This is a genomic window from Marinobacter sp., assembly GCF_039977835.1.
In the GTDB taxonomy this organism is placed as follows: Bacteria; Pseudomonadota; Gammaproteobacteria; order Pseudomonadales; family Oleiphilaceae; genus Marinobacter.
In genome coordinates, this window is record NZ_JBDWCL010000012.1 from 1 (window position 1) to 56,370 (window position 56,370).

Annotated in this window: 53 protein-coding genes and 1 tRNA gene (1 of these 54 only partly in view); 40 read left to right on the top strand and 14 right to left on the bottom strand. The window is 56.8% G+C overall.

Annotated elements, in window-relative coordinates:
- Positions 1-189 precede the first annotated feature (189 nt).
- From ABJM11_RS04900 to ABJM11_RS04915, 4 genes are all read right to left on the bottom strand, one after another.
- The gene (locus ABJM11_RS04900; RefSeq protein WP_348296010.1) at positions 190-864 is read right to left on the bottom strand and encodes a DUF4145 domain-containing protein; all 675 of its coding nucleotides are present in this window, start codon (positions 862-864) and stop codon (positions 190-192) included.
- Positions 865-982: 118 nt separating this feature from the next.
- On the bottom strand, positions 983-1,429 hold the full coding sequence (locus ABJM11_RS04905; protein WP_348296011.1) for a hypothetical protein: 447 nt from the start codon (positions 1,427-1,429) through the stop codon (positions 983-985).
- A gap of 200 nt (positions 1,430-1,629) precedes the next feature.
- Entirely contained in the window at positions 1,630-2,325 is a 696-nt protein-coding gene (locus tag ABJM11_RS04910) for an NrdJb (protein WP_348296012.1), read from the bottom strand.
- A gap of 30 nt (positions 2,326-2,355) precedes the next feature.
- Positions 2,356-4,494, bottom strand: a complete 2,139-nt coding sequence (locus ABJM11_RS04915; protein ID WP_348296013.1) for an adenosylcobalamin-dependent ribonucleoside-diphosphate reductase — start codon at positions 4,492-4,494, stop codon at positions 2,356-2,358.
- Between the two features lie 594 nt (positions 4,495-5,088).
- Between ABJM11_RS04915 and ABJM11_RS04920 the strand changes: the two genes are divergently transcribed.
- Positions 5,089-5,898 (top strand): DUF6160 family protein, encoded by an 810-nt coding sequence (locus ABJM11_RS04920; protein WP_348296014.1) that lies wholly within the window; start codon positions 5,089-5,091, stop codon positions 5,896-5,898.
- Positions 5,899-5,958: 60 nt separating this feature from the next.
- Here the strand turns inward: ABJM11_RS04920 and ABJM11_RS04925 are convergent, their stop codons facing one another.
- The 3 genes from ABJM11_RS04925 to ABJM11_RS04935 form a co-directional block, all read right to left on the bottom strand.
- Positions 5,959-6,753 (bottom strand): ABC transporter ATP-binding protein, encoded by a 795-nt coding sequence (locus ABJM11_RS04925; RefSeq protein WP_348296015.1) that lies wholly within the window; start codon positions 6,751-6,753, stop codon positions 5,959-5,961.
- Positions 6,754-6,763: 10 nt separating this feature from the next.
- Positions 6,764-7,666 (bottom strand): ABC transporter permease, encoded by a 903-nt coding sequence (locus ABJM11_RS04930; protein ID WP_348296016.1) that lies wholly within the window; start codon positions 7,664-7,666, stop codon positions 6,764-6,766.
- A gap of 61 nt (positions 7,667-7,727) precedes the next feature.
- A complete protein-coding gene (locus ABJM11_RS04935) occupies positions 7,728-8,702 on the bottom strand; it encodes an ABC transporter substrate-binding protein (protein WP_348296017.1) in 975 nt (324 codons plus the stop codon).
- Positions 8,703-9,009: 307 nt separating this feature from the next.
- On the opposite strand from ABJM11_RS04935, the gene ABJM11_RS04940 reads away from it, so the two are divergent.
- Together ABJM11_RS04940 and ABJM11_RS04945 are read left to right on the top strand one after the other, a co-directional pair.
- Positions 9,010-10,677, top strand: a complete 1,668-nt coding sequence (locus ABJM11_RS04940; RefSeq protein ID WP_348296018.1) for an AMP-binding protein — start codon at positions 9,010-9,012, stop codon at positions 10,675-10,677.
- A 67-nt stretch (positions 10,678-10,744) separates the two neighbouring features.
- A complete protein-coding gene (locus ABJM11_RS04945) occupies positions 10,745-11,230 on the top strand; it encodes a thioesterase domain-containing protein (protein ID WP_348296019.1) in 486 nt (161 codons plus the stop codon).
- A 26-nt stretch (positions 11,231-11,256) separates the two neighbouring features.
- Here ABJM11_RS04945 and ABJM11_RS04950 read toward each other — a convergent pair whose 3' ends face one another.
- Positions 11,257-12,945, bottom strand: a complete 1,689-nt coding sequence (locus ABJM11_RS04950) for an iron ABC transporter permease (RefSeq protein ID WP_348296020.1) — start codon at positions 12,943-12,945, stop codon at positions 11,257-11,259.
- A gap of 92 nt (positions 12,946-13,037) precedes the next feature.
- Positions 13,038-14,051, bottom strand: coding sequence for a Fe(3+) ABC transporter substrate-binding protein (locus tag ABJM11_RS04955; protein WP_348296021.1), 1,014 nt, complete (start codon positions 14,049-14,051; stop codon positions 13,038-13,040).
- A 196-nt stretch (positions 14,052-14,247) separates the two neighbouring features.
- On the opposite strand from ABJM11_RS04955, the gene ABJM11_RS04960 reads away from it, so the two are divergent.
- The 3 genes from ABJM11_RS04960 to ABJM11_RS04970 all read left to right on the top strand — a co-directional run bounded on the left by ABJM11_RS04960 (position 14,248) and on the right by ABJM11_RS04970 (position 16,629).
- Entirely contained in the window at positions 14,248-14,520 is a 273-nt protein-coding gene (locus ABJM11_RS04960) for a PilZ domain-containing protein (protein ID WP_348296065.1), read from the top strand.
- Between the two features lie 16 nt (positions 14,521-14,536).
- Positions 14,537-15,142: a hypothetical protein gene (locus tag ABJM11_RS04965; RefSeq protein ID WP_348296022.1), complete on the top strand. Its 606-nt coding sequence runs from the start codon at positions 14,537-14,539 to the stop codon at positions 15,140-15,142.
- Positions 15,143-15,321: 179 nt separating this feature from the next.
- Positions 15,322-16,629 carry an HD domain-containing phosphohydrolase gene (locus ABJM11_RS04970; protein ID WP_348296023.1) on the top strand — a complete coding sequence of 436 codons (1,308 nt, stop codon included), beginning with the start codon at positions 15,322-15,324 and terminating at the stop codon, positions 16,627-16,629.
- A gap of 18 nt (positions 16,630-16,647) precedes the next feature.
- Here ABJM11_RS04970 and ABJM11_RS04975 read toward each other — a convergent pair whose 3' ends face one another.
- Positions 16,648-17,769, bottom strand: coding sequence for an organic solvent ABC transporter permease (locus ABJM11_RS04975; protein WP_348296024.1), 1,122 nt, complete (start codon positions 17,767-17,769; stop codon positions 16,648-16,650).
- 216 nt (positions 17,770-17,985) lie between these two features.
- Here ABJM11_RS04975 and ABJM11_RS04980 point away from each other — a divergent pair, with 216 nt between their 5' ends.
- From ABJM11_RS04980 to queF, 3 genes are read left to right on the top strand one after another with little or no spacing between them, the layout of a single operon-like run.
- Positions 17,986-18,933: an ABC transporter ATP-binding protein gene (locus ABJM11_RS04980; RefSeq protein WP_348296025.1), complete on the top strand. Its 948-nt coding sequence runs from the start codon at positions 17,986-17,988 to the stop codon at positions 18,931-18,933.
- The gene (locus ABJM11_RS04985) at positions 18,930-19,703 is read left to right on the top strand and encodes an ABC transporter permease (protein ID WP_348296026.1); all 774 of its coding nucleotides are present in this window, start codon (positions 18,930-18,932) and stop codon (positions 19,701-19,703) included. Before ABJM11_RS04980 ends, ABJM11_RS04985 begins: the two co-directional genes overlap by 4 nt.
- Before the next feature lie 21 nt (positions 19,704-19,724).
- Positions 19,725-20,543: an NADPH-dependent 7-cyano-7-deazaguanine reductase QueF gene (gene queF / locus ABJM11_RS04990; RefSeq protein WP_348296027.1), complete on the top strand. Its 819-nt coding sequence runs from the start codon at positions 19,725-19,727 to the stop codon at positions 20,541-20,543.
- A gap of 12 nt (positions 20,544-20,555) precedes the next feature.
- Here queF and ABJM11_RS04995 read toward each other — a convergent pair whose 3' ends face one another.
- A complete protein-coding gene (locus tag ABJM11_RS04995; protein WP_348296028.1) occupies positions 20,556-21,992 on the bottom strand; it encodes an adenylate/guanylate cyclase domain-containing protein in 1,437 nt (478 codons plus the stop codon).
- Positions 21,993-22,199: 207 nt separating this feature from the next.
- Between ABJM11_RS04995 and ABJM11_RS05000 the strand changes: the two genes are divergently transcribed.
- From ABJM11_RS05000 to secF, 18 genes are all read left to right on the top strand, one after another.
- Positions 22,200-22,757 carry a nitroreductase gene (locus tag ABJM11_RS05000; protein ID WP_348296029.1) on the top strand — a complete coding sequence of 186 codons (558 nt, stop codon included), beginning with the start codon at positions 22,200-22,202 and terminating at the stop codon, positions 22,755-22,757.
- Positions 22,758-22,961: 204 nt separating this feature from the next.
- The gene (gene flgB, locus ABJM11_RS05005) at positions 22,962-23,360 is read left to right on the top strand and encodes a flagellar basal body rod protein FlgB (protein ID WP_348296030.1); all 399 of its coding nucleotides are present in this window, start codon (positions 22,962-22,964) and stop codon (positions 23,358-23,360) included.
- 34 nt (positions 23,361-23,394) lie between these two features.
- Complete coding sequence (flgC, locus tag ABJM11_RS05010) at positions 23,395-23,844, top strand: flagellar basal body rod protein FlgC (protein ID WP_348296031.1); 450 nt, start codon at positions 23,395-23,397, stop codon at positions 23,842-23,844.
- A gap of 18 nt (positions 23,845-23,862) precedes the next feature.
- Positions 23,863-24,537 (top strand): flagellar hook assembly protein FlgD, encoded by a 675-nt coding sequence (locus tag ABJM11_RS05015; protein ID WP_348296032.1) that lies wholly within the window; start codon positions 23,863-23,865, stop codon positions 24,535-24,537.
- Positions 24,538-24,563: 26 nt separating this feature from the next.
- Entirely contained in the window at positions 24,564-26,414 is a 1,851-nt protein-coding gene (locus ABJM11_RS05020; RefSeq protein WP_348296033.1) for a flagellar hook protein FlgE, read from the top strand.
- Between the two features lie 82 nt (positions 26,415-26,496).
- A complete protein-coding gene (locus ABJM11_RS05025) occupies positions 26,497-27,249 on the top strand; it encodes a flagellar basal body rod protein FlgF (protein ID WP_348296034.1) in 753 nt (250 codons plus the stop codon).
- 84 nt (positions 27,250-27,333) lie between these two features.
- Positions 27,334-28,122 carry a flagellar basal-body rod protein FlgG gene (flgG, locus tag ABJM11_RS05030; protein ID WP_348296035.1) on the top strand — a complete coding sequence of 263 codons (789 nt, stop codon included), beginning with the start codon at positions 27,334-27,336 and terminating at the stop codon, positions 28,120-28,122.
- A gap of 28 nt (positions 28,123-28,150) precedes the next feature.
- Positions 28,151-28,855 carry a flagellar basal body L-ring protein FlgH gene (flgH, locus tag ABJM11_RS05035; protein WP_348296036.1) on the top strand — a complete coding sequence of 235 codons (705 nt, stop codon included), beginning with the start codon at positions 28,151-28,153 and terminating at the stop codon, positions 28,853-28,855.
- On the top strand, positions 28,852-29,949 hold the full coding sequence (locus ABJM11_RS05040; RefSeq protein ID WP_348296037.1) for a flagellar basal body P-ring protein FlgI: 1,098 nt from the start codon (positions 28,852-28,854) through the stop codon (positions 29,947-29,949). Before flgH ends, ABJM11_RS05040 begins: the two co-directional genes overlap by 4 nt.
- Positions 29,950-29,957: 8 nt before the next feature.
- Positions 29,958-30,947, top strand: coding sequence for a flagellar assembly peptidoglycan hydrolase FlgJ (flgJ, locus tag ABJM11_RS05045; RefSeq protein ID WP_348296038.1), 990 nt, complete (start codon positions 29,958-29,960; stop codon positions 30,945-30,947).
- 5 nt (positions 30,948-30,952) lie between these two features.
- Positions 30,953-33,016, top strand: a complete 2,064-nt coding sequence (gene flgK / locus ABJM11_RS05050; protein ID WP_348296039.1) for a flagellar hook-associated protein FlgK — start codon at positions 30,953-30,955, stop codon at positions 33,014-33,016.
- 19 nt (positions 33,017-33,035) lie between these two features.
- Complete coding sequence (gene flgL / locus ABJM11_RS05055) at positions 33,036-34,253, top strand: flagellar hook-associated protein FlgL (protein ID WP_348296040.1); 1,218 nt, start codon at positions 33,036-33,038, stop codon at positions 34,251-34,253.
- 83 nt (positions 34,254-34,336) lie between these two features.
- Positions 34,337-34,423 (top strand) — tRNA-Leu (locus ABJM11_RS05060).
- Positions 34,424-34,464: 41 nt separating this feature from the next.
- Positions 34,465-35,556, top strand: coding sequence for a tRNA preQ1(34) S-adenosylmethionine ribosyltransferase-isomerase QueA (queA, locus tag ABJM11_RS05065; protein WP_348296041.1), 1,092 nt, complete (start codon positions 34,465-34,467; stop codon positions 35,554-35,556).
- Between the two features lie 14 nt (positions 35,557-35,570).
- Positions 35,571-36,689 (top strand): tRNA guanosine(34) transglycosylase Tgt, encoded by a 1,119-nt coding sequence (gene tgt, locus ABJM11_RS05070; RefSeq protein WP_348296066.1) that lies wholly within the window; start codon positions 35,571-35,573, stop codon positions 36,687-36,689.
- A gap of 59 nt (positions 36,690-36,748) precedes the next feature.
- On the top strand, positions 36,749-37,111 hold the full coding sequence (gene yajC, locus ABJM11_RS05075; RefSeq protein WP_348296042.1) for a preprotein translocase subunit YajC: 363 nt from the start codon (positions 36,749-36,751) through the stop codon (positions 37,109-37,111).
- Positions 37,112-37,188: 77 nt separating this feature from the next.
- The gene (gene secD / locus ABJM11_RS05080; protein WP_348296043.1) at positions 37,189-39,063 is read left to right on the top strand and encodes a protein translocase subunit SecD; all 1,875 of its coding nucleotides are present in this window, start codon (positions 37,189-37,191) and stop codon (positions 39,061-39,063) included.
- Positions 39,056-40,012, top strand: coding sequence for a protein translocase subunit SecF (secF, locus tag ABJM11_RS05085; protein WP_348296044.1), 957 nt, complete (start codon positions 39,056-39,058; stop codon positions 40,010-40,012). Before secD ends, secF begins: the two co-directional genes overlap by 8 nt.
- A gap of 65 nt (positions 40,013-40,077) precedes the next feature.
- Here secF and ABJM11_RS05090 read toward each other — a convergent pair whose 3' ends face one another.
- Positions 40,078-40,875 (bottom strand): inositol monophosphatase family protein, encoded by a 798-nt coding sequence (locus ABJM11_RS05090; protein WP_348296045.1) that lies wholly within the window; start codon positions 40,873-40,875, stop codon positions 40,078-40,080.
- Between the two features lie 199 nt (positions 40,876-41,074).
- Between ABJM11_RS05090 and trmJ the strand changes: the two genes are divergently transcribed.
- The 13 genes from trmJ (at position 41,075) to der (ending at position 53,852) form a co-directional block, all read left to right on the top strand.
- Positions 41,075-41,929: a tRNA (cytosine(32)/uridine(32)-2'-O)-methyltransferase TrmJ gene (gene trmJ / locus ABJM11_RS05095; protein ID WP_348296046.1), complete on the top strand. Its 855-nt coding sequence runs from the start codon at positions 41,075-41,077 to the stop codon at positions 41,927-41,929.
- 4 nt (positions 41,930-41,933) lie between these two features.
- Positions 41,934-42,707, top strand: coding sequence for a serine O-acetyltransferase (gene cysE, locus ABJM11_RS05100; RefSeq protein ID WP_348296047.1), 774 nt, complete (start codon positions 41,934-41,936; stop codon positions 42,705-42,707).
- A 77-nt stretch (positions 42,708-42,784) separates the two neighbouring features.
- Complete coding sequence (gene iscR / locus ABJM11_RS05105) at positions 42,785-43,282, top strand: Fe-S cluster assembly transcriptional regulator IscR (protein WP_348296048.1); 498 nt, start codon at positions 42,785-42,787, stop codon at positions 43,280-43,282.
- A gap of 15 nt (positions 43,283-43,297) precedes the next feature.
- Positions 43,298-44,446: an IscS subfamily cysteine desulfurase gene (locus ABJM11_RS05110; RefSeq protein WP_348296049.1), complete on the top strand. Its 1,149-nt coding sequence runs from the start codon at positions 43,298-43,300 to the stop codon at positions 44,444-44,446.
- Between the two features lie 67 nt (positions 44,447-44,513).
- Complete coding sequence (ndk, locus tag ABJM11_RS05115; protein ID WP_150993152.1) at positions 44,514-44,942, top strand: nucleoside-diphosphate kinase; 429 nt, start codon at positions 44,514-44,516, stop codon at positions 44,940-44,942.
- Between the two features lie 62 nt (positions 44,943-45,004).
- Positions 45,005-46,117, top strand: coding sequence for a 23S rRNA (adenine(2503)-C(2))-methyltransferase RlmN (gene rlmN, locus ABJM11_RS05120; protein WP_348296050.1), 1,113 nt, complete (start codon positions 45,005-45,007; stop codon positions 46,115-46,117).
- 87 nt (positions 46,118-46,204) lie between these two features.
- Positions 46,205-46,969, top strand: a complete 765-nt coding sequence (pilW, locus tag ABJM11_RS05125) for a type IV pilus biogenesis/stability protein PilW (RefSeq protein ID WP_348296067.1) — start codon at positions 46,205-46,207, stop codon at positions 46,967-46,969.
- Positions 46,959-48,008 carry a RodZ domain-containing protein gene (locus ABJM11_RS05130; protein WP_348296051.1) on the top strand — a complete coding sequence of 350 codons (1,050 nt, stop codon included), beginning with the start codon at positions 46,959-46,961 and terminating at the stop codon, positions 48,006-48,008. The genes pilW and ABJM11_RS05130 overlap by 11 nt, the downstream gene beginning before the upstream one ends.
- A 37-nt stretch (positions 48,009-48,045) precedes the next feature.
- Positions 48,046-49,164 (top strand): flavodoxin-dependent (E)-4-hydroxy-3-methylbut-2-enyl-diphosphate synthase, encoded by a 1,119-nt coding sequence (gene ispG / locus ABJM11_RS05135; protein ID WP_348296052.1) that lies wholly within the window; start codon positions 48,046-48,048, stop codon positions 49,162-49,164.
- A 40-nt stretch (positions 49,165-49,204) separates the two neighbouring features.
- Positions 49,205-50,485 (top strand): histidine--tRNA ligase, encoded by a 1,281-nt coding sequence (gene hisS, locus ABJM11_RS05140; RefSeq protein WP_348296053.1) that lies wholly within the window; start codon positions 49,205-49,207, stop codon positions 50,483-50,485.
- 51 nt (positions 50,486-50,536) lie between these two features.
- Complete coding sequence (locus ABJM11_RS05145) at positions 50,537-51,193, top strand: tetratricopeptide repeat protein (protein ID WP_348296054.1); 657 nt, start codon at positions 50,537-50,539, stop codon at positions 51,191-51,193.
- Positions 51,193-52,365 (top strand): outer membrane protein assembly factor BamB, encoded by a 1,173-nt coding sequence (gene bamB / locus ABJM11_RS05150; RefSeq protein WP_348296055.1) that lies wholly within the window; start codon positions 51,193-51,195, stop codon positions 52,363-52,365. Before ABJM11_RS05145 ends, bamB begins: the two co-directional genes overlap by 1 nt.
- Positions 52,366-52,427: 62 nt before the next feature.
- Positions 52,428-53,852 (top strand): ribosome biogenesis GTPase Der, encoded by a 1,425-nt coding sequence (gene der, locus ABJM11_RS05155; RefSeq protein WP_348296056.1) that lies wholly within the window; start codon positions 52,428-52,430, stop codon positions 53,850-53,852.
- Positions 53,853-53,876: 24 nt separating this feature from the next.
- Here the strand turns inward: der and pta are convergent, their stop codons facing one another.
- Both pta and ABJM11_RS05165 read right to left on the bottom strand, forming a co-directional pair.
- Positions 53,877-56,030 (bottom strand): phosphate acetyltransferase, encoded by a 2,154-nt coding sequence (gene pta / locus ABJM11_RS05160; protein WP_348296057.1) that lies wholly within the window; start codon positions 56,028-56,030, stop codon positions 53,877-53,879.
- A gap of 26 nt (positions 56,031-56,056) precedes the next feature.
- Positions 56,057-56,370: the 3' end of an acetate kinase gene (locus ABJM11_RS05165; protein ID WP_348296058.1), read on the bottom strand. 883 nt of this gene lie beyond the right edge of the window; 314 of the gene's 1,197 nt are visible here — the last part of the coding sequence; its start codon lies beyond the right edge, outside the window — the gene reads right to left on this strand; it ends in the stop codon at positions 56,057-56,059.

Here is a 56,370-nt window from a genome sequence, read left to right on the forward strand (position 1 = left end):
CTGGTAGTTGATCACGACCATGGCGCTCTGGTCGTAGTTGTAATGCTTGAAGCGAGGCATGCCAACGACTCCTTGTCCGTTTGCCTGATCCTACCAAACCGGGGTGGAGATTTCGGGGTTTTTCTACAGCCTCAACGCTGAACGAAGCGGCGCGTCTCACGCGTCCGCCTTCCGTGACTTGTTAAGAGATTACTTCGTACGCCCAGGCACACGGGCTTTTAGTTTGCTTGCCTTTTTTGAATGCACATAAATCGTTTCAACCAAGCTCTCAGTTACTTCAACAACCGTTAACACGTCTTCTGGGCTTGGCTCGTAACCCCGATGAATGGCCGCATGCCCTGCTTCAAGTATTGGTTCAATGGTTTCACGCTGTTTTTTTGAGAGATAGCCGGCATCCTGAAAGGCCTCAATATTTTTCTTAAACGAGCCGTTGTCTTTCACTTCCCTAATCATTAAGTGCTCGATTAGCGCCCTGATACCCATGACAGCCAGTCTGCGAGAATTGTTATGCAAAGCAGAATATATTTCCCGGAAGAGATCAACAATGAAAACATCATTGGTCGATGAAAGAGGTCCGAGTACATCGGAAAGCCATTTTGGTTCTGCTCTGGATATAGCGGGGGGATAATAATTGGTCTCTATATATGGTTGACCACTCTCATCAACCATTTCCGAAAACCAACTATTGTGCATTAGCTTAACGCTATCACAGCCACAGCACTTTATCATATTGAAGGTTTCGGCCCCGTAAATGAGCTGGTTATACCCGACTTCTTCACTCCAAGGTTGCTCCTCTTCATGAAGAAGAGAGTGATTTGTTTCTCTCAAGCAGGTATTACAGTGAGCCTTCAAATTTTTCTCCATTACTCTTAACGCCGAAGCACAGCGGCGACCTTGGAGTGGCGACGAAGGAGCCACGGAAAGGGCGTCCGGCGGCCACCGGCCGCGAACTGCTGCGCCTTGTTAACTGGAAATAAAGCCGCTAGAGAAAAATCCTCGGCTTTACTTTGTTTTTATGTGCATAAACTATCAAAAACGACCCAATGACTATCGATAGCCCTCCCAACAAAAAATCAATGCTTGTTGGGAAGTTCGAGTTCACCAAATAAAAAATTGGAGAACCAGAAAATAGTGTGCCAGGCACGATGAATTTTAAAGGGGCGTGCTTCACTTCCCGCATTGATGTGCGTTCATAGCCTGGAGGCAGCCGAGTACCGAACAAGAGCATTGGGAAAATTGCCGCTAGAAAAGGCACCACCATGACAAAGGCAATTATGTAATCGGGCCCTACTGGATTAAATCTGATCGCGCACGCCCAAGCAAAAACGTAAACAATGAATATGACGTTTGGCATCATCGCCTTTCCAGTTAACATTTGTATAGTGGTCGCGATGACCATTTTCCCCGACCAATTATCCAGAATGACCATTGTGCCAATCTAACCAAAAGCTCTATAAAATCAATGGCCTGAATTCCAAAACCTGTCTCGGAGCTTCGATAAAAACGGTCACCACGACGGTTTTTGCTGCTTTCAGCGATTATTCGATCATAGCGATCAAATTTCCCAACACAAAAAAGGCCCGAAGCTTTCACTTCAGGCCTTCTCGTCACTCAGTGTAGTCAATCACCTCAACCACACTTACTATCCCCACAAGACAGACAGGTCGCACATCCGTCCATCACGATCACCGCCTTGGTGCTGCACTTACCGCACATAGTGGCGTTGGGCGGGAAGTCGCTGGCTTTGTCGTCGTTCGTGGCCGTGCTGTGGCTGGCTTCGAATTCGGCGCGCTTTTCGGCGAGGATGCGCTTGGTGGTTTCGCTCATTTCCTCGCTTTCCAGCAGGCCGATGGCCTTCAGGTGCTTCTCGATCACGGCGCCGATTTCTGCCACCAGGGAGGGCATGAATACGCCGCCTTTCTTGAAGTAGCCGCCGTTGGGGTCATACACGCTGCGCAGCTCTTCCACCAGGAAGGTTACGTCGCCACCCTTGCGGAATACCGCAGAGATTACGCGGGTGAGGGCGATAACCCACTGGAAGTGTTCCATCGACTTGGAGTTGATGAACACTTCGTACGGCTGCCGGCTTTCATGGTCGGTGCCTTCGTTGAGCAGGATGTCGTTGATGGTGATGTACATCGCGTGCTCGGCGATCGGCGGCTTGATCTTGTAGGTCGTGCCCAGCAGGAAATCCGGCCGCTCGATGTATTCGTTCATCTGAACGGGCTTGGTTTCCGCCTGCACCGGTGGCTGGTGTTCGCTGGCTACTGGGTCGGCTTTCTTGACGCGGTAGCCGACGATTTTGTTGCTGATTTTAACGGTCATGGTGTTGTGTCCTGTGTCGGTTGTACCGGATCAATATTTGCCGTAAGTGCCTTCTTTAAGCGCATCGAAGAGGTTGGCGGCGTTGTGGATCTCGCCGTCGTATTCCACTTCTTCGTTGCCCTTGAGGGTCACTTTGCTGCCATCGTCCAGGGTGAACTCGTACAGGGTGTTCTCGAGGTCTTTTTCCTGGACCAGTACGCCCTGGAAAGCTTCCGGGTTAAAGCGGAAGGTGGTGCAACCCTTCAGGCCCTTGTCGTAGGCGTACATGTAGATGTCTTTGAAGTCCGGGTACGCAAAGTCCTGGGGCACGTTGGCGGTTTTGGAAATGGACGAGTCCACCCAAAGCTGTGCCGCGGCCTGGATGTCCACGTGCTGCGCCGGCGTCACATCTTCAGACGTGGTGAAGTAGTGGGGCAGGCGCTTGTCTTCTTCTTCGGAGAAGGGCATGGCGCCTGGGTTGACCAGGTGGCGATACGCCAGCAGTTCGAAGGAGAAGACGTCGACTTTTTCCTTGGTCTTGCGCCCTTCGCGGATGATGTTGCGCGCGTAGTGGTGCGAGAAGCTCGGCTCGATGCCGTTACTGGCGTTGTTGGCCAGTGACAGGCTGATGGTGCCGGTAGGCGCGATGGAGGTGTGGTGGGTAAAGCGGCCACCTTTCTCCGCCAGTTGCTCGATCAGCTCTGGCTCCACGCCGGCAATCTGCTGCATGTACCTGCTGTACCTGGCGTGCAGCACCTTGCCCTTGAGCTTGTCGCCCAGCTTATAGCCGTCTTTGGACAGCTGCGGGCACTTGGTCAGCATCTTGGGGGTTACTTCGAACTCGTCGTCCATGATCGGCGCCGGGCCTTTCTCTTCGGCCAGGGCCAGGGACTGGCGCCAGCCTTCCACGGCCATTTCACGTACAACGTCTTCGGTGAACTGTACGGATTCCGGGGAGCCGTAAGGCATGCGCAGCATGGCAAGGGTGGAACCCAGGCCGAGGATGCCCATACCGTGGCGGCGCTTGTAGGTGATTTCGTGGCGCTGCTCTTCGAGCGGCAGGCCGTTGATTTCCACCACGTTGTCCAGCATGCGGGTGAAGATGCCTACCACCTTGCGGTACTTCTCATAGTTGAAGCTGGCCTTGTCGGTGAACGGGTAGTCCACGAACATGGTCAGGTTCACGGAGCCCAGCAGGCAGCTGCCGTAAGGGGGCAGGGGCTGCTCGCCGCAGGGGTTGGTGGCGCGGATATCTTCACAGAACCAGTTGTTGTTCATCTGGTTGACCTTGTCGATCAGGATGAAACCCGGCTCGGCGTAGTCGTAGGTGCTGGTCATGATGGTGTCCCAGATGAACTGGGCTTTCAGGGTGCGGTAGATCTTGCACGCGACCATGCCATTGCCATCGACCACGTAGCCTTTCTGGATCGGGAAGTCGCGATACACAAACTGGCTGGAGTCGGACAGGTCCAGGCCCTCGTCTTCCACTTCTTTCTGGGTAACCGGGAAAGACAGGTGCCAGTCGTCGCCGTTACGTACGGCTTCGATAAAGTCTTCGGTGATCAGCAGCGACAGGTTGAACTGGCGCAGCCGGCCGTCTTCGCGTTTGGCCTGGATGAAGTCGATCACGTCCGGGTGGTGCACATCGAAGGTGGCCATCTGGGCACCGCGGCGGCCACCGGCGGAAGACACGGTGAAGCACATGCGATCGAAGATATCCATGAACGACAGCGGGCCGGAGGTGGTGGCACCGGCGCCGGCCACATAAGCACCTTTCGGGCGCAGGGTGGAGAACTCATAACCAATGCCGCAGCCTGCTTTCAGGGTCAGGCCGGCTTCGTGGTTTTTCTCCAGGATGTCGTTCATGGAATCCTGAACGGAGCCGGATACGGTGCAGTTGATGGTGGAGGTGGCCGGTTTATGGGCCTCTGCACCGGCATTGGAGGTAATACGGCCCGCCGGGATAGCGCCGTGGCGAAGCGCCCAGGCGAACTCTTTCATGTGCTTGGCGCGGTCGGCCTTGTTTTCAACCTGGGCGAGGGCAGTGGCAACGCGCTGGTAGGTCGCCTCGATGTCCTTATCGACCGGCTCACCGGTCTTGGTTTTCAGTTGATACTTGCTGTTCCAGATGTCCAGCGAAGCTTCCTGCATTGGAATTGTTGTTATCACGGCCTGTGCTTTAGCGTTCATTACTACCTCGGATGTCCGGTATTTCTGTTAATGACCGCTGCAAACCGCAGCCGGCCATACCTCATGTGTGTCGTTAAAATGTGCGCAGCCCGGCAGGCTGTGTTGCTTCAGATCCGTTCAAACACTAGATCTGGTGTTCTTCTGCCCCGCTATCCGCACCAGAAAGGGCGTGATGGCGGGGTTTCAGGAAAGACGATCACCCCGTTTCCCTCGTTGCGCCTTTTGAAAGCCGGTTTCGGCCGGCACGCGAGGGAAACCCTATATATGGGTGAATATGGGATGAGTATAACAGGATATAGTGGTCTGTGAATAAGAAGACAACTATAGATTGCGGCTCAAAGCGTAAGAAAATCAATGAAGGAATGCTTGAAAATCCCGAATTGCCTGTGAAAACGCTGTGTTGAGGGCTGTTGGCAGAAACCACTAGATGTTGTGGTTAAAAAGTGTGCAGAAAAAACCTGAAAAAAAGTTCATAAAGTCGGTTAATTGTGACCGATGCACGTACCCGTTTTATACCTGTCGTTAAAGTAGGTGTGTGGAGTCGTATGTTGTAGTGGCCCACAGGAAGGACAACTACTAAAAAGGAACATAACAATGAAAGGCCTGAAACGAACACTGCTTGCGCTGGGCGTCGCAGGGTTTCCTGCTGCTGCTATGGCAGACATAGTCATGCTGGATGACAGTGTGATGGGTAATATCACTGGCCAGGCTGGTGTGACCATTGAGCTGGAAACCAAGCTGAACATTGACCGCTTTATCTATACCGATGAAGGCTCGCTGGAAATCAACGATATCTTCGTTGGTGGTGCGAATCGGACTGATATGTTCTCAGAAATGAACCTGAACCTTAATGGGCAGGCGACTGACCGGCTGGACAATATCCGGATCAACATTGATATTGCCCAGGACGGTGATGCCATCATCAACCTCCTGCCAATCAGCTTCAACGCAGTGGATTTCCAGATGCGGACTGGAGCCTGGAACCTTACGGGCACTGGAGGCAGTACGACGATACTTGATAACTTCAATATGGACATGCTTATTGGTTCTGGCACTATTCGGATTGATACTGCCACCGATAAGCTCAATCTTTTGACCGATATCGCGATAGATGATCTAGATTTTGATGTGCCATTCCTGGCACTCGGAATTCGGGACCTTCAGCTAACCGGCGCTAATTATGATCTTTCTGCGCCACAACCGTTGAGGGTGTTCGCAAATGTGGATATGGACATCTACAAATCGGCCAACGCGGCTGGCACTGAAGTACTTGCAGTGGACCTGCACACATTTGAAGCTGATATGAGAATCGGCGGTGTACTGATAGGCGGCACGTCTATTGGCTCAGTAGCACTGGATAACCTGGCGATTACCAATACCGCCATGCGTATCTACGGCCACTGACCCTTTTTGGCTACACGGGATGATAAAAGGCAATGCCATTCGACCCGTGTAGCCGGTTTCCTATCCCAGTAGCAGGCTGTCGTCGGTAATTTCCAGCCCGCGCTGCTTCTCGAACAGTTCCAGCAGGTCTTTCACTTCCAGTCCTTCGCGGTCTTTGCCGGCAATATCGAACACCACCTGGCCCTGATGGAGCATTACTGTGCGCTCGCCGACTTCCAGGGCCTGTTTCATGCTGTGCGTGACCATCAGTGCAGTGAGTTTCTGCTCTTCAATGATCTGTGTGGTCAGGTCCAGTACGAAGGCGGCGGTTTTCGGGTCCAGTGCCGCGGTATGTTCGTCCAGCAGCAGGATGGCGGAGGGTGTCAGGCTGGCCATCAGCAGGCTTACGGCCTGGCGCTGGCCGCCGGAGAGCAGCCCCATCTTGTCGCCCAGGCGATTTTCAAGGCCCAGATTGAGTGAGGCCAGACTGGTTTTGAACTGGTCCAGGTAACGGGCTTTGACCGCGGCACTCAACCCCCGCCGCTGGCCACGCTTGATGGCCAGCGAGAGGTTTTCTTCAATAGTAAGGCCTTCGCAGGTGCCGGCGAGCGGGTCCTGGAACACGCGCGCGACACTGCCTGCCCTTTTATAGGTCGGCAACTTGGTGACGTCCTGGTTGTCCACGATGATCTTCCCGCTGTCGACCATGACTTCGCCGGCCAGGGCGTTAAGAAAGGTGGACTTGCCGGCGCCATTGCTGCCGATAACGGTGACAAACTCACCCTGGTTAACGGTCAGGCTCATGCCGCGCAGGGCCGGGTTTTCGAGGGGCGTTCCCTTGCCGAAGGTCAGCTTCAGATCTGTTGCTGTAATCATGGGTCCCCCTTCAGGCCTTGTTGCGGGTAAGCCGCGCCGCAACGGACGTGCGAACACCGGGCAGTACGATGGCCAGGGTCACCAGTACCGCGGTTATAAGGTTCAGATCCTGTGCCTGCAGGCCCAGGAAGTCCGCGTTCAGTGCCAGGGCAATGGCGAGGCGGTAGACGATCGCGCCGATGACACAGGCAATCAGGGCCCGCACAACGCTGGAGGGTGTCAGTACGGCTTCACCACCGATCAGCGAAGCCAGGCCAATCACGATGACCCCCACACCCATGGTCACGTCCGCCGCCCCCTGGCTTTGGGCGAACAGGGCACCAGCCAGGCCTACCAGTCCGTTGGACAGCGCCACACCCAGAACAATCATGGCGCCGGTGGCAATGCCCTGAGCCCGGGCCATTCTCGGGTTGGCGCCGGTCGCCCGCATGGCCAGGCCTGTTTCTGACTTCATGAAGCGCCACAACAGCACCAGCCCCACCAGAACTACAAGTGTGAACAGCACCACGGGCACCTGATGGAAGGCAAGGCCCAGGTCGTACCAGGGCGTGAGAACGGTTTCCTCGGTCAACAACGCAATGTTTGGTCGGCCCATGATCCGCAGGTTCACCGAGTAAAGCGCAATCATGGTGAGGATCGATGCCAGCAGGTTGAGGATGTTGAGCTTAACGTTGAGCAATGCCGTCACCGCTCCGGCGCCCATACCGGCGATGACGGCAGCACCGGTTGCCAGCCAGGGATTCACGCCCTCGATGATAAGGACTGCCGCTACAGCGGCGCCCAGGGGAAAGCTGCCGTCTACCGTCAGGTCCGGGAAGTCGAGCACGCGAAAGGAGATGTAGATGCCGAAGGCAACCAGCCCGTAAATAAGGCCGGTTTCGATAGCGCCGTAAAAGGCAATATTGCTAAGCATGAGGAAGATTCACCGTAAAGGAAAACAGGCAGCCCTTGTGAGGCTGCCCGTGAACAGTGTGTTATTGGTCGCTGTTTACGACTTCTTTCGCGTCGCTGATCAGGTCGTCGGCCAGGGTAATGCCCATGCGCTTTGCAGCAGCGGGGTTTACGAACAGTTCCAGGGTGCTGACGGATTCCACATCCATATCGCCGGGGTTGGCGCCTTCGAGGATGCGGGCGACCATGGTGCCGGTCTGGCGGCCGTGGTCGTAGTAGTCGAACCCGAGTGCGGCAACGGCACCGCGGCTGACCGTCGCCGTGTCTGCGGCGAATACCGGGATGCTGGCACGTTCACCAACGGAGATAACGGCCTCTACGGCGCTGATCACGGTGTTGTCGGTGGTCAGGTAGATGGCGTCTGCCTTGCCTACCAGCGAGCGGGCGGCACCAAGCACTTCCGAGGTCTTGGTAGCGGCAGCTCTTACCAGTTCCATGCCACGGGCTTCCATGCGCTTTTCAATCATGTCTATCAGCGCCACTGAGTTGGCTTCCCCGGGATTGTAAACGGTGCCAATACGCTTGGCATCTGGAACAGCACGCTCCAGCATGTCGAGGTGGCTTTCAATGGGCAGCATGTCGGTTACGCCAGTGATGTTGGCGCCGGGGGCTTTAAGGCTTTTGACCAGTTTGGCACCCACGGGATCGGTAACAGCTGAAAAGACCACCGGTGTTTTGCGGGCAGCAGCGGCCATGGTCTGGGCCGATGGCGTGGCAATGGCAACGATAACATCGGGGCGTTCACCCACAAACTTACGGGCAATCTGAGAGGCGATGGCGGCGTTGCCCTGGGCGCTTTCGTGCATGATGCGCAGGTTGTCGCCCTCTTTGTACCCCTGTTCCTCAAGCTCGTCCCTGACTCCCTGGTAAACTGCGTCCAGTGCCGGATGTTCCACAATCTGGGTGATGGCAACCACACGCTGTTCATCAGCATGGACCATTGCAGCGAAAGCAAGCAGGGCAGTACCCAGCAGCGTGCGCAGAATTCTGTTGGCCATAAGCCGGTCTCCCGAGTCAGTTCAAAATGCGTGGTGTGACGTAAATGCTGCGTGAGCGTCGAACGCCCGTTTAATAATGGGGCGGGAGTTTATCACAGGCTATTGGCTTGCGGGGTACGGGAAGGTACCTTATTGGTCAATTTCAGGGGGATAATCCGGCGCTAGAATAAGTGTGATGCGGAATAGTTCTATATGCATCACGTTTTGACGGGTAATGTTGTGTTGAAATAGGCTACTAAAGTCGAATACGCGAAACCCCTTACAAGAATAACCCGATAACTCGAATAACACATTGCAAGGAAGGTCCATGGACACCACCAATAAACTCCCCCTGGATATGCTCTATCACTGGGAATCGGCCAAGCCGGATTCCCTGTATATGACCCAGCCTATTGGCGACGGCAAGGTTGTTGAATACACCTGGAAACGCGCGGTGGACGAAGCCCGCCGCATGGCCTCCTACCTCAAGTCCCTCAACCTGCCGGAAAAGAGCCGGGTGGGGATTATCTCCAAGAACTGCGCCCAGTGGATCATGTCGGACTGGGCCATCTGGATGGCCGGCCACATTTCCGTGCCGCTGTATCCCACACTGAACGCGGATACCGTGAACTACATTCTTGAGCACAGCGAATGCGAGGTTCTGTTCGTTGGCAAGCTGGACGACTGGGACATGATGAAGTCCGGCGTGCCGGAGCGTGTGCGTTGCGTTTCCTACCCCCTGAGCCCGCCCAATGATTTTGAAACCTGGGACGACATAGTGGGCAAATTCCCGCCGCTGGAAGAGAACCCCCGGCGTGATGCTGATGAGCTGGCCACCATTGTATACACCTCGGGCAGCACGGGCCGCCCGAAGGGTGTGATGCTGAGTTTCGGCAATATGGCCTTTGCTGCCGAAGGCGGTATGGAAGTGCTGAAAGTCGGTTCCGGCGAACGCATGCTGTCCTATCTGCCCCTCGCTCATGTCTTTGAGCGGACCTTTGTGGAGCTCGCTTCCCTGTACGCCGGGTTTCAGCTTTTCTTCGCGGAGTCTCTGGATACCTTTGTTCAGGATCTGCAACGTGCCCAGCCCACGCTGTTCCTCTCTGTGCCGCGCCTGTGGGTGAAGTTCCAGCACGGAGTGCTGCAGAAGCTGCCGAAAGAGAAGCTCGACAAGTTGCTGAAGGTGCCCCTGCTGAACAGGCTGATCAAGAAGAAGGTGCTCAAGGGCCTCGGCCTGAACAAGGTCAAGCTGGCCGGCAGTGGTTCTGCTCCGTTGTCCCACGATGTGCTGGACTGGTACCGCAACCTGGGGCTGGAGCTGCTGGAAGGCTACGGCATGTCCGAGAACTTTGCCTATTCCCACATGAACAAGCCGGGCCGCTCGCGCACCGGTTATGTCGGCGAAGCGCTGCCCGGAGTGGAAGTGAAGATTTCCGATGTCGGCGAAATACTGGTGAAGAGCCCGGCCACCATGATGGGCTACTACAAGGACGAAGAGAAAACCCGCGAAACCTTCACTGAAGACGGTTTTCTGAAAACCGGCGACAAGGGGGAGCTTGACGAGATGGGCCGCCTTAAGATCACTGGCCGCATCAAGGAGATCTTCAAGACCAGCAAGGGCAAGTATATTGCTCCGGCGCCGATCGAGAACCGCCTGATGTCCCACGAAGCCATCGAGATGGTGTGTGTGTCCGGCGCCAACCAGACCCAGCCCCACGCACTGGTCATGCTGGGCGAGGAGATTCGCCCGAAGATGGCAGACGAGGCATTCCGCCGCGAAATCGAGGCTAGCTTCAAGCAGTTGATTTCCGACGTGAACAAGACGGTTGATCCCCACGAGCAGCTGGCGTTCATTACCGTGGTAAGTGACGAGTGGTCCATCGAGAACAGCTTCCTGACCCCAACGCTCAAGTTGAAACGCAATGTGGTTGAGGATGCTTACGGGGAAAAAGTCGATAGCTGGTACGCCAAACGCGAGCCTGTCATCTGGCAGTAAACCGACGTTAGTCGCATAGGGAAAGCGTTGAAACGGGCATAAACTGAGTCCATATTCAGGAGGGAATATGACTCAGTTAGCCCGGTTTCAGAAACGCATTTACAACATGATTCCGCTCTCGGAAGCGTTGGGTGTGGAATTGCTTTCTTACGACGGCCACGCTTTGCTGGTCAGCGCCCCCCTCGCGCCGAACCACAACCATCAGGGCACCGGTTTCGGCGGCAGTGTCTACTCCGTTGCGGTGATTTCAGCCTGGGGTCTGGTCGAGCTTGTTCTGTCCGACCTGGGGCTCGCCGGCAATGTGGTGATACAGGTTGGAGAAATCGAGCACATCGAACCGGTGGAAGGGGACTTCTATGCCCTGTGCCGCCTACCCGGTGGTGAGATTCCGGAACGATTCCGCAAGAGCCTTGCGCGCCACGGCAAGGGGCGGTTGTCTCTGATTGCTGAAGTCTACTGTGGCGAGCCCTCAACCGAGCCTGTCAGTGAGCCTGTGGCGGTGTTCCAGGGGCGGTTCGTGGTTCAGGGAGCCCATTCCAGGCCGGTCATTTAGCAGGCCTGAAAACCCGCCTTACGACCTCAGCTGATGCTGCGGGTACCGGAGATGGACTTGCTCATCAGGATAATCGGGATAATGCCTGCCAGGACAATGATCAGCGCTGGCAGCGCACTGTGGGCCAACTGTTCATCCGAGGCAAACTGATACACGTAAGTGGCCAGCGTCTCAAAATTGAAGGGCCTCAGAATCAACGTGGCCGGCAACTCCTTCATAACATCCACAAACACCACCAGGGCCGCGGTAATCAGTGTGCCCCTGAGCATGGGGAGATGCACTTTGACCAGAGTTTGCCCGGGCGTGTGCCCAAGCGACCTGGACGCCATGTCCATGCTCGGCGTAATTTTCTGCAGGGCGCTTTCCACACTGCCCGCCGATACCGCCAGGAAACGTACGGTATAGGCAAATATCAGGGCGAACGCAGAGCCACTGAGCAACAACCCGCTGCTGACGCCAAAGGTGTCTCTCATGATGCTGTCCACGTGATTGTCGAAAGCCGCCAGTGGCACAATCACGCCCACCGCAAGCACCGCACCAGGCATGGCATAACCCAGGCTGGATAGCCGCATCATGATCTGCATGCCGCGGGTGTTGTGAAGCCGGCGGCTGTAGGCAAGGGTGACACCAACAATCAGCGTTGTCAGGGCGGCGGTGCCGGACAGGAACAGACTGTTCAGGGTGTTGCGGATGAAGTCACTGTTCCAGCTTTCGTCAAAGTATTCCCAGGCATACTGACCAAGGGTGATGGCCGGCAGCAGGAAGCCGAAAATAACCGGCAGGGCGCAGACTGCCACGCAGATCAGCTGGCGCGGGAATGACATGGTGAAGCGGCGAATGGGGTCGCGGTTGTCCCGCGCTGCAAATTGCTGCTGTTTGCGGCGGGAGTATCGCTCAAGGGTGACCAGGATAACCACGAAAGCCAACATGGTGGTGGCAATCTGCGCGGCACCGCCCAGGTTGCCAAGGTTCATCCAGGTGTCGAACAACCCTGCGGTGAGGGTCTGGACGGCAAAGAAGTCCACGGTACCGAAATCGTTCAGTGTCTCCATCATGACCAGCGACAGGCCCACGGCAACGGCTGGGCGGGCGATGGGCAGGACCACCCTGAAAAACGTGCTCAGCGCCGAGTGGCCCAGGCTGCGGCTGACGGCAAACAATGACGGCGACTGCTCCAGAAAGGCCGCCCGTGCCAGCAGGTAGACGTAAGGGTAGAGCACCAGGCCTATCATCAGCGTGGCCCCTTCCAGGCTGCGAATTTCGGGGAACCAGTAATCCGCGGCGTTACGCCAGCCAAACCATTCCCGCAGGGCGGTCTGAACCGGTCCGGCGTAATCCAGCAGGCTGGTGTATACATAGGCGATCACGTAGGCCGGTACGGCAAAAGGCAACAACATGGCCCACTCGAAGAACCTGCGCCCGGGGAACTCACACATGGTGACGGTCCAGGCGGTGGCAAGGCCAATGGTCAGGGTGATCACGGCTACGCCGGCCATCAATTGCAGGGTGGTCGTCAGGTAGCGGGGAAGAGTGGTGTCCAGCAGGTGGGGCCAGATGTTTTCGTCGGGAAACAGGGCAAGGATAATGACCGACAGAACCGGAAGCACCACAATGGCCGTGGTGAGTGCTGCGGTTATCAGCCAGCGTTTCGAGGTTCGCCTGGCCAGCAGGGGGCTGTCTGCTCCGGTCTGGTCAGCGGTGATGGCCTCGGTCATAGGTTCCCTTGGGGTTCATGAAAATCACAGGGTCGCGATTGTACAAAAAAGCCGGGACCAACGTCCCGGCTTTTTTGGGGTGAAGCGCTTGATCAGTTGTCGTAATCAACGCGATCCACCATCTTTACCGCAGCATTGCGGTGCTCGGCAATTTCCTGCAGGGACAGGTCATCCGGATTGATCTCGCCCCATTCTGCGACAATACCAGAAGGTTTGACTTCGGGGTTGGCCGGGTATTCGGTATTGGCTTCGGCGTAGATCCTCTGTGCCTTCGGTGTGGAGAGAAACTCCATCAGGCGAACGGCGTTGTCACGGTTGGGGGCACTGTTGGTCAGCGCGATACCGCTGATGTTGATATGCGTGCCACGGCCGTCAGCGTTGGGGAATACCAGGCGCACGGCTTCCGCCTGCTCGCGCTGGTTTTCATCGTTCAGCATGTTGCCGTAGTAATAGCTGTTGCCGATCGCGAGGTCACATTCACCCGCGTGGATGGCCTTGATCTGGTCACGGTCACCGCCCTGTGGCTTGCGCGCCAGGTTGTCTTTCAGGCCGGCCAGCCATTCTTGCGCCTTTTCTTCGCCGTGGTGGGCGATCATTGATGAGAACAGGGCAATGTTGTACGGATGCTTGCCGCTTCGGGTACAGATGCGGTCGTTCCACTTGTCGTCGGCCAGCTCTTCGTAGGTGGTGATCTCACCTTCTTCAACACGCTCCCTGGAAGCGAAGATCAGGCGGCCGCGAGTCGTCAGTGCAAACCACTTTCCGTCCGGGTGACGCAGGTTTTCCGGGATGTTTTCCTCAAGCGTATCGTTGTCGACGCTTTGCACAAGGTCACGCTCAACCAGCTCATTGAGACGGGAAATATCAACTGTCATCACCAGATCGGCCGGGCTGTTACGGCCTTCGCGCTCCAGGCGTTCTGCCAGTCCTTTCTTGGCGAAAACCACATTGGTCTCGATGCCGGTGTCTTCTTCAAAGGCGTTCAGGAGCGGTTCCAGCAGATAAGCCTGGCGGTAAGAGTAGATGTTGACCTCGCCATCGGCGCTGGCCTGCATGGGCAGGGCACAGGCTACTGCGATCGCGGTAGCGGCAAGTTTCGTGCGCATGTTGTACCTTCCTTTGTTTTTTGCGGTAAGAGGTGGTTTGCCGAACTGTATTGAGATTCAGCAATGTTTAAAAACAGTAACCATTCTCATTCCTGATTATGCAGGAGTCAATACGCCGTTGTCATATTCCTCAAAAAATGGTGCTATGCTTCGGAAGACTATAAAAACTATGCAAAAAGTGGTGGGAACACAGACTATGGTTGGGAATGATCGCAGAATACACAATCGCACAGCGATGAGTGCGAAGGTCCGCGTGACTCATGAAGAATTGGGTGAGTTTGTGTTCTCGACCAGAGACATATCCGATGGTGGTGTTTTTATAGTGGTCGATGCTGAGCCATTCGAACCGACAATCGGGGACAGCGTGCAGGTTCAGGTGCAGGGGTTGCCCGTACCTGCGCCGGTGCTGGACATGGTGGTGGTGCGCAAGACCAATGATGGATTCGGCCTGCAGTTCGCAGACCAGTGATACGGATGTTATCAGTATGAAGTACTCCGGTTTTTACCGTTCCCTGGGTTTTGGCCTTGCTGTCGTGCCGCTGCTGCTTGGCGGCTGCGCGTCCTACTACACCCACTATGCCGTGTTTCCGGCCGAGAACTCCCAAGGTGAGTCCCGACAGGTAAAGGTCACATGGCAGACAGCTGAATATCCGGATTGGTGGGTAGCCGACAACAAGTCCACACCGGTGACGGTTGAAACCCAGTGCAGCACCCGAAAGTGGCGGCTGGTGGATAGCAGTCACGATGAAGCGAGCCAGGCCGATTGTGGTACCGGCGTTCGTGCGTGCGGTGTCAGCGGTGAAGATGTTCTGGCCAGTTCCGGCGAGCCTGCAGGGCCTGGTACCCGCTGTATGGCGATCAACCCCTCAGACCCGGATGCGCTGATCACCGATATTGGTTCTTCCCTGGGGCTGCTGGTGTCTTGCCAGCCGGTCAGCACGGTCCGTGGCAGTGGTGATGACAGTGAAAACATCGACTATATACGTGCCTCGTCAGTTCCTTACACCATCTACAGTCGCAAGTCCCCAAGAGGAAGGCTGAGTACCCGCCCCCCTGAGCTGGACGACGCCATCTGCGAGGAAGATCAGTAGTTTTCTGACAATGTGTTTAATTGTGAGGGTTGTCACGTTGCTACACTTTGTTTCCCGTTGATGGTTTTCGTTACCCTCTGTCGCGTTCTGGTTACTCTGAACTACAAAATTGTAATGGACTCTTTCACCGGGGCGTTCACAATGGTGATTATCGATTCGTTCACGTGTAGAGGTGTCCCGTGGGAGTCCGTCAAAAGAAAATAGCTGTTCAGGATCTTGAAATCGGCATGTTTGTGTCTGATCTGGACCGCCCGTGGCACCAGACACCGTTTCCTATCCAGGGTTTCCATATCCGCTCCCAGGATGACGTCCGCTCACTGGTTACCTACTGCAAATGGGTCGTTATAGACGTAGCGGAAACTCGTGAAAGCATCGAACAGAATAAAGCGGGCACCCGCTTTGTTGCCGGTCAGTCCCAGCGCAAGGGGAGCAGCCGCGAGGCCGTGCAACTGCCGCCGCTGAATATCAAGGAACCGGTCAGCTACGAAAACGTCACCACCATGAAGAAAGAGCTGAAGGTGTCCAGAAAAGTGATGATGGACGCCGAGGTGTCTCTTCATCGGGTTTTCCAGGCGGTTCAGGAAGGAGCCACGCCCGATTTGCGGGAAGTGGCCGCGGTTACGCGCAGAATGGTCGACAGCGCGGTCCGCAACCCCGACGCACTGCTTTGGCTCAGTCGCACACGACAGCACGACGATTACACCTACCGACACTCCCTCAACACCGCTGTATGGGCCCTGGTCTGCGGCCGGCAGCTTGGCCTTAATGAAGGGTTGCTGAACCACCTTGGCCTTGGCTGCCTGTTATCGCAGATTGGTAAACTGGAACTTCCGAAACAGATCCTCCGTAACGAGGGCAAGCTGAACGCCGACGATTTCGCGATTTACCGCGGTTACGTGGATAAAGGCGTGGCCAGGCTGGCAGACACGGGCGTATCAAGAGCTGTTATCAGTGTTGTGCAGGGCCACCGGGAGCGTCACAACGGCTCCGGCTTCCCCGACGGTATCCGCGGCGACCGGATTCCGTTGCTTGCCAAGGTTGCGGGGCTGGCAGAGTACTTTGAGACACTGATCGGCCCGCGCGATGCCGGCGAACCGATGACCCCCGCCCGTGCCGTGAATCTGCTTTATGACATGCGTAATATCGAGTTCCAGGAAGATCTGGCAGAGCAGTTCATTCAGGCCATTGGTGTCTATCCTACCGGCAGCCTGGTTGAATTGACGGATGGGCAGCGCGGTATTGTGGTTTCCCATACCCCGGAACGCCGCTTGTGGCCGAAAGTGATGGTGATGACGGATCGCGCCCAGCAGCCGCTTAAGTCTGCCCGGATTGTGGACCTGGCGAAGTATAACGAAGGCCGCAACGCTGACGAGGCTCTGTCCATTGCTGAGTGCCTGCCACATGGCACAGAAGGGCTGCACCCTAAGCATTACGATGTTACCGGTGCGGAGTCCCGCTGGAACCTGTCCCGTATCGTGGGCGCCTGAGGGTGCCCGAAAGGCGGTTTACTCGATAATAACGCGAAGCTGTTTTTTCACCCAGCGATAGGTGTCGTCCGGGCGAAAGTTCACCAGCAATTCCGATTCCCCCCCGGATTCCCCCGCAACAAAGTAATCAACGGACGCCGACTGCCAGCCAAAGGAGTGGACCACCACGTCCTGTTCCCGGGTACTGACGGCTTCAATCTCCCCCAGCTGAGGTTGTCCGGCTATTTTTCGCACACTGACAGTTTTGATGGCTGTATCGGTTGCCGGAAACGCTACCACGTCGTCATTGAGATAGTAACGATTGGACAGCCCGGTGGTGATGGCATCCAGCTCCCGGCTGAGGTAGTTCCTGGCGTCATCGACGTCGGCGTCTTCCAGGCTGCGGGTGGCATTCTGTATCCGGTCGCGCTTGTTTTCCAGGTCCTCGCGGTACTCAACGTCTTCATCACGCTCATCCTCGTCTTCAGGCCGTTCGGGGGCAGCCGCGATTTCGTCATCCGTTGGCGCTGGCTCACACAGCTCGCTGTCTGCCGGGTAGAAACAGATACGGCTGAGCACCTGGTTGGCAGGCGACGGGGTGTTGCCTGCGGCCTCGAATTCGTCCTGCGGTAGGGTGAAGTCAATCGGTTCATCCAGCTCGGCCAGTGCCACGTTCAACTGCTCGATCACGCGCGTGCGGATATCAATGCCCGTGCCATCCGAAATATTCAGCGTCCAGTTCAACGCAAGCAGGAAGCGGGTCAGGTTGATCAGTGGCACATCAAGGAGAAGCTGTTGCTCGGTAATACGATGGCTTTGAAGCCCTTCGTCGGTGGTGCCGGCTATCTGCAATGCCGCCCGCAAGTCCGGAAAGAACTCCAATGGCGTGACCACGGGCCGGACCGGTACGCCTTCTGCCAGTTGCAGGTCACCCACTTTCAGGGTCAGCGTTTCACCCGGATAATAACGGTAGCGGCCCTCGGAATCCGTTGTACCATTGCGGCTGGCTGTGGCGTAGGAGAGCCCCGCAATGCCGGCGGGCATGATCTGGCCTGTCTGTGAGTCATCACCGCCGCTACCACCGCCACTGTCCAGGCAGCCAGCCAGAAACAGGGCAGAAACCAGAGGCAGTAAAGCAGACTTGAAGTGAGCGGATCTCATGGCAGCGCGTACATTCCCTGACGTTTTGGCCTGCGTGGCAGAGCCTTTGTAAATTGTTGTAACCGGCATTATAAGGACGCCGCTTGTGGCATATCGGGAAACCTGTCGCAGTTTGGGGTTTTTATGATTTTGGCCCCGTCGGGCACCGCCTACTTGAATTTCTCTGCCGGGGCCACAACTTATAGCTACCTGTTTTTTTGTTCCTCTGGATTCATTATGACCAACGCACTTGAAATTGAAGGTCTGGTCAAGACCTATGGCGACGGCTTTCAGGCCCTGAAGGGTATCGATCTGCATGTCGCTGAGGGCGATTTCTTCGCGCTGCTGGGGCCAAACGGCGCAGGGAAGTCGACCACCCTGGGCATTGTCTGCTCCCTGGTGAACAAGAGTGCCGGCAAGGTCCGCGTGTTCGGGTCCGACATCGACACCCACCTTTCCGATGCCAAGCTGAATCTCGGAGTTGTGCCACAGGAGTTCAATTTCAACCAGTTCGAGAAGGTGTTTGACATTGTCACTACCCAGGCTGGCTACTACGGCATTCCGCTGAAAAAGGCGTCAGCATCAGCTGAGAAGTACCTGCGCCAGCTTGGACTCTGGGACAAGCGCAATACGCCAGCCATGATGTTGTCAGGGGGTATGAAGCGTCGGCTGATGATTGCCAGGGCACTGGTCCATGAGCCCAAGTTGCTGATCCTGGATGAACCCACAGCGGGTGTGGATATCGAGTTGCGGCGGTCCATGTGGACGTTCCTTGAGGAAATGAACCGCCAGGGCACCACCATTATCCTTACCACGCACTACCTTGAAGAGGCGGAAGCCCTTTGCCGCAACATTGCGATTATTGATCACGGCCGGATACTGCGAAATACCAGCAAGCGCGAGTTGTTGCAGCAGCTGAGTTCGGAAACCTTCGTGCTGGATACCTCCGAACCCCTTGATAAAGCACCGGAGCTTGACGGTTTCTATTGCCATCTTGACGAGGAAGGCGCCCTGGTGGTGGATGTGGACAAGGGCCAGAGCCTGAACGGCGTGTTCATACAGCTCGAAAATCAGGGTATCCGCGTCATCAGCATGCGCACCAAGGCCAATCGGCTGGAGGAGCTGTTCATTCGCATGGTGGAGGACAACAAAACCACTGCGGCGAAACAGGGAGAAACCGCATGAGAACGGACGCGATGCTGACGGCCTACAAGACCATCGTAACCCGGGAAATCCGACGGTTCATGCGCATATGGCCGCAAACCCTGTTGCCGCCGGCGGTCACCATGACGCTGTACTTCATTATTTTCGGAAACCTCATCGGTTCCCGTATCGGGGTAATGGGCGGCTTCGATTATATGTCGTTTATTGTGCCCGGGCTCATTATGATGTCAGTGATCACCAGTTCGTACGCCAATGTAGTGTCTTCGTTCTTCTCGATGAAGTTCCAGCGCAGCATCGAAGAGTTGCTGGTGTCGCCTGTGCCTAACTGGATCATTCTTGCCGGTTATGTCACCGGCGGAATGTCCCGTGGCCTCGGCATTGGCCTGATTGTGACCTTGCTATCGCTTGGCTTTACTCAGCTGTCGATTCACAATCTGCCCATGGTGATTCTGACCGTGTTCCTTACCTCGGCCCTGTTTTCACTGGGTGGTTTTATCAATGCCATGCTGGCCACCAAGTTCGATGACATCTCCATTGTGCCGACCTTCGTGCTGACACCACTGACGTACCTGGGTGGGGTGTTCTATTCCATCGATATGCTGCCCGGTTTCTGGCAGGGCGTGTCCATGATCAACCCGATTCTCTACATGGTGAACGCCTTCCGCTATGGCATTCTAGGGGTGTCGGATGTTAATCCGTATGTAGCTCTTGGTATGATTCTGCTGTTCATAGCCATTCTGTTCGCTGTTTCCCTGCGCATGCTGGCGCGGGGCAAGGGTATTCGTCACTGATGTCTGGTTCCAGGATTTCTCATGGCCCTTATTGATGCCCCGCTGGGCAAGTCCAGCGATTACCCGGATGCCTACGATCCGCAACTGTTGTTTCCTGTGGCCCGTGATGAAAACCGCCGCCGCATTGGTCTTGAGGATGGGCGCTGGCCCTGGTTCGGGGAAGATCTGTGGCAGGCCTGGGAGATTTCCTGGTTGCGGCCGGGCGGTGTCCCTGCGGTGGCATGGGCGGAAGTCCGCGTGCCGGCAGCATCACCGTCCATCATTGAATCCAAGTCCCTCAAGTTGTACCTGAACTCCCTGAACCAGACAGTGTTTTCGTCCGCTGACCAGGTGAGAGATGTGATCTCCCGGGATCTGTCCAGTGCCAGCGGAGCTTCGGTGGCCGTTGACCTGCACAGTGTTGACCAGGGAGCAAGGGCAGTGGGGCGGCCGGAAGGGTTCGTGCTGATCGACGATGAGGAGCCGGAGTCCGTGGGCTACGACTATAACCCGGACACTCTGGCGGCCGGGGGCGATGTTGTTTCTGAAAAACTGTGCTCACATCTGCTGAAGAGCAACTGCCCGGTCACCGGCCAGCCGGACTGGGCCACGGTACTGATTGACTACACCGGCCCGGCAATCGACAGGGCGGGCCTGCTGCAGTACATCGTGAGTTTCCGCCAGAAGCAGGATTTCCATGAACATTGTGTGGAAACCCTGTTCACAGACCTGATGGTTCGCTGTCAGCCGGAGCACCTGTCGGTATGCGCGCGATATACGCGGCGGGGCGGGCTGGATATCAACCCCTGGCGCAGCACCGAACCGGAAGATGCTGCCGGTCCCAGGCTGATCAGGCAGTAGAGGGTAAACCGGTCAGGAATCCTCTTCCTGGCGCAGGCGCTCGGCGGCATCCTCCAGCGCGGAAAGAATGGACTCCCGCTCCCGCTCAGTAATTTTCTCTGAATCCAGATACATGGCGAATCCGCTGTGTTCGTGCTCAAGGAAGCTACGGTTAGGGCCCATGTCACGGCGGAAGTCCACAACCTCGTAGATGGAGACCGGGCGGCCGAAGCCTTTTACGGTGATCTCGCCCTTGTCCCGACACATGATGCGGTCTTTGATCAGCGAAAAGGTTTCGTAGGAAATCAGGATTTCGCCAGGCTCGGCGAGGGATTCGAGGCGGCTGGCCAGGTTCACTTCCTTGCCGATGATGGTGTAATCCATGCGGTTCTCGGCGCCAAAGTTGCCCACGGTAGTGTAGCCGGTGCTGATTCCCATACGGATTTCCAGCGGGGTTTTTATGCCCTGGCTTCGCCATTTCTGGCGCATGATTTTCATGTGCTTGCGCATTTCTACGGCCATGGACACACAGGCGAAGGCGTCTTCCTTCTGACCACGGCTGGTGGGGTCGCCAAAGAAGATCATTATGGAATCGCCAACAAACTTGTCGATGGTGCCGCCATACTTCAATGCCACTTCTGACATCTCGTTGAAGTAGTGGTTCAGCAGTTCGGTCAGTGCTTCCGGCTCCATCTCTTCGGAAAGTTCGGTAAAGCCCTTTATGTCGGAGAAGAACACGGCCAGTTTCTTGCGCTGGGTTTCCAGCCGCACGTCGCGCTCACCGGTAAAGATGGACTGCCACACCTGGGGGGAAAGGTACTTGGACAGTTTGTGGGAAAGCGCGATGGACTGTTCCCGTTGATTCTGAATCTGGGTTTTTGCCATCATCAGAGCACGGGCCTGTTGGTGGGAATAGAAAGCGGTTACGCAAATATAGAGCCCTGTGGCCAGTATGGCGATGATGCTGGTGATGAGCGGCGACTGGAATGAGTCTGCCGGCCCTACGATGGCCACACCGATGGCTACGCTGGCGGCCATGATAACCGTGCCGAACATCCACTGGCGGATACCACCGACAATCAGGCAACTGAACATCAGCATCAGCACCACTGCAACGGAGGGAATGGCTATCAGTCCGATGCAGCCGACGAACCCGCCACCGATGGCGCAATCGACCAGAAGCATCTTTTGCCGGATGCGGGGCGAGTTGCGCAGAAACGTTTTACGGGTAACCTGATGGGCGATGTGGGGCCAGGTGAGGGCGCCAGCCAGTAACCACAACATCCACATCCCGAAAACATCCTGCAGAACGCCGGAAACAATGATGCCTGCGGTTGCTGTGTATGCCAGAATCCGGCCACTGTAGTCCGGCATGGGGGGGATGGCAATCGGGTTGTTCTGCGAATCCAGTACAGCGGACTTGCTGGCGCTGGAGCTGGCAGTACGCAGGTCAATCGGGGCGCTCATCATGTCTGAAGCGAGTCCGGGAAGTTGTGAAAGCGTTGATGTTGGCTCATAAAGTGTCTACCGGCTTGTTTTTCATTGTTAGGGTAGATAGTACTTGCTTATCGTGGAAAGTACTTAGACTAAAGACTAACAGTAATACATCTGTCCCACAATTCGTAAGGGCTATTGAGGCCTGATGTGACGGCTTTTGCCCAACCATAGCGAGACGATATGACTGCAATAATGGATGCGTTGTTGAACCGTTCGTCGGAGTCGCGGCTGACCTTGCCGGCACCGGATACGGAAACTCTTGGGAAAGCGTTCGCCTGCGCCGCCAGGGCACCAGACCATGCCCTTTTGCGGCCATGGCGATATCTGGTGATTGAGGGTGAAGAAGCCCTGACCGCGTTGGGGGACCTGTTTGCGTCTACCTGTGAGCAGGATGCCCCGGAGAAAGCGCGGGAAAAGCTGCGCAAGAAAGCCATGCGGGCCCCGATGGTGATCGTTGGCATTGCCAGCCATCAGCTTCACCCCAAGGTGCCAGAAATCGAGCAGACTATGTCAGCGGCTGTGGGCATGGGATATTTGCTTCTGGCACTTGAATCAGCCGGCTACGGCGGTATGTGGCGTACCGGAGGTGTGGCTTACAATCCGGAAGTTGCCAGGGGCCTTGGGCTGGGTCAAGAAGAGATTATCACCGGCTTTCTTTACGTTGGCAGCGTCAGTTCGGGTAAACCCCCGGTGCCACGGCCTGATCCGTCAGACTTTGTAAACCGCTGGCCGCGGTAGTGACCAACGAGTGACCCCTGCCAATTCCGGTGGGGGAAATCCCTTGCCGCTTTCACCTTCCCTCTCACCTCAGTGCTACCCCGAACCTGACTCCAGCCCCCGCCCCGCAACAACTTCTGAAAACTGGCACTGTGATTGCTTTTACTCTGGCATAAAGCACAAACGGCAATGTGAACGACGCCGGGTGCAGGAACCGGAGGCATTATGGCAATTTCCCTGGACAAAGCATTAGGCATTCACCAGCACGCCCTTGAGGGGCGGGTGAAGCGTGCCGAAGTGCTGGCAAACAATCTGGCAAATGCGGACACCCCGGGCTACAAAGCGCGGGATATCGACTTTCAGGCGATGATGGAAAAAGCCCAGGAGGGCATGAATGGGTTTGGCATGACGCGAACTCATGAGTCGCACATGGACACGTCACCCATGGGCCAGGACAGCGAGCTGTTGTATCGGGTTCCGCATCAGCCTTCCGTGGATGGCAATACCGTGGATGCCCAGCAGGAGCAGACCCGCTTCATGCGTAACGCCATGGATTACCAGGCCAGTTTCCAGTTCCTGAACGGAAAAGTCACAGGCATTAAAAAGGCACTCTCGGGTCAGTGATCCGGGCGCAGGCATTTAACTGAGGAGCAACACCATGTCACTGGGTAGTATTTTCGATATCGCCGGGTCAGGCATGACAGCCCAGTCGCTGCGGCTGAACACGACTGCGTCCAACATCGCCAACGCGGAGACTGCCAGTTCCAGCACCGAGCAGACCTACCGCGCCCGCAAGCCTGTGTTCGCAGCCATCCAGCAGTCCATGCTGAACCCGACCCAACAGGGCCAGGCCTTTGGCACTGATGAAGGCCCAGGGGCCGGTGTCCGGGTCGAGGGCATTGTTGAGAGCGATGCCGAACTGCAGATGCGGTACGAGCCGGATCACCCCGCGGCCAACGAAGAGGGTTATGTGTTTTACCCCAACGTGAACGTGGTGGAAGAGATGGCAGACATGATGTCCTCATCGCGCAGTTTCCAGATGAACGTGGACATCATGAACAGCGCCAAATCCATGATGCAGCGCATCCTGACCCTGGGTCAGCAGTAACCGAGCGAGGATTGAAGCATGAGCGCAATTAACCCGGCAGACGCCTCGGATGTGCTGAGCAAATACAAGCTGGATCAACAGCAAACCAAAAGTGGTAATGAACTTGGCAAGAACGAGTTCATGGAGTTGATGATTGCCCAGCTGAAGAATCAGAACCCACTGGAGCCCCAGGATAACGGTGAATTCATCTCTCAGCTGGCGCAGTTCAGTTCTCTGGAGGAGATGCAGGGTCTTTCGGGCAGTGTGGATGATGTGGCAAACCAGTTCCGCTCCACTCAGGCACTGCAGGCTTCCGCCATGGTGGGCCGTACCGTTCTGGCGCCGTCCTCCATTGGCATTCTGGGGGCTGACGGAGAGATATCCGGCAACGTGGAGGTGCCTGCCAGCACCTCCGGCCTGAGAATCTCCATTGAGAATGAGGCCGGCGAGCGGGTACGACAGATTGATATGGGCTCCCAGCAGGCCGGTGTGACCGGCTTCAGCTGGGACGGCAAGGACGGCAACGGCAACAGTTTGCCTCCTGGCCCCTACAAAGTCGTGGCCGAAGCCTCCTACCCGGATGGACCCGAGCAGCTTCGCACCATGATGAGCGCCAACGTTGACAGCGTATCGCTGGGCAAAGGCGGCAATATTACGTTGAACCTCGCCGGCATGGGCTCCATCGCTCTGTCGGACGTTGAACAGATTAACTGATACCGGTGAAACACCAGAGGTGAAGTATGGCTTTCAATACAGGTCTTAGCGGCTTGAGGGCGGCATCGGTTGACCTTGATGTCACCGGTAATAACATTGCCAACGCCAGTACGGTGGGCTTCAAGGGCAGCAAGGCCCAGTTTGGCGACTTGTACGCCAGTGGCTTTCTGAGTGCCGGCAGCAACCCCATCGGTGATGGTGTGCGGGTACAGGACGTGAAACAGTCCTTCGGCCAGGGCAACATCAGTTTTACCGATAACGGCCTCGACCTGGCGATTAACGGCGACGGGTTTTTTGTGCTCAATAACGGTGGGGAAGTCCGTTATTCCCGGGCCGGCCAGTTCGGCATCGATAAGGACGGTTATGTCACCAATAACCAGAATATGCGGGTTCAGGGCTTCGTGGCGGATGATGACGGCAACCTGTCCGGCATCCGTGGCGACCTTCAGGTAGAAACCGATAACCTGGCACCGCGCCGCACCACCAACCTGCGTTCAGACCTCAACCTGGATTCGCGGGAGACAGTGCTGGAGCGCCAGGTGAGGAACTGGAACACTCTGAGCGTAAATGAATTCCCGGGTGAGAGTGTCACTTTTGAATACGAAGGTCAGTCGAATCAGGTTGATTTTGCGGCCGACGAATCAGTCAGCGATATTGTGGCTAAACTCCAGTCACAGTCTGGAGTGACAGCCTCGGCTGCTACATCCCTTCCGGTTGGGGATATGTCAGGTGCGGATTTTTCCACTTTCGAGCTGACCGTTGGTGACGAAACATCACCGAGACAAATCGATCTCACAGGTGTTTCGACAGTCGAAGACCTTGCAGCCAAGATCAGACAAATATCTGATCAGTCGATATCGGCCTCTGTTAACGCTTCAGGCGAGCTGAGCATTACGCATAACTCGGGCGAAACCCTGAATGCCACTTTTGACTCGGGCGGGGCCTCTGTTGACCTTACGGAGGCAGGTGTTGTAACGATAAATACGGATCGCACGGTTACTGGTGTAAGCTCTTCATCAACAGCAATTGCAGGCGCTTTCGAAGTGCCGCCAACACGAATAAACGCATTCAACCCTGTTGATCAACGTACCTATAACCATGCTACCTCAACTACCATCTACGACAGTCTCGGTAACTCGCATGAGTTGACTCAGTTCTATGTCAAACAGCCTTCGCCAGGTAACGGTGTGGGTGTGAGTGATTGGGCGGTTTATGCACAAATTGACGGAGAATTCGTCGGAGGGACGGATCAGAGCCCGTACCTGGCCCGGTTCAATCAGGATGGCGAATTGCAGTCTGTCAACGGCGACTCCAACGGAGAAATTCTGATTGATGACTGGACGCCCAAGGATGCCAATGGCATGCCGAATGGTGCTGATGGTCCTCCAGCCCCCGGAGAAGAAGTCACGACACCAATTCCTGATCCGCCCACTACATCGGCCTTTGTGCTGGATATTGGCAACACCACCCAGTATGGCAGTGAGTTTGGTGTGAATGACCAACGCCAGAACGGCTACGCCACCGGCCGCCTTTCCGGCCTGGACGTGTCTGATCAGGGTGTGCTGTTTGCCCGTTACACCAACGGACAATCGCAGTCCCTCGGACAGGTAGCGCTGGCCTCGTTCAATAATACCAACGGGCTGTCGCCGGTCGGTGAGACCACCTGGGTGGAAACCTTTGAGTCCGGGCAGCCCATCATCGGCGCGCCGGATTCCGGAACCCTGGGCTCTATAAAGGCCAGCTCCATAGAGGAATCCAATGTGGATCTGTCGGCGGAACTGGTGAACCTGATCATTGCCCAGCGAAACTATCAGGCCAACGCCAAGACCATCGAAACCTCTGATGCTGTCACCCAGACGATCATCAACCTCCGCTAACCCTGAAAGCTGAACATGGCACGACTCCTGCTAGGACTATGGAAAGACTGGAAACAGTCAAAATTCCGGCAGGAGTTTTCCCATGGACAAAGCCCTTTATATTGGAATGTCTGGCGCCAAGCAGAACATGCTTTCCCAGCGCGCCCACGCCAACAACCTGGCTAACGTCAGTACCACCGGTTTCAAGCGGGATTTCGCACAGGCCCGCAGCATGCCTGTTTTTGGCGACCACCATCCCACACGAGCCTATGCCATGGCTGAAAGGCCGGGCACGGATCTTTCCGCAGGTGCACTGATGGATACTGGCCGCAAGCTGGACGTTGCTGTTGAAGGCGATGGCTGGCTGGCGGTGCAGAACCAGCAGGGCGAAGAGGTCTTTACCCGTTCTGGCAGCATGCAGATTGATGTGAACGGCCTGATGCGTCTTTCCAGCGGCGAGATGGTGATGGGTAACGGTGGCCCGGTGGCACTCCCTCCTTTCGATAACGTGCAGATAGGCGCAGACGGCACCATTTCCATTGTGCCCGTCGGCGGTCCGCCGGACCAATTGGTTGAAGTGGATCGTCTTAAGCTGGTGAATCCACCCCGGGAAGCCCTGGAAAAAGGGGAAGATGGCTTCATCCGCCGCAAGGCCGGCGAGGCACTGGATGGCCCTGAGCCCCCGGATGCCAATATGCGGGTGGCCTCCGGATTCCTTGAGAGCTCCAATGTCAACGCTGTCGAAGAGATGATTTCCAACCTGCAGTTGTCACGCCAATACGAGATGCAGGTGAAGATAATGACTACCGCCAATGAGAATTCCGAGGCTTCGGCACGACTGTTGCAGAATCTCTGATAAACCTGATTAACATCGTCCGGGCGGGCAGGAAAGCGGCAAACTTCCGCCGCATTGAAGCAGCCCCGGCAAGGAGTAGATGACATGCATCCAGCACTTTGGGTCAGCAAAACCGGGTTGAGCGCACAGGACACCAACATGTCCACGATTTCCAACAACCTGGCCAACGTGAACACCACTGGTTTCAAACGCGACCGGGCTGTGTTTCAGGATCTGCTGTACCAGATTGACCGGCAACCCGGTGGTCTGAATACCCAGAACTCGGAGCTGCCATCCGGCCTTCAACTGGGTACCGGTGTTCGCATAGTCGGCACAACCAAGCAGTTCTCCCAGGGTAACCTGGAAGTCACCGAACAGCCCCTGGACATGGCGGTGAACGGCCGCGGGTTCATGCAGATACTGTTGCCGGATGGGCAGATTGCCTATACCCGCGACGGCCAGTTCCAGCTGAACGCCGACGGCGATATCGTGAACCCGGACGGGTACACCCTGGAGCCGAACATCAATGTACCGGAAAACGCCACCAACATCACAATCGGCAAGGATGGCACTGTTTCAGCAGTCACCGACGATCAGGCAGCACCGGTGAATCTGGGCGAAATCACCCTGGTGGATTTCATCAATCCACAGGGCCTCCAGGCTATCGGCAACAACCTCTACAAGGCGACCAACGCCAGTGGTGATCCCGCCGAAGGGGAGCCTGGCATCGGCGGCCTGGGTACTCTTGAGCAAGGCATGGTCGAGGCCTCCAACGTGGAAGTGGTGGAGGAGCTGGTTAATATGATTACCACCCAGAGGGCTTATGAAATGAATTCGAAAGTGGTCTCCGCAACAGACCAGATGCTGCAGTTCATCACCAATAATATCGGTTAACCGGCAGCAGCGTCCGGGAGGGGTAATCATGACATCCATCAAGACTGACAGATCGAAAGCACATGGCGCAGGAACGCTGGCTGTTGTGGTGGCATTGATCGTACTGCAGGGCTGTACCGCCATGAGCCGACCGCGGGCCATGCCGGATGACCCCCAATATGCTCCGGTTCGTGCCGAAGCAATGATGCAGAGGGACCCGGAATCCGGTGCCATTTATCAGTCGTCGCGCAACTACAGCCTGTATGGCGACACTGTGGCACTGAACGTGGGCGACATTCTTACCGTGACCCTGGAAGAGTCCACCCGTGCCAGCAAGAACGCTGAGAGCAGCATTACCAAAGACAATGAGATTTCCATGCTGGACCCGCGAATTCTGGGCAAAGGCAACATCGGACTGGCAACAGATATCGATCTGGAGCGGGATTTTCAGGGTCAGGCGGAAGCGGATCAGAGCAACAGCCTGGATGGCAATATCACCGTTACGGTAACGGAAGTACTGCCGAACGGTGTTCTGCACATTCGTGGCGAGAAGTGGCTGTCGCTGACCAACGGTGATGAATATATTCGCCTGACGGGGCTGGTTCGCCCTCAGGATATTTCGCCGGATAACACCGTCGCCTCCAATCGTATTGCCGATGCCCGTATCGCTTATGGCGGTACCGGTGACTTTGACCAGGCCAATCAGATGGGCTGGCTCGCACGATTCTTCAACAGTGAGTGGTTCCCGCTATGAAAATGCTGAGGTTCGGCATAATGGTACTAGCGCTGTCGGTTGTGGCCGCGCCTGTGTTGGCGGACCGCCTGAAGGACCTGGCGCGTATCAAGGGTGTGCGTAACAACCAACTGGTGGGCTACGGCCTGGTAGTTGGCCTTGACGGCACCGGCGACAAAGCACCGTTCACCAACCAGACGTTCCGTAACATGATGAACCAGTTCGGAATCACCCTTCCGCCAGGCGTGAACCCGAACCTGGCCAATGTGGCAGCTGTAACCGTGACAGCTACTCTGCCACCGTTCGCGAAGCAGGGGCAGGAACTGGACATTACCGTGTCGTCCATTGGCAATGCCGACAGTCTCCGCGGTGGCACCCTGTTGATGGCACCCCTGAAAGGGGCTGACGATCAGGTGTACGCCATGGCTCAGGGCAGCCTGGTTGTGGGTGGCTTTGGTGCCCAGGGTGCCGACGGCTCCCGCATCACTGTGAACGTGCCCAGTGTTGGCCGCATACCGAATGGTGCCACCATCGAGCGTGAAGTGACTTCTCCCTTCACCAGGGGCGATACTATTACCTTCAATCTGATGCGCCCTGATTTCACAACAGCCCGCCGGGTTGTGGAAGCCATCAATAGCAAACTGGGGCCGGACATGGCCTATGCGCACGATGCCACGGCCGTGTCGGTGAAGGCCCCACGGGATCCCTCCCAGCGGGTGAGTTTTCTCTCCATCCTTGAAAATATCAATGTCGATCCGGCACAGGATGCTGCGAAGGTGGTCATTAACAGCCGTACCGGCACGATTGTGGTGGGGCAGAATGTGAAAGTGAGCCCGGCTGCAGTGACTCATGGCAACCTGACCGTCACCATTGAAGAGAATCCGCAAGCCAATCAGCCCAACCCGTTCACGGGCGGTGAAACCGTTATTGAACCCAATACTCAGATCGCCATTACGGAAGACCCGGCCCGCATGTTCCAGTTTGGCCCGGCAGTCACCCTGAACGAAATTGTTCAGGCGGTGAATCAGGTAGGCGCGGCCCCGGGCGATGTAATGGCGGTGCTGGAAGCGCTCAAACAGGCCGGTGCCCTGCGGGCCGAACTGATCGTGATATAGGTGGCATGATGCAGGATTTCAGTCTCCAGAAAGCACAGGTCTATACCGATTTTGGCGGCCTCAATGACCTGAAGACCCAGGCCCGGACCGATAAGAACGCCGCGCTGCTGGAAGTGGCCAAGCAGTTTGAAGGCCTGTTCCTTTCGGAAATGGTGAAGTCCATGCGCAAGGCCGGTGACGTGTTTGCCGAAGGCAACTACCTGAACAGCCAGCAGTCAGAATTCTACCGCGAGATGTTCGACAGCCAGCTCAGCCTGACGCTGTCGCAGAAACAGGGAACCGGACTTTCCGAAGCTCTGGTCCGGCAGCTCAGCCGCCAGATTCCGGGCATGGATGAAAAAGGTGACCCGATGGCGGCTCACAAGAAGGCCCTGGCGGATTACGACCGCAGCGTGCCGGTATTGTCTCCACGTTTGCCAGAGCAAGTGGAGAAGGTGAACCAGGTGGCCGAAAACCCAGCGCCTGTCGTTGAGCCTGGGGCGAGTGCCCCGTTGCCTGAACGATTCGAATCTCCTGAACACTTTGTGCGCGAGCTTCTGCCAGTTGCGGAAAAAGTGGCTCAGCACAGCGGTATCAACCCCCGCCTGATGATAGCCCAGGCAGCGCTGGAAACCGGCTGGGGCCGGCACATGATAGAAGGTGAGGGTGGTGCTCCGAGCTTCAACCTGTTCGGAATCAAAGCGGATAGCCGTTGGCAGGGTGAAGCAGTGAATATCGCCACTACCGAGTACCGGGAAGGAGTGCCGATGAACGAGCGGGCAGCTTTCCGGTCATATGCGGACTATGAGTCCAGCTTCCGGGATTATGTATCGTTCCTCGAATCCAATCCCCGCTACCGGGATGTTCTGGCAGTGGCGGATAACCCCGAAGAGTTTGCTGAGAGGCTGCAGCAAGCCGGGTACGCCACCGACCCCAACTATGGCGCAAAGATACGTCGCATCATGAACAACGACACCATGACGACGTTGTCCATGGGTCTTCCCAGGGCTGAGGAGTAAGGTTTATGGCAGGGCTTATCAACATTGGCTTGACCGGTATCCTCGGACACCAGGCGGCGCTTAACACTACCGGTAACAACATTACCAATGCCAACACTCCCGGTTACAGCCGCCAGGAGGTTCAGTTCGAAACGCAACCGGCCCAGCGTACTGGTGCTGGTTCGGTGGGTACGGGCGTTAACGTCACCGATATTCGCCGGCTGGCAAACGAGTTCCTGACCCAGCAGGTGCGAGAGGACAGCACGCTGTTCGGAGAGCAGAAAACCCTGAATTCGGAGCTGTCCCGGCTGGATAACCTGTTGGGTGGCGAATCCACCGGGTTGAGTAACGCGCTCAACAATTTCTTTGCCAGCCTCCAGAATGCGGCGGAAGATCCGGCTTCGCTGCCACAGAGGCAGCTGGTTCTCAGCGAAGCGCAGCAGGTCGTCAACCGGTTTGAAGCCCTCAATCAGGAATTCGTTCAACAGCGGGAATCGGTCAAGACCCAGATGCAGCAGGGCGTAAAAGATGCCAATACGCTGCTCAAAAGCATTGCCGAGCTGAATACAGCGATTTCGGAATCGCCGGGGCTGGCCCAGGGCCGTGAACCCAATGAACTGCTCGACAAACGGGATGAAAAGCTCAGGCAACTGTCGGAACTGGTCAGCATACGTGTGACCCAGGCAGAGGGCAGCCAGGTGAACGTTTCCCTGAGCAATGGCCAGTCGCTGGTGGTTGGCTCAGAGGCAGCCCAACTGGGCACGCGGGCGGATTCCGAAGATCCGTTGTCGCTGGAGTTTACCCTGACCAGCGGCGGCCGAACCCTGAACGTAGACAGCCAGATCAACGGCGGCACGCTGGGAGGTTTGCGCCGGTTCGAGTCCGAGGGCCTGCAGCCTGCACTACAGGAGCTGGGCAGGGTAGCGATCGCCTTGTCAGACACCCTTAACCATCAGCATGAAATCGGGATGGACCTTGAGGGGGATCTGGGCGGACTGTTCTTCAGTGACATCAACTCGGAAGCTGCGCAGCGGGGCAGGGTTGTTGCCAATGCCAACAACGCAGCGCCACAGAACGCACAACTGGCTGTCGAGATTATAGACAGTTCTGCTCTGCCTGCGGGCAGCTGGTCGCTGCAGTTCGGTGGCGATGGCCGGAACTTTGAACTGGTCGACCGAGCTACCGGCAAGGTGGTTAACCAGGGCCGCCTGCCGGATCCGGTTCAGTCTGAAATTTCCATGCCGGGTTTCAATATCCGTGTGGAAGGCGGCACCTTTAATGCCGGTGACAAGTTCCTGATCGAGCCCACCCGGAACGCGGCCGCCAATATCGACCTGAAACTCAGCCGTGAAGAAGACCTTGCGTTCGCCAGCCCGGTAAGGGCTGAGGGTGCCGCCGGCAATACCGGCGATGCCACCATCAACCAGGGCAAAATGCTTAACGTGCGGGACCCGTTTACCAATTCGCTGTTGACGAATTTCCGCCAGGAGGGGCAGTTGGATCCGCCGCTCGACATCCGTTTTCGTGAAGATGCGGTCAGTGGCGAGCTGGTTTATGACGTTTATGACGCCAATGCGGCGCCGGGAGACCCGCCGCTTATCGAAGGCAATGCTACGGCCACTCCGCCAGTCAATGTGTTCGAGTCTGGTGTTTCCAACAAGCTGTTTACCGAGGACCCACGCTCTCCGGATTATTTCGGCTTCCAGTTTGAAATATCCGGCAACCCGAGGCCCGGTGACTCTTTTGGCATCAATTACAACACCAATGGCGTGTCGGATAACCGTAACGCCGAGTTCCTGGCGGCGCTAGGAACCAAAAACACTCTGAACAACGGTAGTCAGAGTTTTGCTGAAGGCTACGCCGGCCTGGTCGAGGATATCGGCGTGAAAACCCGCCAGAGCCAGCTGGACAAGGATGCCGGCAAAACCCTGCTGGAGCAGTCCAGCAACCAGCGGGAATCGGTGTCTGGCGTTAACCTGGACGAAGAGGCCGGCAGGCTCATCCAGTACCAGGCCGCCTATAATGCGTCCGCTCAGGTAATGAGTGTGGCCCAGGACTTGTTCAATACCCTGTTACAGAGTTTCCGGTAACAGTGCGAGGTGATGTGACATGATCAGAATTTCATCACAACAGATATTTTCCGGTGGGATCAGTCGGCTGCAGGACCTCAACAGCAGCCTGAACCAGACCCAGGAGCAGATATCGACCGGCAAACGTGTCAACAAGCCGTCGGACGACCCCGTAGCCGCTGCCCGCATTCTCAAGCTGGACCAGGAGTTGTCGCGGATTGAAACCTACCAGCGCAACGCCGGCCTGGCTGAAAACCGTCTGCAACAGGAGGAAAGCACACTGGCCGGGTCGGTGGACATTATTCAGCGAGTTCGTGAGCTTACGGTCCAGGCGGGCAACGGTTCGCTGTCGGCAAATGATCGTAAGTCGATCTCCTCGGAGATGAAGGAACGCCTGGGGCAACTCGCCGAAATTGCGAATACTCGCGACGCGTCGGGTGAGTACATATTCAGCGGATTCCAGGGTACAACGGCTGCGTTTGCCAAAGATGCCTCGGGTAGCTGGGTATATCAGGGCGATGAGGGCCAGCGTGTACTGGAGATTGATGATGGTGTGACGGTTCCCATCAGTGACCACGGTAAGGGGATCTATTCCTCCATACCGGCAGCTGTGGCTGGTGAGATTGATCCCGACCAGACCCCTCCGGCCACTGGGCGAATTGATGGGGTTAGAGTAATCGATAATGGTGAGTTAGCGTCGGTTGCTCCGGACGATATCACGCTCACTGTAGACACTGCCGCGGGCGAGATCACTGCCGTAAACAGGCGGACCGGTGTGGCCCTTCCCGAATCGCCGATCAGCTTTACGAGTGGCGAGCCGTTTGAGATCGCTGGTATCCAGGCCACCATTTCGGACGAAGCTGATGGTGATCAATTTGTTATCCGTGCAGGGGAAAAGCAGTCTGTGTTCGCCACCATCGAAAACCTTATTGACGGGCTGGATAACATCGACAAGGGGTCTCCGGCCGGTCAGGCTGCCTACGAGGACCTGATTGCCAGCTCACTGCAGAATCTGGACAACGCCCAGGAAAGCATCGTTCAGAAGCAGACCGAATTGGGCGGGCGCATGAATGCCGTGGAATCCACCCAGTCGTTTCTGGAGGATTCATCGGTTTACAGCGAGGAGATCCGCTCCGAGCTGCAGGATGTGGACTACGCCGAGGCCATCAGCAACCTGAGCTTCCAGAGCTTCGTGTTGCAGGCGGCCCAGCAGTCGTTTGCCCAGGTATCCAGGCTTTCATTATTTGATCGACTGTAAGAAAAGCCTGCCGGAACAAGGAAGTCCGGCGCTTGTTATTGCTTTCAGATTAAACCTCAGTATAATCCCCAGCACTCTCCGATGGCGGCGTGGTGAAATTGGTAGACACGACGGATTCAAAATCCGTTGGGGTAAAACCCGTGGCGGTTCGAGTCCGCCCGCCGCTACCACTTACAAGCCGCTCAACGTGGTGTCGTGAACAGTCCATCCCATGAACGTCTCCGATTTTCACTTTGATCTGCCGGATGAGCTCATCGCCCGGTACCCCCTCAAAGAGCGCAGTGCATCACGCCTGCTGGACCTTGACGGCCTTTCCGGCAACGTTACCCATCGACAGTTTTCTGACCTGCCGGACCTGCTGCAACCAGGCGATCTGCTGGTGTTCAACAACACCCGGGTGATACCTGCACGGTTGTTCGCGAAAAAGGAAACCGGCGGCCAGGTTGAAGTGCTGGTCGAGCGGCTGCTCGGAGAGCATGACTTACTGGCCCATGTAAAGGCCTCCAAGGCATTGAAGCCGGGGCAACGGATTGTTCTGGAAGACGGTACGCCCATGCTGATGAAGCAGCGGGAAGACGCGCTTTTTCACCTTGTCTGTGAGAGCAGCGAACCACTGCTGGAGCTGCTGGAGCGTATCGGGCACATGCCTTTGCCGCCCTATGTGGACCGCCCTGACGAATCCTCCGACCGGGAACGATACCAGACTGTCTATGCGCAGGAGGCTGGCGCTGTGGCCGCCCCGACAGCAGGCCTGCATTTTGATGATCACATGCTGGCGGAACTGGATGCCCGGGGAATTGAGCGTGCGTTTGTGACTCTGCACGTGGGTGCTGGTACCTTCCAGCCTGTACGTGTCGAGCATATCGAAAACCACGTCATGCACAGCGAAGTCGCCCATGTTCCCCAGGAAACCGTTGACGCTGTTAATGCAGCCCGCGCCGGTGGTGGCCGCATCGTTGCTGTCGGGACCACCTCGGTAAGATCGCTGGAGTCGGCCAGCCGGGGCGGGGTACTGAAGGCATTCAAGGGCGAAACCGATATCTTCATCTACCCCGGTTATCGTTTCCAGAGTGTTGACGCCATGGTGACCAATTTTCACCTGCCTGAATCGACGCTGATCATGCTGGTCAGCGCTTTTGCAGGCTATGACAACGTGATGTCCGCCTACCGCGAGGCCGTCGCGGAGCGATACCGCTTTTTCAGCTACGGTGACGCCATGTTTATCACAGGGCAGGAGCCAAGTCTCGGCGCCCTCAAATCCTATGCCGGGGAAGGGCATCCGGAATCCGGAGAACAATCATGACTGACCAGTGTTTTATGTCCTTTGAAAAACTGGGAGAGGATGGCCGTGCCCGGCGGGGCCGGTTAACCTTTCCAAGGGGGACCGTGGAAACGCCGGCTTTCATGCCCGTGGGTACCTACGGCACCGTCAAGGGTATGCTGCCACGGGACATAAAGGACATCGGCGCAGAGATCATCCTCGGCAATACCTTTCACCTGATGTTGCGGCCGGGCACCGAGGTGGTGAAGGCCCACGGTGATCTGCACGACTTTACCCAGTGGCACGGCCCGATCCTCACTGACTCTGGTGGCTTCCAGGTGTTCAGTCTTGGGGAGATGCGCAAGATTACGGAAGCGGGCGTGACCTTCCGTTCCCCAATTGACGGTTCCCCGGTGGAGTTGTCACCGGAAATTGCCATGCAGGTACAGCGGGAGCTGGGCTCCGATATCGTGATGATTTTTGACGAGTGCACCCCTTACCCCGCGACTGAAAAGCAGGCCCGGGAGTCGATGGAGCTGTCCCTGCGTTGGGCCGGCCGAAGCAAGGAGGCACACGCGGGCAATCCGGCGGCACTGTTCGGTATCGTTCAGGGGGGCATGTATGAGTCCCTGCGTGATCGCTCGCTGGAAGGGCTGACGGACATCGGATTTGACGGTTACGCCATTGGCGGTCTCTCGGTAGGGGAGCCCAAGGAGGATATGATTCGTATCCTGGACCACCTGCCACCGAAGATGCCGGAGGACCGGCCCCGTTACCTTATGGGCGTCGGCCGGCCGGAAGACCTTGTGGAGGCGGTTCGCCGGGGCGTGGACATGTTTGACTGCGTGATGCCCACCCGCAACGCCCGTAACGGTTACCTGTTTACGTCTACCGGCATCGTCAAGATCCGCAATGCGCGGCATCGCCACGATACTGCTCCGCTGGATGAACGGTGTGACTGTTATACCTGTGAGAACTTTTCTAGAAGTTACCTGCATCATCTGGATAAATGTGGAGAAATGCTCGGATCGCAACTCAATACCATCCACAATCTGCGTTATTACCAGAACGTGATGGCCGGATTGCGTGGCGCAATTGAAGCAGGTACATTGTCGGACTTTATCAGCGACTTCTATGCCCGCCGGGGTGAAACCGTGCCACCAATGGCACAGTGACTGCGGGACATGCCGGTGCTCGACCGCTACTGAATTTATATTAAAAACGGAGATGATCAATGAAATCAATCAAGTTACTTGTTGCTGCCCTCTTTGCTGTGATGCCGGCACTGGCCATGGCACAGGATCCGGGTGCAGGCGGCATGGGAGTGATGGGGCAGGTAATTTTCTTCGCCGGCTTCATCCTGATTTTCTACTTCCTGATCTGGCGTCCGCAGTCCAAGCGTGCGAAAGAGCACAAGGCTCTGATGTCCGGTCTGAACAAGGGTGATGAGATTGTCACCTCAGGCGGCGTCGCCGGCAAGATCACCAAGGTGAGCGACGATTTCATTGTGGTTGAAATCGCCGATAACGTTGAAGTCAAGGTTCAGAAAGTTGCTGTTGCAGCTGCACTTCCGAAAGGAACTCTGAAGGACATCTGAGCCGGATTTTCACTCAGGTCTGAATTTGCCAAGCTGAAACATCACAGCCGGCCTGTTGGCCGGCTTAAAGGGACCCCATGCTGAACAAGTATCCGCTCTGGAAAAACCTGGTTATCGTCATCGCTCTGGTGATCGGGCTCATCTACGCTTTGCCTAATGTCTTCCCCGACGACTACGCCGTACAGATCACAGGTGCGCGCAGTAGCACCGAGGTCAATCAGAGGATTCTGGAGAGGGCTGTTGATGCGCTCGAGGCGAAGGGGATAGCTGTCAAGGAATCCGAGATCCAGGAGCGTGATGCCCTGATCCGTCTGAATAATGCCGACGCCCAGCTGCGGGCCAGGCCGGTTGTCCAGGATGCGTTGGGCAGGGACTACCTGGTGGCCCTGAACATGGCGCCGTCGACACCGGAATGGCTGAAAAGTCTGGGTGCGGGGCCGATGAAACTGGGCCTGGATCTTCGCGGTGGCGTTCACTTCCTGCTGGAAGTGGATATGGAAACGGCCGTCGAGCAACGCCTCGAGGCCATGTCCAGCCAGATCAAGCGAGAACTGCGCGAGGAACGCGTGCGCTATCGCGGCGGTGATCTGGAGGGCGACAACTCCATCGTTCTGACCTTCCGGGATGAAGAGTCCCGCAGCGAAGCGTTTGACCTTATTCGTGACCAGTACAACCAGTTTCTGCTGGACGAAGAGAGTGAGGAGGGCGAATACCGCCTGATACTTACCATCTCGGAAGCCGAGATCAAGTCGATCCAGGATTACGCCCTGCAACAGAACCTGACCACTATCCGCAACCGGGTGAATGAGCTGGGTGTCGCGGAGCCGCTGGTACAGCGCCAGGGTGCCGACCGGATTATTGTTGAGTTGCCTGGCGTTCAGGATACGGCAGCTGCAAAGCGCGTCCTTGGCGCGACCGCTAACCTGGAGTTCCGCCTTGAAGCACGCCAGGACGCGGCAGCCGCAACAACGGAAACCTACCAGTTCCGTGACAACCCGAACCGCGAGGCTCGCCTGGAGCGGGAGGTTATCGTGACTGGCGACAACGTCTCCAATGCCCAGCAGGCATTTGATGAGAACGGCCAGCCACAGGTCAATATCACCATGGATTCCGTGGGCGGTGACCTGATGAACCGGGCGACGCGGAACGCGATCGGCCGCCGGATGGCGGTGCTGTTTATCGAATACCGCACAGAAACAGAAGAAGTGGTTGTGGATGGCGAAACTCGCACCGTCGACAACCGGGTGGTGGAAAAGGGCATTATCAGTCTTGCCACTATTCAGTCCGCGCTCGGGAGCAGTTTCCGGATTACCGGTCTGGATTCCATTCCCGAAGCTTCGGAGCTGGCGCTGTTGCTGCGGGCCGGCTCGCTGGCCGCGCCCATGTACTTCGTCCAGGAACGCACCATTGGCCCAAGCCTCGGGCAGAAGAACATTGATGCGGGCATGATGTCCGTGCTTCTTGGCTTCGTACTGGTGCTTTGCTACATGGTGGTTTACTACCGTGGCTTTGGCCTGATTGCCAACGTGGCGCTTACACTGAACCTGATGCTGCTGATTGCCTGTATGTCGATACTCTCGGCGACACTGACCCTTCCGGGTATTGCCGGTATTGTACTGACGGTGGGCATGGCGGTGGACGCCAACGTGCTTATCTTTGAGCGCATCAAGGAGGAGCTGAAAACAGGCGTTCCGCCTCAGTCTGCCATTAACGCTGGTTATTCCCGGGCCTTTGTATCGATTTTCGATGCCAACATTACCACCCTGCTGGTGGCCGTCATCCTTTTTGCCATGGGCTCGGGCCCGGTGAAAGGGTTCGCGGTAACGCTGTCGATCGGTATTCTCACATCGATGTTCTCGGGGCTGATGGTCAGTCGCAGCATCGTGAATCTTGTATACGGCGGTCGAAAGATCGAAAAACTGTCGATCGGAGGGAAGCTGGCCAATGTCTGAAGTTGAGAAAAAACCCATCGATTTTATGGGCATACGGAAGGTTGCTTCTGTTGTGTCCATTGCATTAGTCATCGCCGCGATCGCCTTGATGGCAACGCGTGGCCTGAACTTCGGCCTTGATTTTACCGGCGGCACATCTGTAGAGCTTGAGTACCAGGAGGCTCCGGCACTGGACGACGTCAGGCAGACTCTGGAAGCGGCCGGCTACGAGAAGTTCGTGGTCCAGAACTTCGGGTCAGACACCACCGTGCTGATACGCATGGCTGAGTCAGATAACGATCAGCTGGCGGTTCAGGTGATGGAAGCTCTGTCGGACGCTGGCGCGGAAATGGAGCTGGTCAGCTCCGAGTTTGTCGGCTCCCAGGTTGGTGACCAGTTGAAGGAAGACAGCGGCCTCGGCATGCTGATCGCCCTTGCGGTCGTACTGATCTATGTCGGCATGCGCTTCCAGTTCAAGTTCGGGATTGCGGCGGTTGTGCCACTTGCTCACGACGTTATTATTGTTCTTGGTGTATTTGCGCTGTTCCAGTGGACCTTTGATCTGAGTGTGCTGGCGGCCCTGCTGGCGGTTATCGGTTACTCACTGAACGATACCATTGTTGTTGCTGACCGGATTCGTGAAAACTTCCGCAAGATGCGGGAGGGCGATTCCGAGCACATCATCAACGAGTCCATCCACCAGACCATTAGCCGGACGATCAATACCTCTGGCACCACGCTGGTGGTTTTGCTGGCGCTGTATTTCCTCGGAGGCGAGGCCATTAATAACTTTGCGTTGGCTTTGATGATCGGCGTGGTGGTGGGTACCTACTCATCCATTTACGTTGCTGCCAACATGCTGATCGCCCTTGGGGTGGCCCGCGAGGACCTGATTATTCCGCCTAAGGAAGGGCTGGCCGGTCAGGAAGAGGAAGAAGAGCAACCGCCCGAGTGGCTGAACCGGATGTAATTCCGCGCAGCCATAAAAAAGCCGCAACACCTCACGGGATTGCGGCTTTTTTTATGCCGGCCGGTTCAGCGTGGCAGGCGGCCCCGGAAGGGGTGAAGGGTTTTCAGTACTTCCCGGAACAGCTTGGGGTTGGCAACGATAAGCTGCTTGGCTTTCTCCGTTGACGGGTTGCCAGAGAAGTCGCCCGTCAGTGCGCCGGACTCCAGTGCCAGGGTTACGCCGATGGCCAGGTCCGCGGGCTCTGGACGGAAAATAACGGCAGCGTCCAGGTGGCCGGATGATACCCGGGCAATATCCAGTGCGACACAACCGGCGGTGCGGAACATGCTGCTGTCGCGGGCCAGTAGTGAGGCCATTTCGCCCCACATCAACGGGTCATCGCCGTGACGGGTCTGGTCCAGGAGGTTGCTGACCACCGCCGCGCGGTCGGAATGCTTGACCTCGCTGGTGCGTACGCGCCGGCTGTTGAGCGCTGCGCCATGGCCACGACTGGCGGAATACTCTTCTCCGGTGACCGGGTTGATCAGCAGAAGGTTCTCGGTGCGATTGTTTTTCTTTTGCAGCAGTGCCAGTGCGAAATCAGGAATGCCGCGCAGAAAGTTCTCACGCCCGAGTACCGGAAAAATATGCCAGCTTTTGTCATTGCCGTCAGCGTCCGCCTCGTTCAGCGGAGCGATCACGTGGTCCTTGTAGGCTTTTTCGAGCTGCTCGGAAAAATTGTCGTAAACAGACTGCTCGACCCGCTCCAGTTGTTTGCGGCGGTCTTCGCTGTCGCCATTGGGTTCCTGGCGTTCGAAGTGTGATTTCAGATAGTCGGACCCCTGACGCGCGACGCGCAGGGCCATTTTGATAGCTGGTTGCATCTGAGTGTTCATTATCCGGGTGTGTGAAGGCCGCATAGCATATCAAAAACTGACACCGCTTGTATGTTTTTCGACTCCACAATGTCACTGACTGCGCTGCATCAGGGCTTGTCCGGAGAGGCAGGGAAGGGGCGAAATCTGGTATCATACGCGCCTTCCCGGATTTCTATTTACAGATTACTACAGAGACACGAGCACCATGCACAAGTCCGCGATGCCCCAGGAGGGCACCGACACCTTTGACGACCAGATCAGAATTGTTTTGGTTGAAACGTCGCATTCCGGCAATATCGGGGCCGTTGCGAGGGCCATGAAGAACATGGCGCTGGGCAGTCTCTGGCTGGTCAACCCGGTCTCGTTTCCTGACGAAACCTCCTACGCCCGGGCGGCGGGGGCCTCAGATGTTCTGGATAATGCCCGGGTGGTTAGCTCGCTCGACGAGGCGATTGAGGACTGTGTGTGCGTTATGGGTACCAGCGCCCGCGGCCGCAAGGTTCCCTGGCCGGTTATTGCGCCGCCGGAAGCCGCAGCCATGGCTTCGAAGCATTCAGGGGCCGGGCCTGTTGCGCTGGTGTTCGGTCGTGAGAACCATGGTCTGAGCAACGAAGAGTTGCAGCGCTGCCACTTCCACATTCATATCCCGTCCAATCCGGACTACAGTTCGTTGAATCTGTCCATGGCCGTTCAGGTGATGTGTTATGAATTACGCATGCATTACCTGCGAGGGCTTGAAGGCGGCGAAGGCAGCCCCTATCTCAAACCAATGACCGCGCCGGGGGATGCTGGCTGGGATGTGCCGCCGGCACCAGTCAAGGACGTTGAAGGTTTTTTCGAGCATCTTGAGCAGGTGCTGGTGGATGTGGATTTCCATCGCCGCGAAAAGCCCGGGCTGCTGATGACACGGTTGCGCCGTCTGTTCCAGAGAGCGAAACTGGATCAGACGGAACTCAACATCCTCCGGGGGGTTCTGACTGCCGTGCAGAAGTCCGCTGGCGCTGGCAAGACAGGACAAAATACGTCAAAGGCTGGTTTCACAGCCGGTGAGCAGGAATAGGATTATGTTTGAACGTTTAAGGGAAGATGTGAACAGTGTTTTTCATCGTGATCCCGCAGCTCGCAACACCTTTGAGGTTCTCACCAACTACCCCGGACTTCATGCACTCCTGTGTCACCGTTTTTCGCACTGGCTCTGGAACCTTGGCCTGAAATGGCTGGCGCGTACCTTCTCGACGCTTGCCCGCTGGCTGACGGGCATCGAGATTCACCCTGGTGCGACCATTGGTCGTCGTTTCTTCATCGACCACGGTATGGGGGTTGTGATCGGTGAAACAACGATTATTGGCGATGACGTTACGCTCTATCAGGGCGTGACCCTGGGTGGAACCAGCTGGAACAAGGGCAAACGCCACCCTACGCTGGGCAATGGTGTTGTGGTTGGCGCCGGCGCCAAGATTCTGGGCCCTTTCGATGTGGGTGAGGGCGCCAAGATAGGCTCCAACTCTGTCGTTACCAAGGCGGTTCCCGCGGGTGCGACCGTGGTCGGGATTCCGGGGCGGGTGGTGGTCAAACGCAAGGGCGAGGACAGTGTACGCCGTAAAGAAATGGAAGAGCGTATGGGCTTTGACGCCTACGGCGTGACCGAGGAAATGCCCGACCCGGTTGCCCGGGCGATGCGCAGCCTGCTGGACCATATGCATGTGGTTGATGACCGCATTGAGAACATGTGCAAGGCACTGAGAAAGGTTAATAGCGAATATCAGAACGGTGAGCTTCCGCCGCTGCAGGAGGAGGACTTCGACTGCGTGCGGGAAGACGAGCCGTCGCAGCGGTGAATACTTGACTGAAATGGTTGGTCAATTCATACTCGGCCCTGTTAAAACCGAATCAATCCCTGACCGGGGCTGAGTTTATGAGACTGACCACCAAAGGCCGCTATGCGGTGACGGCAATGCTGGATCTGGCCCTTCACGGGGATCAGGGGCCGGTCAGTCTGGCGGATATTTCCGCCCGGCAGGAGATATCCCTCTCGTATCTCGAGCAGCTCTTTTCCCGCCTTCGCCGTCACAAACTGGTGATCAGTATCCGGGGGCCCGGCGGTGGCTATCGCCTGAGCCGCGAACCCGACGCCGTCTTCATTGCGGAGGTGGTGGACGCGGTGAGTGAATCCCTGGATACCACCCGTTGCGGCAACAAGGGTGATTGCCAGAATGGCGAGAAATGCCTGACCCACCACCTGTGGTCTGATCTCAGCGACCAGATCCACCAGTTCCTGAGCGATATCAGTCTCGGTGACCTGATGAGAAAACGGGAAATTCAGGTGGTTGCCAGCCGGCAAAACAGGCGTCATTCCGAAGGTGATTCACAGACGATCAACACCGAGCGCCTTAACGATCAGGCGCCGGCCTGAATATCCGAAGCCTCTATGAAAAAGCCCGTCTATATGGACTATGCGGCGACCACGCCCGTGGACCCCGCTGTTGCCGAAGAAATGTGCAAATACCTCACCCTTGACGGTGTTTTCGGGAACCCTGCCTCGCGCTCCCATGCATACGGCTGGCAGGCCGAAGCCGCCGTTGAAGGTGCCCGCCGCCAGGTTGCGAATCTTATCCACGCTGACCCACGAGAGATCGTGTGGACGTCCGGAGCCACTGAGTCTGACAACCTGGCCATAAAAGGTGCTGTTGCCGGTCATGACAATCCCCATATTGTGACCTCGGTGATTGAGCACAAGGCGGTCCTTGATACCTGTAAATGGCTTGAACAGCATGGTGTGAGCGTCACCTGGCTGACACCCGGAACGGACGGCCGCATTTCCCCGGAGCAGGTGGAGAATGCGCTTCAGGATAATACGGTCCTGGTTAGCCTGATGATGGTGAATAATGAGCTGGGGTGCCAGACCGATATTGCTGCCATAGGTGCCATGCTTCGCGAACGAGAGGTGCTGTTCCACGTTGATGCCGCCCAGGCTGCCGGCAAGACGGAAGTGGATGTCAGTATCGCCCCGGTGGATCTGCTGTCGCTCTCCGGCCACAAGGTTTATGGCCCGAAGGGTATTGGCGCCCTTTATGTCCGTCGGTCACCGGATGTGCACATCGAGGCGCAGATCCATGGTGGCGGCCACGAACGGGGTATGCGCTCCGGGACATTGCCAACCCACCAGATCGTGGGTATGGGCAAGGCGTTCGAGCTTGCAAGCGCGCAGCTTGAGCAGGACAGGCAAATGCTGGAAGACATCCGCAGTCGCTTTCTGGCAGGGTTGAGCAACCTTGAAGGTGTGATACTCAATGGCAGTGAAGAGCACCGTGTGCCAGGCATTGTAAATCTGTCGTTTGCAGGTGTGGACGCGGAATCACTGATGCTGGGATTGAGAAATCTCGCAGTGTCTTCGGGATCGGCCTGTGCCTCTGCCACTGTCGAGCCATCGTTTGTATTAAAAGGCATCGGTCTGGACGATGAGCAGGCTCACCGGGCCCTGCGGTTTTCTTTCGGACGCTTTTCCACAGCGGAGCAGGCTGACTTCGCAGCAACGCAAATCGTTGACGTTGTTAGCCGTCTCCGTTCAGTGCGGTAGGCAGTTGCCTCCGGACTGCGTATAATCCCAACCCTGAAATTTTTCTGAACCTGAATGGAGACAGATCATGGCAAACGAGCGCACGCTCTCGATTATCAAGCCCGACGCAGTCGCAAAAAATGTGATCGGCGAGATTTATACACGTTTTGAGAAAGCAGGACTGACGATTGTTGCCGCCAAGATGATGCATCTGACCCAGGAGCAGGCGGAAGGTTTCTATGCCGAGCACAAAGAGCGCCCGTTTTTCAATGATCTGGTGGCGTTCATGACGTCCGGCCCGGTTGTTGTTCAGGTTCTGGAAGGCGAAGGTGCTATTCTGAAAAATCGTGATCTGATGGGCGCTACCAACCCGAAAGAGGCGGAAGCAGGCACCATTCGCGCCGATTTCGCGTCCTCTATCGATGCAAACGCTGTTCACGGTTCGGATTCCGCAGCGTCGGCCGAGCGTGAAATTGCGTATTTTTTCAATGACAGTGAGATCTGCCCGCGCGGTTGATTGAGCTGGCCCGGGCCGGAAAGTCTTCCGGCCCGGATTGGTTATCTGATTGAGGTTATGAAATGACAGCTGTTGCTGAGAAAACCAACCTTCTGGGAATGCCGAAGGCCAAAATGGAGGCTTTCTTTGAATCCCTGGGGGAGAAGCGTTTCCGGGCAACGCAAGTGTTGCAGTGGATTCATCAGCGCGGCGCCGATGATTTCGATCAAATGACCAATATGAGCAAGGTGTTGCGGGAAAAACTCCAGGAGGTTGCAGAAATTCGTGGTCCGGAAGTGGTCTACGATGAGTCCTCCAAAGACGGTACCCGCAAGTGGGTCATGCGGATGGATAACGGCAACAGTGTCGAGACCGTGCTGATTCCCGATGGCGAGCGTGGCACCCTGTGTGTTTCCTCACAGATTGGCTGCAGTCTTGACTGTACCTTCTGCTCGACGGGAAAGCGGGGCTTTAACCGTAATCTGACCGCCGCAGAAATCATTGGCCAGGTCTGGGTTGCCCGCAAGGCATTCATGCCCTTTGAGCCGGGCCCGGATCGTCCGATCACTAATGTGGTGATGATGGGCATGGGCGAGCCGCTGCTTAACTTCGATAACGTGGTTGATGCCATGAACCTGATGATGGAGGACCTGGCCTACGGGATCTCCAAGCGGAGGGTCACGGTAAGCACTTCCGGTGTGGTGCCTGCCATAGACCGGCTGGGAGAGGTTACCGATGTTTCACTGGCCATTTCGCTTCATGCCCCCAATGATGAATTACGTAACCAATTGGTGCCGTTGAATAAAAAGTACCCGATCTCGGAGTTGCTGGCAGCCACCCGCCGCTACCTGGCGCGTTTGCCAGACAAGCGCAAGGCGACCATCGAGTATACGGTGATCGAAGGGGTTAATGACCAGCCTGAACATGCCAGGGAGCTGGCGGTGGTATTGCGGGGTCTGCCTTGCAAGATCAACCTGATTCCTTTCAATCCGTTTCCGGAGAGTGATTTCCGGCGGCCGAGCATGAACGCCACCCGTCGCTTCCAGACGGTTCTCAATGAGGCGGGATTTATTGCAACTGTCAGAACCACCCGGGGCGACGACATCGATGCCGCTTGCGGTCAGCTTGTTGGCAAGGTGGAAGATCGAACGAAAAGAAGCCAGCGTTACATACAGGTGCACCAGGTCAGTCCATGAACCCGGGTGAGCGTTCACCCCTGAATACAAGAGGAATTGCCAACTGTGACATCTGAACCAGTAAACCGGGTCCGGGCCGCATTTGCCATGGTATTGCTGGCAATGTTTGTCACAGGCTGTGTGACCAATACCGATAGCCGATTCGCGCGCGAAGCCGACCGCGACAAGGCCGTCAGGAACTACGTCAAGCTGGCGACCGCCTATATTGGCCAGGGCAATGTGGATCGCGCCCGGAACCATCTTGAGCGTGCGCTTGAAATTTCACCGGACAACCCGGGTGCCCTGGCAGCGATGGGCCTGGTCTATCAGACGGAGGGCGAGCCGGAACTCGCCGAGCGGTCATTCAAGGATGCACTCGACAATGATCCGGATTATACCCGTGGGCGTGTTTACTACGGGGCTTATCTGTACGGGGAACGCCGGTTTGAAGAGGCCCGGGATCAGTTCCTCGCTGCGTCCAGAGACACCGGCTACGGTGAGAGAGCGTCGGTATTCTTCAATCTGGGCCTGACCGAGGAGCGAATCGGCAACCTGGAAGGCGCGACTACGGCCTATCGGCGGGCGGTTGAATTGTCCCGTGGCGACGCGAGATCGCTGCTCGCACTGTCTCGTACACTGGTTGAGGCTGGCAATTATGAAGCTGCCTCTCGCCATTACAGCCGCCTGACGAACCTGATGCAACGCAACAAGAACCTTCGCCACTCCCCGGAGAGCCTTTACACGGGAATCCGTATTGCTCACCATTTTGGCGACCGCAATCTTGCATCGAGCCTGGGGCTGCAATTAAAGAACAACTTCCCGAACTCTGTCGAATACCAACAATACAGGGTGATGACCTCAAATGGACAGTGATGACACGCAACAGTCAGTGGTGAATGACCCCGCAGGGCAACAACTCAGGCGCGCGCGGGAGCAGAAGGGGCTGAGTGTCTCGGCTGTCGCTGATGCGCAACACCTGCGCCCGGCGGTAATCCATGCCATCGAGGATGGTGATTACCGACAGATCGACAGTGAACTGTTCCTGAAGGGATATGTCAGAACCTATGCGCGACAGGTCGACCTGGACCCGGATGCGGTGATTGCGACACTGGATAAGGAACTGGAACCCTTAAGGCAGGAAAAAGCCCAGGCGGAAGAGTTGAATCCCCTGGTAGATATTGAACGCCGCAGGCGCCAGAAACGGCGGATTGCCAAGCTTTTGTTTTTTCTCCTGGTGATTGCCGTTGCCGTGTTCATTGGTCTACGTGTACTGGATACAACGAGTTTAACGCAGGCGCCTGAAGAGTCTGGCAGTCCCGACGTCGCGTCAGAGATGACCGACGAGGTTGAACCCGGAGGCGAAAGCACTGACGCAGCAGATATCAGTACGAACACCGGGGACGGGTCTGACGTGACAGAAATGGCACCGATGGACGATGAGCCGGTCATTGACGAACCAGCGATAATGGACGAAAACAATTCGGCAGTTGGGGAGCAGGAAGAGGATTCCCGGGTTGCCGATAGTGAATCCGCTGGGGCCGGAGACACTGCTCAGGAGCCTGAATCGGCCCCGTCTGGCGACATTACCGAGAGCAGCGTACCGGTCGTTACCAGTTCTCCGGGACCCGCGTTCGAGGAGAGCGCCCAGCCGGCCGCCGCAGTTGGCAGTGCGCGGTTGGAAATGACGTTCAGTGACGAGTGCTGGGTTCAGGTAACCGACTCCGCAGGCAATCGTCTGGTAGGCTCGCTGCAGCAGGACGGTGACCGGATCGAAGTATCCGGACGGGTGCCGATTGAGGTGATTGTTGGCGCTGTTGATGCCGTTGAATCAATACGCTTCGACGGTGACCCGGTGAATATGTCCGGTTTCCGTGTCGTCAATAACCGTGCAGAATTCACGCTGGATATCTGATAGTTACTCACGTACACACTTTTCCGGTTAGCAGGCTATGAATCACGAATCTCCGATCAAAAGACGTAAATCCCGCCAGATCATGGTGGGTGATGTTCCCGTAGGTGGGGACGCTCCGATCGCCGTTCAGAGTATGACCAACACCAATACCTGCGACGTAGATGCAACGGTTGGTCAGATCCGTGCATTGCAGGAGGCTGGTGCCGACATCGTGCGGGTATCGGTGCCATCCATGGATGCGGCTGAGGCCTTCGGCAAGATCCGCTCCCTGGTGTCGGTGCCGCTGGTGGCTGATATCCATTTTGACCACAAGATTGCGCTGCGGGTAGCGGAACTGGGGGTTGACTGCCTGCGGATCAATCCCGGCAATATTGGTCGGGATGACCGCGTCAGCGCGGTGATCAGCGCAGCTCGTGACCGTAATATTCCGATCCGTATCGGGGTGAACGCCGGTTCACTGGAGAAGGCTCTTCAACGCAAATATGGCGAACCCACACCCGAAGCCCTGGTGGAATCGGCCATGCGTCATATCGACATTCTGGACAAGCACGATTTCCAGGATTTCAAGGTCAGTCTCAAGGCGTCGGAAGTATTCATGACCGTCGCGGCGTATCGCCTGATTGCGGCGCAGATTGATCAGCCCCTGCATCTGGGCATCACGGAGGCCGGTGGCTTACGTTCCGGCACGGTGAAATCGTCTATCGGGCTCGGCATGCTGTTAATGGACGGCATTGGCGACACCATCAGAGTGTCACTGGCGGCGGATCCGGTGCAGGAAATCAAGGTTGGCTTCGATATCCTCAAAAGCCTGCGCCTGCGCAGCCGCGGCATCAACTTCGTTGCCTGCCCGAGCTGTTCGCGGCAGAACTTTGATGTTATTCAGACCATGAATGACCTTGAGGCGCGGCTTGAAGACGTCAACGAATCCCTGGACGTGGCCATTATTGGCTGCATCGTCAACGGTCCTGGCGAGGCTAAGGTGGCAGATCTTGGTCTGACCGGCGGCAGCCCCAAGAACCTGTTCTATATGTCGGGCAAGCCTAACCAGAAGCTGGACAATGCCAACCTGACCGACGATCTGGAGCGGCTGATCCGCGAGGAAGTTGCCCGCCGCAAGGAAAAGGAAGATGCGATCATTACCCGCTCGAGCGACTGAGTGCCGATCGTCAAATCACTGAAACTGATAAGGTAGTAACTTGGCTAAGATCCAGGCAATTCGCGGGATGAACGATATCCTGCCAGAGCAGACGCCGGTATGGCAGTTTGTGGAAGACACGGTCAGGCGGGTGCTTTCGCAGTACGGTTACCAGGAAATCCGTATGCCCGTGGTGGAACAGACTGACCTGTTCAAACGTTCTATCGGCGAAGTAACGGATATCGTCGAGAAGGAGATGTACACCTTCGAAGACCGGAACGGCGACAGCCTGACCCTGCGCCCGGAAGGCACGGCGGGTTGTGTCCGCGCTGCGGAAGAGCACGGCCTGCTTTTCAACCAGACCCGGCGCCTGTGGTATACAGGGCCAATGTTCCGGCACGAGCGCCCGCAAAAAGGACGATATCGTCAGTTCCACCAGATAGGTGTGGAATGTTTTGGCATGAATGGCCCGGACATCGACGCTGAACTGCTGGTGCTCACGGCCCGCTTGTGGCGTGAACTCGGGTTGGGGGAGCATACCCGCCTGGAAATCAATTCCATTGGCACCTCGGCAGCCCGTCGCGAATACCGCGAGGCTCTGGTGGCCTACCTTTCAGGGTATCGGGATCAGCTGGATGAGGACAGTCTACGCCGTCTGGAATCCAATCCTCTGCGCATTCTTGACAGCAAACACCCGGAAACCCAGCAGCTTCTTGTGGATGCGCCCAGGCTGGATGACTACCTCGATCAGGAGTCTCTGGACCACTTCCGGGAACTTCGTGCACTGCTGGATGCCGCGAACATCCGTTATACCGTGAATCCGCGGCTGGTGCGTGGGCTGGATTACTATGGCAAAACGGTTTTCGAGTGGATTACCGATAGCCTTGGTGCTCAGGGCACGGTGTGCGCCGGTGGCCGCTATGACGGACTGGTTGAGCAGTTGGGTGGCAAGTCCACCTACGCCGTCGGATTCGCCATGGGGCTCGAACGGCTGATCCTCCTGCTGGAAACACTCAACCTTGTTCCGGCCAGTGTGAACGGCAATGTTGATGTGTATGTGACGGCCATGGGCGACGCGGCAGTCGCACCGGCGCTGGCACTGGGCGAGGCCTTGCGTTCGGCCGTGCCGAAAGTGCGGGTAATGAGCCATTGTGGCGGCGGCAGCTTCAAAAGCCAGATGAAGAAGGCAGATCGCAGCGGCGCCCGCTATGCGGTTATCCTTGGCGAGAACGAGCTGGCCACGGGTACGGTTGGTCTCAAGCCTCTGCGTTCGGATGAACCGCAGCAGGACGTTGCTCAGGCTGAACTTGCGGACCTACTGAAAGAAATGCTGGGCCGCTGATGGCGGACTGAAAGGCGTCAGGCACAATAATCATTTATTACAGGAGTCATCATGGCTGAAATGCGCACTGAGGAAGAACAGGTCCAGGCAATCAAGGACTGGTGGAAGAATAATGGCAGCTCGCTCCTGATTGGTATCGCTGCGGCACTGGCCATCGTTTTTGGCTGGCAGGCCTGGCAGAACCACCAGATGCAGCAGCGCACCGAGGCTGCTTCCCAGTTTGCTGACCTGATCAACGCCTACAGCGATGAGAGTGATGAAAACCGCGCCGAGACCGTGGCCTATGTGGCGGAGACGCTGCGTGAGGATTACGCCGACAGTGCATTTGCCATCTACGGTATGTTGATGCTGGCCCGGCAACAGATGATGGAGCAGAATGATGCGGAGGCTGCCATTGAGTCCCTCTCCTGGGCGCAAGAAAAGGCCGGTGAATCGGGGCCGCTGGCACTGGTAATCCGTAACCGGCTCGCCCGCGCCCATTTCGCGGCTGAACAGTATGACCAGGCCCTTTCCATCATCGGGAATGTGGGCGATGCTGGCAGCTTCAGTGCCATTTTTACCGAACTGAAAGGCGACATCCTGCTGGCCCAGGGGGACCGCGATGGTGCCCGTGAAGCCTACCTGGCTGCCAGAGATCAGAGCCAGCAGGGGCGCAGCGGTATTCTCGAGCTCAAGCTGTCGGATCTTGGCGTAGGGGAGGGAGCCTGATGCCCCTGATGTTGCTCGGGCAGAGGCGTTCCGTTTCCCTGATTGGCCTGCTGGTGATGGCACTGCTGGCCGGTTGTAGCAGCACGGATACCTTCGAACAGCCCGCACCGCTGCCTGAAATCTCCGCCACTGTGGAGCTCGAAAGTGTGTGGACGATGGGTGTTGGAGAAGGCCACAATGAAAAATTCCTTTATCTGGCACCGCTGAATGCCGGCGATACCCTCTATGCAGCATCGGCCGAGGGAGAAATCTGGGCCGTTGACCCTGAAAATGGTGCCGTTGCCTGGTATCAGGAGCTTGAGGAGGACATCAGTGCCGGAGTTGGCGGCGATCAGGGTAATCTTTATCTGGTTACCAGCGACGCGCAGCTGAAGGCACTTTCGCGGGAGGACGGCACCGAGCTGTGGGAGCAGCCTCTCCCAAACGAGGCGCTGGCTTCCCCCCAGTCGAACGGGCGTCTTGTCGTTGTGCAGACCATCGACGGCAAAGTACTTGCCTTCAACACCAACGGCGGCGAAAAAGCCTGGCAGTATGACAGTGACGTACCGGTACTGTCCCTGCGGGCTGCGGCATCCCCCCTGGTGGGTGCAGACCTGGTTCTTGCGTCACTGGCGAACGGCAAACTGATGGCCATAGCTACTGAGTCCGGGCAGCCGGTATGGCAATATGAGGTTGGACAGCCTCAGGGCCGAACAGAGCTGGAACGACTGGTTGACGTTGCCGGCGAGCCGCTGATTCTCGAAAGCGCGGCCATGGTGGTTGGTTATCAGGGCAAGCTGGCGCTGGTTGACCTCCAGAGTGGTCAGGAAATCTGGAGCCGGAAGGAATCAAGCCTGCAGTCTCCGATGATCGGCAATGGCAACATTTTTGTAGCCGGCGCGGACGGTGACATCACAGCCTACCAAGGCTCGGATCGTCGTGAATTGTGGGTTCAGGACAGGTTGTCCTGGCGCCAGCCCACCCAGCCGGTCGTTTTTGGCGACTACCTGCTGGTTGGCGACTACGAAGGTTACATCCACATGCTGTCACTGGAGGACGGTAGCCTCCAGGGCCAGCTTGAGTTTGACGATGAAGGATTACGGGTGCCTTTTCAGCGCCTCCAGAACGGAAACCTTCTGGTTTATGGCAATAGCGGTAAAATGTCTGTTCTTAAAATCCGGGAGCGCGACTGAGCGTTCCTTTCCGGCCATATCGCTGTGAAGCGCTGGCCCTGTTTACTGTGTAGCGAAAGATTATGACCCCTGTAATTGCACTTGTCGGACGTCCCAACGTTGGCAAGTCGACACTGTTTAACCAGATGACGCGTTCCCGGGATGCGCTTGTAGCGGATTTTCCCGGCCTGACCCGTGACCGTAAATACGGTGAGGGCAATTACGAGGGCCAGCGGTTTATTGTGATTGATACCGGTGGACTGACCGGCGGTGAGGAAGGTCTTGATGCGGAAATGGCCCGCCAGTCGATGCAGGCGGTTGAAGAGGCGGATATTGTGCTGTTCCTGGTGGATGGCAAGTCGGGCCTCAATGGTGGTGACGAGCTGATTGCTGACCAACTGCGAAAGACCGGCAAGCAGGCGCACCTCGTCGTTAACAAGACCGATGGTCAGGACCCGGATATTGCTGCCTCCGATTTCCACGGACTGGGTTTCCAGTCGACCTTCCTGATCGCGGCTTCCCACAACAGGGGCATCCGTTCGATGCTTGAAGAGCTACTGCCCTCGGAAGAGGAGCGTGAAGCTCAGGATCGCGCAGACCGTTACCCCGGCATTCGGATAGGAATCGTTGGTCGCCCGAACGTTGGTAAATCCACTCTTGTTAACCGCATGCTGGGTGAAGACAGGGTGGTGGTGTTCGACATGCCTGGTACCACCCGGGACAGCGTCTACATCCCCTACGAGCGGATGGATCATCAATACACGCTTATTGATACCGCGGGTGTTCGCCGTCGCAAAAACGTCAGTGAAACGGTGGAAAAGTTTTCCATCATCAAGACGCTGCAGGCAATCGACGACGCCCATGTGGTTATTCTGGTGATTGATGCCCGGGAAGGTCTGGTGGACCAGGACCTGCACCTGATTGGCTTTGTGCTGGATGCGGGCCGCTCTCTGGTGATTGCGGTCAACAAATGGGATGGCATGGACCCGGAAGACAAGGCGAAGGTGAAGGAACAGGTTCAGCGTCGCCTGGACTTCCTCGACTACGCCGACAAACATTACATTTCTGCGCTTCATGGCTCCGGCGTCGGCGTGATGTACGACTCGGTCCATGACTGTTACGAATCAGCGATGGCAAAATGGCCGACCAACCGCCTGACCGCCATTCTGCAGGATGCGACCGCCCAGCATCAGCCACCGCTGGTGCAGGGCCGACGCATCAAGCTCCGTTATGCGCACCAGGGCGGCTCCAATCCTCCGGTCATCGTTGTGCACGGTAACCAGACGGATGCGTTGCCGGGCGCATACAAACGCTATCTTGAAAACACCTTTCGCAAGGTCCTTAAGGTAAATGGTTCGCCGATCCGCTTTGAATTCCGTTCCAGCGAAAACCCGTTTGCCAACAAGGTCAGCCGGCTGACACCCCGTCAGAAGGTCAAGCAGGATAACGACATCAAAAAGGGCCGGCCGGTCAAGAAAAAAGCAAGAATGAAGAGCAAGAAACGCTAAGCCTGCCAGGGGCGGGGCTGATTGTCAGACCAGCCCTGCGTCCTCGACCTGTTTGGCCTGTACGGTGGTTATGGCAATGGTAAAGACGATGTCTTCCACCAATGCGCCCCGCGAAAGGTCATTCACCGGTTTTCTAAGGCCCTGAAGCATCGGGCCGATACTCACCACGTTGGCGCTGCGCTGGACGGCCTTGTAGGTTGTATTGCCGGTATTCAGATCCGGAAAGATAAACACTGTGGCCTTGCCGGCAACCTTGCTGTCCGGGGCCTTGCTTCTGGCAACGCTCTCTATGGCCGCGGCGTCGTATTGCAGGGGGCCATCAATCAACAGGTCAGGCCGCCTCTGCCGGGCAATTCTGGTGGCTTCGCGTACCTTTTCCACATCCTTGCCACTGCCGGACTCGCCGGTGCTGTAACTGATCATTGCCACGACGGGCTCAATCCCGAAGGCTTCCGCTGAACCGGCGCTCTGAATGGCTATATCGGCCAGTTCCTCGGCGTTAGGGTCAGGATTGATGGCGCAGTCTCCATAAACCACAACCTGCTGTGGCAGCAGCATGAAGAAAACCGACGACACAACCTTGGCATGATCGTGGGTCTTGATAAGCTGCATTGCCGGGCGCACGGTGTTGGCGGTTGTATGGACCGCACCGGAGACCAGGCCATCCGCCTTGCCTTCGGCAACCATCATGGTGCCCAGAACCACGTTATCTTCCAGCATCGCTTCAGCCATGTCGGGAGCAAGCCCTTTGTGCTGTCGAAGCTTCACCATGGGCTCGATGTAGTCTTTGCGAACCTCGGCCGGATCGATGACTTCCAGGTCTTCGGGCAGTTCAAGGCCCTGGGACTGGGCGACATTGGCGATATCGTTACGGTCCCCCAGCATGATGCAGTGGGCCAATCCCCGTTGGTGGCAGATAATCGCAGCCTGAACCGTGCGGGGCTCGTTACCCTCTGGCAGCACGATGCGTTTGGCAGCAGCCCTGGCGCGCTCTGACAGCAGGTAACGGAAAGCCGGTGGTGATAGACGGCTCTGACGGTCCACTTTCAGGTGCTCTCTGAGCCATTCGGCGTCGATGCGGGTGGCGACGGCCTCCATGGCCTTTTCGATCCGGTCCGGGTCGTCCACGGGGATAGCCGGGGAAAGGTTGGCCAGCCGGTGAGCGGTTTCGTAGGTATTGGTTTCAGCTCGCATAACCGGCAGACCGGTTTCCAGTGCACGGCGGCACAAATCCACCACTCTGTCGTCGGGCATCAGCCCGCCGGTCAGCATCATGCCCGCCAGGGGAACGCCATTGAGTGCAGCAACCGCGGTGGTCACGATAATGTCTTCACGGTCTCCGGGAGTAACCATGAGCGTTCCGGGTCTCAACGTGTCCACCATGTTGCGGATGGTGCGCGCACTGACGGTTACCTTCTGAACGCGTCGTGTGTGCATTTCGCCTTCGTGGAGCACTTCCGAATTCATTTCACGAATAATGTCTGATACCCGTGGCGCCAGCAGTTCCGGTTGCCAGGGGACGACCGCGAGCAAACGGTAGCGGCCCTGACTGAATACCTTGCAGACCTGGCCGTAATCGACGGTCTCTTCCGTGGCTCGGGAATTTACCCGGGGCGTGAATTCCGACTTTTCTGGCTCACCCACTTTATTAAGCACAACCCCAATGACTTCCTGATCGGCCGAGCTGGAGAACAGGCGGGCGTAAAAATCCAGTTCCTCATCCAGGGTTTTCGGGTCAGTATTGCCAGGTGTGCTTACCAGTACAACCTCGGAGCCGAGGTTACGGGCAACTTCAACGTTCAGCCTCGCAATATAGGCTTCGCTGCGGTCCGGAACCAGGCCTTCAATAATGACCACGTCAACGGTTTTGGCAACCTTCTGGTATTCGCCAACGATGGTTTCGAGCAGTTGATCGGCCTTGCCCGTGTTGAGAAGTTTCTGCGCCTCCTTGAGATTCATGGGCTCGGGAGGCTCAAGGTGGCTGCGGGCGCGAACAAAGGCTACAGAGGTGTCTTCACCACGATTATGGTGGGCTTCGCCCTCATGGACCGACTGACGAAACGGCTTGTAGAACCCCACGCTGACACCGACCCGTTCGAGGGCGCGGAGCAACCCCAGGCATACCGATGTCAGGCCGGAATTCATGGAAGTGGGCGCAATATAAAGGTTCTTTGCCATGACAGGCTCCCTGCGTTGATTCGTGATTAGCCGACCATTCCGGGCCGGACTGAAGCCAGGGCTTCACGGGCAATCACCAGTTCTTCATTGGTCGGTATGACCAGGACACGGAACCGACTGTCGGCGCCCTCGATCTGACCATCGCTGATGCTGCCATGATGGCTGTTCAGCTCCTTGTCGATCGTAAAGCCGAACAGGACCAGGTGTCCCAGGGTTTTCTGTCTTACCAGGCTGCTGTTTTCACCGATCCCACCAGTGAATACCAGCGCGTCCAGGTGAGCCAGAGAGGCCATCATGGCACCTATATAGCGGGCGAGGCGGAAGCAGAAGACATCAATGG

Excerpts from the sequence above, each read along its gene's own strand:
- queF (WP_348296027.1), top strand. The coding sequence starts at position 19,725 with ATGGCCCTTATTGATGCCCCGCTGGGCAAGTCCAGCGATTACCCGGAT.
- pta (WP_348296057.1), bottom strand. The coding sequence starts at position 56,030 with ATGGCAAAGAACCTTTATATTGCGCCCACTTCCATGAATTCCGGCCTG.
- secD (WP_348296043.1), top strand. The coding sequence starts at position 37,189 with ATGCTGAACAAGTATCCGCTCTGGAAAAACCTGGTTATCGTCATCGCT.
- ABJM11_RS05020 (WP_348296033.1), top strand. The coding sequence starts at position 24,564 with ATGGCTTTCAATACAGGTCTTAGCGGCTTGAGGGCGGCATCGGTTGAC.
- tgt (WP_348296066.1), top strand. The coding sequence starts at position 35,571 with ATGTCCTTTGAAAAACTGGGAGAGGATGGCCGTGCCCGGCGGGGCCGG.
- ABJM11_RS04975 (WP_348296024.1), bottom strand. The coding sequence starts at position 17,769 with ATGAGATCCGCTCACTTCAAGTCTGCTTTACTGCCTCTGGTTTCTGCC.
- ABJM11_RS04945 (WP_348296019.1), top strand. The coding sequence starts at position 10,745 with ATGACTCAGTTAGCCCGGTTTCAGAAACGCATTTACAACATGATTCCG.
- ABJM11_RS05000 (WP_348296029.1), top strand. The coding sequence starts at position 22,200 with ATGACTGCAATAATGGATGCGTTGTTGAACCGTTCGTCGGAGTCGCGG.
- ABJM11_RS04950 (WP_348296020.1), bottom strand. The coding sequence starts at position 12,945 with ATGACCGAGGCCATCACCGCTGACCAGACCGGAGCAGACAGCCCCCTG.
- rlmN (WP_348296050.1), top strand. The coding sequence starts at position 45,005 with ATGACAGCTGTTGCTGAGAAAACCAACCTTCTGGGAATGCCGAAGGCC.
- pilW (WP_348296067.1), top strand. The coding sequence starts at position 46,205 with ATGGTATTGCTGGCAATGTTTGTCACAGGCTGTGTGACCAATACCGAT.
- ispG (WP_348296052.1), top strand. The coding sequence starts at position 48,046 with ATGAATCACGAATCTCCGATCAAAAGACGTAAATCCCGCCAGATCATG.
- yajC (WP_348296042.1), top strand. The coding sequence starts at position 36,749 with ATGAAATCAATCAAGTTACTTGTTGCTGCCCTCTTTGCTGTGATGCCG.
- ABJM11_RS05110 (WP_348296049.1), top strand. The coding sequence starts at position 43,298 with ATGAAAAAGCCCGTCTATATGGACTATGCGGCGACCACGCCCGTGGAC.
- der (WP_348296056.1), top strand. The coding sequence starts at position 52,428 with ATGACCCCTGTAATTGCACTTGTCGGACGTCCCAACGTTGGCAAGTCG.
- ABJM11_RS04935 (WP_348296017.1), bottom strand. The coding sequence starts at position 8,702 with ATGGCCAACAGAATTCTGCGCACGCTGCTGGGTACTGCCCTGCTTGCT.
- cysE (WP_348296047.1), top strand. The coding sequence starts at position 41,934 with ATGTTTGAACGTTTAAGGGAAGATGTGAACAGTGTTTTTCATCGTGAT.
- iscR (WP_348296048.1), top strand. The coding sequence starts at position 42,785 with ATGAGACTGACCACCAAAGGCCGCTATGCGGTGACGGCAATGCTGGAT.
- ABJM11_RS05145 (WP_348296054.1), top strand. The coding sequence starts at position 50,537 with ATGGCTGAAATGCGCACTGAGGAAGAACAGGTCCAGGCAATCAAGGAC.
- flgJ (WP_348296038.1), top strand. The coding sequence starts at position 29,958 with ATGCAGGATTTCAGTCTCCAGAAAGCACAGGTCTATACCGATTTTGGC.
- ABJM11_RS04940 (WP_348296018.1), top strand. The coding sequence starts at position 9,010 with ATGGACACCACCAATAAACTCCCCCTGGATATGCTCTATCACTGGGAA.
- ABJM11_RS05040 (WP_348296037.1), top strand. The coding sequence starts at position 28,852 with ATGAAAATGCTGAGGTTCGGCATAATGGTACTAGCGCTGTCGGTTGTG.
- ABJM11_RS05015 (WP_348296032.1), top strand. The coding sequence starts at position 23,863 with ATGAGCGCAATTAACCCGGCAGACGCCTCGGATGTGCTGAGCAAATAC.
- ABJM11_RS04955 (WP_348296021.1), bottom strand. The coding sequence starts at position 14,051 with ATGCGCACGAAACTTGCCGCTACCGCGATCGCAGTAGCCTGTGCCCTG.
- ABJM11_RS04995 (WP_348296028.1), bottom strand. The coding sequence starts at position 21,992 with ATGATGAGCGCCCCGATTGACCTGCGTACTGCCAGCTCCAGCGCCAGC.
- flgB (WP_348296030.1), top strand. The coding sequence starts at position 22,962 with ATGGCAATTTCCCTGGACAAAGCATTAGGCATTCACCAGCACGCCCTT.
- flgG (WP_348296035.1), top strand. The coding sequence starts at position 27,334 with ATGCATCCAGCACTTTGGGTCAGCAAAACCGGGTTGAGCGCACAGGAC.
- trmJ (WP_348296046.1), top strand. The coding sequence starts at position 41,075 with ATGCACAAGTCCGCGATGCCCCAGGAGGGCACCGACACCTTTGACGAC.
- ABJM11_RS04905 (WP_348296011.1), bottom strand. The coding sequence starts at position 1,429 with ATGGTCATTCTGGATAATTGGTCGGGGAAAATGGTCATCGCGACCACT.
- flgH (WP_348296036.1), top strand. The coding sequence starts at position 28,151 with ATGACATCCATCAAGACTGACAGATCGAAAGCACATGGCGCAGGAACG.
- ABJM11_RS04900 (WP_348296010.1), bottom strand. The coding sequence starts at position 864 with ATGGAGAAAAATTTGAAGGCTCACTGTAATACCTGCTTGAGAGAAACA.
- ABJM11_RS05025 (WP_348296034.1), top strand. The coding sequence starts at position 26,497 with ATGGACAAAGCCCTTTATATTGGAATGTCTGGCGCCAAGCAGAACATG.
- ABJM11_RS04910 (WP_348296012.1), bottom strand. The coding sequence starts at position 2,325 with ATGACCGTTAAAATCAGCAACAAAATCGTCGGCTACCGCGTCAAGAAA.
- queA (WP_348296041.1), top strand. The coding sequence starts at position 34,465 with ATGAACGTCTCCGATTTTCACTTTGATCTGCCGGATGAGCTCATCGCC.
- ABJM11_RS04960 (WP_348296065.1), top strand. The coding sequence starts at position 14,248 with ATGGTTGGGAATGATCGCAGAATACACAATCGCACAGCGATGAGTGCG.
- ABJM11_RS05090 (WP_348296045.1), bottom strand. The coding sequence starts at position 40,875 with ATGCAACCAGCTATCAAAATGGCCCTGCGCGTCGCGCGTCAGGGGTCC.
- ABJM11_RS04925 (WP_348296015.1), bottom strand. The coding sequence starts at position 6,753 with ATGATTACAGCAACAGATCTGAAGCTGACCTTCGGCAAGGGAACGCCC.
- flgC (WP_348296031.1), top strand. The coding sequence starts at position 23,395 with ATGTCACTGGGTAGTATTTTCGATATCGCCGGGTCAGGCATGACAGCC.
- ABJM11_RS04985 (WP_348296026.1), top strand. The coding sequence starts at position 18,930 with ATGAGAACGGACGCGATGCTGACGGCCTACAAGACCATCGTAACCCGG.
- ABJM11_RS04965 (WP_348296022.1), top strand. The coding sequence starts at position 14,537 with ATGAAGTACTCCGGTTTTTACCGTTCCCTGGGTTTTGGCCTTGCTGTC.
- ndk (WP_150993152.1), top strand. The coding sequence starts at position 44,514 with ATGGCAAACGAGCGCACGCTCTCGATTATCAAGCCCGACGCAGTCGCA.
- ABJM11_RS04980 (WP_348296025.1), top strand. The coding sequence starts at position 17,986 with ATGACCAACGCACTTGAAATTGAAGGTCTGGTCAAGACCTATGGCGAC.
- ABJM11_RS04915 (WP_348296013.1), bottom strand. The coding sequence starts at position 4,494 with ATGAACGCTAAAGCACAGGCCGTGATAACAACAATTCCAATGCAGGAA.
- flgL (WP_348296040.1), top strand. The coding sequence starts at position 33,036 with ATGATCAGAATTTCATCACAACAGATATTTTCCGGTGGGATCAGTCGG.
- secF (WP_348296044.1), top strand. The coding sequence starts at position 39,056 with ATGTCTGAAGTTGAGAAAAAACCCATCGATTTTATGGGCATACGGAAG.
- ABJM11_RS04920 (WP_348296014.1), top strand. The coding sequence starts at position 5,089 with ATGAAAGGCCTGAAACGAACACTGCTTGCGCTGGGCGTCGCAGGGTTT.
- bamB (WP_348296055.1), top strand. The coding sequence starts at position 51,193 with ATGCCCCTGATGTTGCTCGGGCAGAGGCGTTCCGTTTCCCTGATTGGC.
- flgK (WP_348296039.1), top strand. The coding sequence starts at position 30,953 with ATGGCAGGGCTTATCAACATTGGCTTGACCGGTATCCTCGGACACCAG.
- ABJM11_RS04930 (WP_348296016.1), bottom strand. The coding sequence starts at position 7,666 with ATGCTTAGCAATATTGCCTTTTACGGCGCTATCGAAACCGGCCTTATT.
- ABJM11_RS05130 (WP_348296051.1), top strand. The coding sequence starts at position 46,959 with ATGGACAGTGATGACACGCAACAGTCAGTGGTGAATGACCCCGCAGGG.